This window comes from Streptomyces sp. NPDC029139 (assembly GCF_055564335.1).
This window is the reverse complement of record NZ_JBVHWN010000016.1, coordinates 18,156-75,221: the sequence shown is the minus strand read 5'-3', so window position 1 is coordinate 75,221 and position 57,066 is coordinate 18,156. Positions and strand designations below refer to the sequence as shown.

Below are 57,066 nucleotides of genomic sequence, written 5' to 3'. Positions count from 1 at the left end.
TGGGGTTGGCGCGGGTCCTCGAGGACGACGGCCAGGAGACACGCCGCGATCAGGGTGACGGCGACGGCCAGGGCAAGCAGCCCACGACGCGGCAACCCGCTCAGCCGGCCGAAGGCCGCGGCAGCGCGAAGCCACCTTGGACGAACCGCATCGGCCTAGCTTGCGGTGCGGAGAAGATCCGCGGGGGAGATCCTTGGGGCAGCCGTGCGTTCGTTCACTGCCAGGAGGCTCGCTGTGGAGCTCACAACCGTCGTGACCATGACCGTGAGCGACAGTGCTCTCGAAGAGGCGCGCAGCGCTCTGCGGAGCCTGACCGATGGCGGCCGCGATCCGATGGAGGACCCCGTTCCCCGGGCCGACGCGCGTGGGGCCAGAACCAAGATGGTGCTGTCCCTGGACGGCGATGTCCGGCAACAGGTGGACGAGCAGCTCGCAGCGGTGCCCGTCCTTGCGTACGACGTCAAGGTCGTGCCGAAGGCGGGATGACCGCCTCAGGTGTTCGGCCGGTACGGCGAGCCTCGCCATCCTCCGCCATGCGAAAAGGCGTATCGCGCCCACCGCAGCCGCTCCCTTCCTCAAGACTTCCGTGCGGCATCTGCGCCGGCGCCCTCGTACGTTCTGCACACGACGCCGGCCCACGCCCTCTCCCCGACCACCTCGTCGGGCCCAACCCGCTGGCGACCGGCCGAGCGGGTCGCAGGACGGCCCGGCCCCGTTCGACGAGGTGTGTGCCCCCCTCGACGCCTCCTGCGGGTCCGACTGAGGTGGCGCTCAGTCCTTCACCAGCAGTCCGCGGCGGCGCAGCACCGCCCGCTCCAGGGGGCTGAACAGAAGCAGGTCGACAGCGACACCGACGAGCAGGATCAGGATGATCGCCAGGAAGATGCCCGGCATGTCGAAGTTGTTGCGCCCGTTCTCCAGCAACTGGCCCAGGCCCAGACCCAGGTCGGGAGAGGACGCGATGATCTCGGCGGCCATCAGCGAACGCCAGGAGAACGCCCAGCCCTGCTTCAGACCCGCCAGATAACCCGGCAGCGCGGCCGGCATCACGATGTGCCAGGCGCCTTTGAGACCGGTCGCGCCGAGCGTCCGCCCGGCCCGCAGGAAGAGCGGCGGGACCTGGTCGACACCGGCCACCAGGCCGTTGGCGATCGAGGGGACCGCGCCCAGCAGGATCACCGCGTACATCATCTGGTCGTTGAGCCCGAGCCAGAGCACGGCCGGGGCGACCCAGGCCACCGACGGCAGCGACTGCAGGCCCGACAGGATCGGGCCGATCGCGGTGCGCACCACGCCCACCCGGGCGACGAGCAACCCGAGCGGTGTGCCGATCGCCAGGGCGAAGAGGAAGCCGAGCAGGGCTCGGGAGACGCTGGTCCACAGGATGTCGAGGAGCGTGCCCTCCCTCCACATCGTGACCAGACTGTCCCATACGGCGGACGGAGCCGGCAGCTTGCCCTCGTCGGCCACCTTCAGGGTCACGAGCAGCTGCCATGCCGCCACCACCAGCACGACAGCGAGGACCGGCGGCAGGATCTTCTTCAGGAGGACCTCGCGCACCGGGGTCCGGCGGGTCTGCACGGCGTCGAGGGCGTCGAGGCCGGCCTCCAGGCCGGCCAGATCGTCGGCCTTCGCCGCCGTCGTGGTGGTCGTCTCAGTGCTGCTGGCCATGACGGCGGATCTCCTTGCGCAGTTCTTCGGTGATCTCGACGGACAGCTCCGCCACGGCGGCGTCCTCGATGCGGCGCGGCTGCGGGATGTCGACGGTCCACTCGCGGACGATCCGCCCGGGGCGGGACGACAGCAGCACCACACGCTCGGCCAGCCGCACGGCCTCGCGCACGTTGTGGGTGACGAACAGGACCGACAATTTCGTCTCCCGCCAGATCCGGGACAGTTCGTCATGCAGCACGTCCCGGGTGATGGCGTCCAGTGCGGCGAACGGCTCGTCCATCAACAGGAGTTGGGCGTCCTGGGCGAGCGCCCGGGCCAGCGCCACACGCTGGCGCATGCCGCCTGACAGCTCGTGGACCCGCTTGCGGTACGAGCCGCTGAGCCGGACGAGTTCGAGGAGGCGCTCGGCCTCGGAGCGCCGCTCGTTCTTCGGCACCCCGCGCAGCTTCAGCGCGAGTTCGATGTTCTTGCCCGCGGTGAGCCACGGGAACAGGGCGTGTTCCTGGAACAGCAGGGCGGGCCGGCCGGCCGTCGTGAGAGAACCGGTGGTGGGCGAATCCAGGCCCGCGACCAGGTTGAGCAGGGTGGACTTGCCGCAGCCCGAGGCTCCCAGGAGGGTGACGAACTCGCCCGGGGCGACGTCGAGTGTGATGTCGTCGAGGACGAGTTGTGCGTCGGCGGGTCCGCCGAAGGTCTTCGAGACGTGCTCGATCCGGGCGGCGTGCGTCACCGCCGTACGGTCCTCGTCCTGCGTCTGATCACCGGCCTTGGCGAGCGTCGTGGTCGTGGCCATGGTCGTCACCTCCTGGGAGTTCGGGCTGCTACGGACTACTTCGCGCCGAGACCGGCGTCGGAGACCTCGGGCTTGCCCGCGTCTTTGAGGACCTTGTTGAGCAGCGCGAGGTCGTAGATTCCCGCGAGCTCGGGCTGCTTGAGCAGACCGGCGTCCACCGCGTGTTCCGCCTGCGCCTGGAGGGTGGCGGCGAGCGGGTCGTCGGTGACGGTGATGGACGGCCAGGCCGCGTCGATGACCTTGGCCGACAGCGGCTTGCCGGTCTCCTTCTTCAGCGCCGCGTTCACCGATTCCTTGGCCTTGTCCGGGTTGGCGGTGATCCACGCGTTGGTCTTCACCGTGCCGCGCAGCACGGCTTCGACCACGTCCGGGTGATCCTTGAGGAACGCCTGCCGCACGATGATGTTCGTGATCACGAACTTCTTCTCGGGCCACAGGTCCGACTCGTCGAGGAGGACCTTCGCGCCCTCGCTGACCAGCTTCGACGCGGTCGGCTCCGGCACCCAAGCGCCGTCGATGGAGCCGGACTTGTAGGCGTCCGGGGTCACCTTGTTGTCCGTACGCAGCACCGAGACGTCGCCTTTGCCGCTCTGTGAGTCGACCTTCCAGCCCTTCTCGGAGACCCAGTGCAGGAACGCGACGTCCTGCGTGTTGCCGAGCTGCGGGGTGGCGATCCGCTTGCCCTTGACGTCGTCCAGCGTCTTGATCTTCGCCGGGTTGACCACCAGCTTCACCCCGCCCGAGGCGGAACCGGAGATGATCCGCAGGTTCTGGCCCTTGGACTTGGTGTAGCCGTTGATGGCGGGGGAGGGGCCGATGAAGCCGATGTCGATCGCGCCGGCGTTCAGCGCCTCGATCTCGGACGGACCGGCGTTGAAGGTCGAGGGCTTGATCGCGGTGCCGCCGAGTTCCTTCTGGAGAAGGCCCTCCTGGACACCCACGAGAGCGGTGGCGTGTGTCAGGTTCGGGAAGTAGCCGATCCTCACCTCGCCCGCGGAGAGCTTCTTGGCGTCGGCCGCGACCTTGGGCTGCTCGTCGTCCTCGCTCGCCTGGGAGCCGTAGCCGCAGGCGGTGAGGAGGAAGGGAAGCGCCGCTATGGCGGCGACGGTGCGAAGGGCGGTGAGCGGTCTTGCGGCAGACACGGAGGTGTCCTTTCAGGGGAAGGATCGGGGAGCGTGGAGGTGCGCGACGAGGTGCCCCAGGCGGCCACTGGCGGCCGTCGTCGTGGGCCGTTTCGCGGGGGAGTGCTGGAGCCGGGAGATGGACGCGGGAACGCCGCGCATGACCGGGCCGCACGTCGAGCGGTTGGCCGGGGCTGGGGCGGGAGTGCGTACGGCGGGTGTTCTGCGGCCGGGAAGGCGGATCCGCTGAAGGGCCTTAGACGGGCCGACACATGGCGCTGGAGGTACGGCCGAGGTCGATGTGCCGGCGGGAGGTGAGAAGGGGAAGCGAGTCGCCTGCCTGCTTCAGCGTGCGCACGGCTACCACCTCTCGGAATCCCTAGTTTTCCCACCTGGTTGATAGGCATAGTGGCAGAGGCTGGTTTCCGCCCCAAGGGGCATTCCGTATAATGGACGACCTCGTCTTGAAATGTGGGAACCCGCACGTCAGTGGTAGGTGCCATTCCTTGGCCTCGCCCTGCGGCGGCCATTGAGGTAGTGGTCGCCGATGGCGCGCAGGCGGTGGGCGGCCGGGTGCTGGGCCGTCAGGGTGCGGGCGTTGCGCCAGAAGCGGTCCAGGCCATGGGCGTCCGCGAGCTCCAGGACCCGGGTGGTGATGTGCAGCGCCGCCTTTGTCGTGACGGTCTCGGCCATGGCGACCAGGGCATCGACAGCCGCCGGTTCCTCGGGGTCGAGCTCCGCTCCGGCACTCAGGGCGAGCGTCATCGCGTCCGTCGCCCTCTCGACCACGGCGGCGGCCGTCTGGGCGGCGGAGGCGAGTTCGCCGTACGTGAGGAGCAGGTCGGGGTCGTCGCCGGGCGGTCGAGGGACGCGGGCGTTCCTGCCGAGGTCGCGGGCTTCGGTGAGGGCCCCCTCGGCGATGCCCAGGCCGACGTGGCACAGGGCGAGGCGGAGCGCCGGCTCGGCGAGAGCGGTGAAGGGCGCCGTCGACTCCTCGTCCTGTGGCCGCGACCCCAGTACCTGTCGAGGGGGGATGACGACGCCGTCCATGACGACCGCGCCCGCGTCGGCGACGCGCTGGCCGAGACGGTCATGGGCGGGTTCGGCGATGACTCCCGGATCACTGGCCGGGACACGTACGACGAGCATGTCACCCGTCGCGACGCACACGGCGTCCACCATGAACTGGTCGGCGACGGTCACCGCGGTGTCCACGAGGCGGTGCCCGTTCAGCACATAGCCCGCGTCGAGCGGCGTCAGGGTGAGGCCCGGTCCGCCGGCGTCGTCCGCCGAGCCAGGGGAGCGGACGGTCCCCGCCCACAGCCACTGCGCGCGTACCGCCTCCTCCTCAAGAGCGGACGCACGGTGGTGTCGTGCGTAGAAGCGGCCGCTCCAGGCGTGTGCGTAGTGGCGGGCGAGGACTTCGCCGAGGGAGCTGTCCGCCGTGGCGACCTCCTGGACGACGGCGCACCCGGTGCGCCAGTCCACCCCGCCACCCGGAAGGGGCGGGGTGAGGGCGGCCGGCAGGCCGGCCTCGCGCAGCCGGGCGGTCTCGTCCACGGGTGGCTCGCCCGCCTGGTCGCGGACGATCGCGTCCGTGGCGAGGTCGTCCGCCACGTCGCGGGCGGTACGCAGGAGCGCGCGCTGCCGCTCGTCGGCGGACGGCGGGAGGGTCGTGGTCGGTGTCGTCGCCATGGTGCTCACCGGCAGGCCGAAGGGGGGAAAAGCGGCCCGGGGGTTGGCCGGACGCCGGTGGAGCGGTGGTGGGCGGCGGTGGTCATGTGCGCTACCTCCGAAGTGTGTTGAGGGCGTCCGGGCGCTCTGCGCGCCGGAGCGGCGATCAGATCCCTAGTATTCCCATCAGGTTGATAGGGATACTGGGCGGAGGGCGTTCTCCTGGCAAGAGGGTGACCGAACGGTGGACGGCCTCGTCTCGCGGATGGAGACAGCGACGAGGTGGTTCCTCACGCACCGTCTCAGGGATTGGTCCAGGCGGCCGGATCCTGGGCCAGGGAGTGCACGAAGTCGGGGAGCTCGCCCGACGCGATGTCCGCCAGCGAAACGCCTTCCAGGATCTGGCGGACGTTCGCGCGCAGGGCGACCCACAGCGGCAGTAGCGCCTGCGAAGGGTCGTTGTACGAGAGCTCCGGCGGGCGCACGCCCCGTACGGAGACCAGCGGGCCCTCGACCGCCCGCACCACGTCGGCGACGGAGATGTCCTCGGCGGCCCTCGCCAGCCGGTAGCCGCCACTGGCGCCGCGCTGGCTGACCACCAGTCCGCCGCGGCGCATGTCGTTGAGGATGCCTTCGAGGAACTTGTGCGGGATCTCCTGCGCCTCGGCGATGGCCTCCGCCTTCACGGGGGAGGCATGGGTGGCGCCGGCGAGGAGGAGGGCTGCCCGTACCGCATAGTCCGCCCTGGCTGAGATCCGCATGAGGGCATTGTCCCGCAGGTCACGTCACGGGTCGGGCGGGGTGGACCTGTCTGCGTCGGGCCACGCGCCGCGCCCGCGGGCTGACTCACCACTCTCACCCAGCGGCGCACCTCGCGAGAAACGGACGGATGACCGGCAGGGTGAGATCGATGCGCAGGAACGTCTCGAAGTGCCCACAGTCAGGCAGTTCGGCGCAGGTGGCGCCTGAGAGGTGATCCGCCGTGTCCCGGATCATCTTGAACTGCGGGTCGCGGGCCCCCGCGAGCAGCAGTACGGGCGCTGATGTGTGAGCGAGCTCGCTCACAACGCCGTCGCGGTCGGCGAGGGCGACGGTCAGTGCCGCCAATGCGTGCGGATCGGCCGTCAGTACCGCGGCACGCATCCATGCGGGGAGGGAGCACTGACGCTGCAGGACGTCGAGGAACGGCCTGGTCCCCTGAACGCGGAACAGCTCGGCTTCCCGCTGAACCTCGCCCGGCGCAGCGGCAGCGCGGTCGGCATGGGCTCCGCCGACGATCAGGCCGGTCAGCCGTTCGCAATGGCGGGCCAGCAGGTTGAGGCCGATGATGCCGCCCATCGACGCTCCCCACAATGCGGCCCGAGAGATGTCCAGCGCGTCGAGTACCGCGGTGACGTCCTCCACTTGCCGGACGATCCGGTAGCTGTCCACGTCGTGGGGCGCATCGCTTCCGCCGTGACCACGGGCATCGATGAGGACAAGACGATGACTGTCGGCGAGGGCGTCGACATAGCCGGCCGACCGCCACGTGGTGCGATCTTCGAAAAACCCGTGCAGCAGCACCAGCGGTGGTCCGCTGCCCACGGTCTCGAAAGCGATCCGTACTCCGTCGCCGCTCGTGACATGCATCGCTACTCGACCTCGGACGCAGCCGGAGCTGCCTGGTGCAACCCTACGGACGCCTCTCGCCCGTGCACACCCAGTAGATCACTTGTCGGGAGCCGCAGTTGGGGCCTTGGTGGTTCTCGCTGCGCAGACATTCCGCGGCCGGACGGGCCGCCGGGCAGGGGCGGGTGCCCATGCCCGGCGGTCGAGGCACTTCAGGCCGTGGCGGGGGTGTAGTGGGCGGCGTCGTCGCCCTCGACGACGTGGCTGAGGGCGCCGTCGACACCGGCCGGGACGTCGCCCGCGACGGTCACCCGGTGCAGCAGTCGGGGCAGGTCGCCGTAGTCGTCGGGGGCGTAGTGCTGGGTGATGCGGTTGTCGAACAGGACGAGGTCGCCCGGTGTCCATGCCACCCGCACGATGTTCTCCGGCCGGGTGACGTACGACTGGAAGATGCGCAGAAGGTCCCGGGAGTCGGACGGGCCGAGACCGACGATGCTCTGGGCGAAGCCGCCGATGAACAGGGCTCGCTCCCCGGTCTCGGGGTGGACGCGGACGACCGGGTGCGCGGTGCGGTACTTCCGGGAGACGAACCGCCGGCGGTGCTCGGCGGCTTTCTCGCTCTTCGGGGCGGCGTAGTCGTAGTCGTTGGTGTGCACCGCCCACAGCTTGTCGGCCAGCTCGCGCAGCGGCTCGGGGAGATCCCGGTACGCGGCGGCCGCATTCGCGATGAGGGTGTTGCCGCCGTAGGGCGGGACCACGATGCTGCGCAACGTGGACGCCTTCGGGGGAGTACGGACGAAGGTGACGTCGGTGTGCCAGTGGTTGGCGCGAATGCCCTCGTCACCGTCGACGGGCAGAACCTGGGGCCGGCCCTCGACGGAGGGAACGGTGGGGTGTGCGCTGGTCAGTTCGCCGAAGAGGGAGGCGAAGCGGAGCTGGCCCGCGTCGTCGAGGTTCTGGTCGCGGAAGACGAGCGCCTTGTGTTCCAGGAGAGCGGAGTCGATCTCGGTGACGACGGCGGGGGCGAGGTCGGTGGAGAGATCCACGCCGACGATCTCTGCGCCGATACGGCCGCCGATCCTGCGGACGTCGAGGCCGGTGCTGGTGGTCATGTGCGGGTGTTCCCTTCAGGAGGTGATTCAGCGGGGGAGGGGTCAGGAGGTGAGGGGCAGGGCGGCCTCGGACCCGGGCGGTCCGAGGACAGGGCCGACGGCCAGCAGCGCGCCGGACGTCCGGCCGCGCCCCCAGCCGATGTGGCGGCGGTAGCTGCCCAGCAGGCCCGCTCGGTCCAGGTGCTCCTCGTCCCGGGCGGTGGGCTCGTCGGGCAGCGGGCGGGTCAGGGGGGCGACGTACAGCGCGTCGGCCGGGCAGTTCGCCTCGCACTGGAAGCAGGTCTGGCAGTCTTCGCGGCGGGCGAGCACCGGGAGGCCGTCCTCGCCCCGGTCGAAGACGTTGGTCGGGCAGACCTTGATGCACGTGTCGCAGGTGATACAGCGTTCAGCCGAGACGAGTTCGATCACGAAGCCACCTCCAAGGGTGAGACGGGGGCCGCCGATGCGGTCGGCACCGTCGTCAAGGGCTCGATGCGAGTCCACACCCGGTCAAGACCACCGGTGAGTACGCGGTGGTGCTGACGGGGGTCCTGGGCCGGGAAGTCGAGCCGTTTGGCCATGCCCCGGGTCTCTGTACGTGTCAGCGCCGAGACGTACATCCAGCGGGCGTGCGCCGTCATCGCCGCCGCCTGCCGGGCCCGTACGGCCTGCCCGCCTTGGGCGTGCAGGGAGGCGCGCGACTGCGCCCAGACGGTGTCGAGGACCCGCAGCGAGGCGGCGAGCCGGCTGCCGTGACGCAGATAGTTCTTCTCGTACGGCAGCACCTCGTCCTGGACCGCGGCGACGACCTCGCGGAAGTCGTCGGCCGGGCCAGGCGTCCCGGTGGGCCGGAGCCCGGCGCCGCCCGCCGGTGCCAGGCGCCGGGTACCGGCCCGGACGCCGAGAGAGCGAGCGTGGCGGGCCGCGCCAAGGCCGGCCCAGGTGCCGGAGGCGATGGCCCAGGCGGCGTTGTGGCTGCCGCCACCGGTGAAGCCGCCACAGATCAGCTCACGGGTCGCCGCGTCTCCGGCCGCGTACAGGCCGGGCACGGTGGTGCCGCAGTCGTCGCCGGTGATACGGATGCCGCCGGTGCCGCGGACGGTGCCCTCGGCGAGGAGCGTGACGGCGAAGTGCTGGGTGAAGGGGTCGATGCCGAGCCGGTCGAAGGTCAGGAAGAAGTTCGGCTGGGCCGGCCGCATCGCCTTTCGTGCCGCCGCGTCCGCTCGGTCGAGGCGGCAGTACACCTTCTCGCTCAGGAGCGTACGAGCGATGACGGACCGGCCGCCCTGACTGGCCGCTCCCTCCAGGACCGAGCCGTCCTCGTGGTAGAAGGTCGCGAAGGAGTAGAAGGCGGTCTTGGTGACGGAGGTGCCCTCGGGTGCGATGCCGTACGCGTTGGAGAATTCCATCCCGGACATCTCCGCGCCCGCCTCGGCCGCGAACAGCGCCCCGTCGCCGGTGTTGACGTTGCAGCCCAGCGCGCCGCTGAGGAACGCGCAGCCGCCGGTCGCGAGAACGACCGCTCCGGCGCGCACCTGGTACGGCTGTCCGGCCTGGCGCCGGTGACCTCGTGCCCCGGCGACCGCTCCGGAGGCGTCGGTGAGCAGTTCGGTGACCGGGCTGTGGTCGAGGATGCGGGCTCCGGCCCGCTGGACGCGGATCCGCATCCTGCGCATGTACTCCGGTCCCTGCAGGCCGTTCCTGAGCTGCTCGCCGTCCGGCCCGGTCGGGAAGGGATAGCGTCCCGCCGCTGCCAGTTCGTTCATTCCCGCGTACGTCTGGTCCAGCACCCGGGTCATCCAGCGCCGGTCGGCCAGGAATCCGCCCAGTGCCTCCCGGCTCGCCATGGCGGCTTCTCGGGCGGCCGGCTCCGGGGGGACGTACCACACGCCGGTTCCGGCGGAAGCGGTGGCGCCGCTCGTGCCGCAGTAGCCCTTGTCGGCGAGGACCACGTCCGCTCCGTCCTGGGCCGCCTTGAGCGCGGCCCAGGTGGCGGCGGGGCCACCGCCGACCACCAGGACGTCCGCGGTGAGGTCCAGGCCGGTCACGCGGGTCGCTCCTCTGCTGTGGCCGCCGCGGCCAGGCGGTTGACGGGGCGGGCCAGGCCGTAGTGCTCGCGCAGGGTGCGGCCGGTGTACTCGGTGCGGAAGAGGCCGCGCCGCTGGAGGATCGGGACGACGTGGTCGACGAAGTCCTCCAGGCCGCCCGGCAGATGGGGCGGCATGATGTTGAAGCCGTCGGCGGCGCCCTGGGTGAACCATTCCTGCAGCTGGTCGGCTATCTGCTCGGGGGTGCCGGCGAAGACGCGGTGGCCGCGGCCCGCACCGAGGCGGGCGATGAGCTCGCGCAGGGTGAGCCCGTCGCGGCGGGCGAGTTCGGCGACGAGCGTGAAGCGGCTCTTGTTGCCGTTGATGTCCCGTTCCTCGGGCAGCTCGGGCAGCGGTCCGTCCAGCGGCAGACCGGTCAGATCCGTGCCGAGCATCCCGGACAACTGGGCGAGCCCGTACTCGGGCACCTGAAGCGCCGTCAGCTCCTCCTCCAGCGCGTGGGCCTCGACCTCGGTCGAGCCGATGACGGGGGCGATGCCGGGAAGCACCAGGAGCTGGTCCTCGGTGCGGCCGTAGCGGGCGAGCCGGGACTTGAGGTCCTTGTAGAAGGCCTGGCCGTCGGCGAGGGTCTGCTGGGCGGTGAAGACGGCCTCGGCGTACTGGGCGGCGAACTCCCTGCCGTCCTCGGACGAACCGGCCTGCACCAGCAGCGGGTACCCCTGGGGGCTGCGCGGCACGTTCAGGGGGCCCTGTACCCCGAAGTGCTCCCCGCGATGGTTGATCTCGCGCACCTTGTCGGTGTCGGCGTAGACACCGCGCTCACGGTCGAGCAGGATCGCGTCGTCGTCCCAGCTGTCCCACAGCTTGGTGGTGACGTCGACGAACTCCCGTGCCCGCTCGTAGCGCAGCCGGTGCTCCAGGTGCTCGTCGCGCCCGAAATTGCGGGCCTCGTTCACAGTGCCGGAGGTGACGATGTTCCAGCCGGCCCGGCCTCCACTGATGTGGTCCAGGGAGGCGAACTTGCGGGCGGTGTGGAACGGCTCGTTGAAGGTGGTGGAGACGGTGGCGATCAGGCCGACGTGCTCGGTGACCGCCGCGAGGGCGGACAGCAAGGTGAGCGGCTCGAAGCCGCCGAGCGCGTTGTGCCGGACCTTTCCCCACAGGGCCAGGCCGTCGGCGAGGAAGACCGAGTCGAGCAAGCCGCGTTCGGCGGTCTGTGCGAGCTGCTGGAAGTAGCGCAGGTCGGTGACGCGTTCGGGCTGGGTGCGCGGGTGGCGCCAGGCGGCGTCGTGGTGGCCGGCGTTCATCAGGAAGGCGTTGAGGTGCAGCCGACGGGGGCTGGTCGCGGTCATGGCTTTCCTCGGATCGGGAGAGAGCGACGTGGGAGACAAGCGGGGCGGTGCGACGCACCGGGTGGAAAAGAGACGGGAGGCGGCCGGGTCAGCCGTCGCCCGGTACGCGCCAGGAGCTGAGCCGCCGCTCCACGGCCACCAGGGACTGGTTGAAGACCACACCGATGGCGGAGATCGTGATGATGCCCGCGTACATCTGAGGGATCGCGAAGTTGTACTGCGAGGCGTTGATCAGATAGCCGAGACCCGCCTTGGCGCCGATCATCTCCGCGGCGACCAGCACCAGGATCGACACCGCTCCGGCCAGCCGGATGCCGGTGAACATCACCGGGACCGCGGACGGCAGGATGACCTTCTGGAAGAGACGGGGCGCGGACAGATCCATCGACCTGGCCAGCTTCAGCAGGGTCGGGTCGACGTTGCGGACCGCGCTGATCGTGTTGAGCAGGATCGGCCAGGTGCACGCGTACACCACGATGGAGATCTTCGAGGTTTCGCCGATCCCCAGCAGCAGAACGAACACCGGCAACAGAGCCAGCGCCGCCGTGTTGCGGAACGCCTCCAGGAGCGGCCCGAGCAGGTCGGCGGCCGGCCGGTACCAGCCGATCAGCAGGCCGAGCGGCACCGCGACGGTCACGGCGAGACCGAAACCGGCGAACGAGCGCACCAGACTGGCGCGGGTGTTGTCGGCGAGCTGCCCGTCGGTGACAAGCCCCCACCAGGCGCCGGTGACCTCACTGAACGGCGGCAGGAAGATTCTGTCGACCAGACCCAGTCGTGGTGCCGTCTCCCACAGCAGGAGCAGAGCCACGATCGCCGCGGACTTGGTCGCCCCCCTGAGCAGGAGGTACGGCAGTCGGCGGACCGCCGGTCGGATACGGGCAGCTGTGGGGCGGACGTGACGCGTGCTCGACGGCGACGCCCCGGGCGGCTGCGAATCGGACGACGGAGCGGAGGCCGGGACCCGGTCGGTGTCACCGTCGACGGCAGCACGATGGTGGTGCCCACCATGTACGGTACCGACGGCGACGGGCTCGACGGCGCTCACCGCGTCCAGCGCCGTGGTCCTCTCCGTGGCCGTGCCGGTCGTGGTGCTCATACGGATGCCTCCTCCTTCTCCAACTGCTGGGCCCTGGCCACCTCGTCGTGCAGCAGCGACCAGAGCTCGTGCCGGTACCGGGCGAACTCGGGGCTGGAGCGGAGGTCGTCCGTCGCCGTACGGGAGTCGAAGGCGACCGGAACGATCCGCTTGATGCGGCCGGGCCGCGATGTCATGACGGCGACCCGCTGCCCCAGGTAGACGGCTTCGTCGATGCCGTGCGTGATGAAGACGACGGTCTTGCCCGTGCGTTGCCAGATGCGCAGCAGTTCGTCCTGCAACGACTCACGGGTCTGGGCGTCCAGCGCGGCGAACGGCTCGTCCATCAGGAGCACATCGGGGTCGTAGGCGAGACTGCGGGCGATCGCCACCCGCTGCCGCATGCCGCCCGACAGCTCATGAGGATGGCGGTCCTCGAACCCGGAGAGGCCGACCAGATCCAGGAATTCCCTCGCGCGTACCGCACGTTGCCGCCGTGGGACGCCCACGGCCTCCAGGCCGAACTCGACGTTGCCCTGGGCCGTGCGCCACGGCAGCAGGGCGTACTGCTGGAACACGATGCCGCGGTCCAGGCCGGGGCCGGTGACGGGTTCGCCGTCCAGCAGGATGCGTCCCCCGGTGGGTCGGGTGAGGCCGCCGAGCAGGTCCAGCAGCGTCGATTTCCCGCAGCCGCTGGGCCCGACCAGGACGACGAACTCACTTGCCGCGATCTCCAGATCGATGCCGTCGAGGGCGGTGAAGCCGGCTGCCTGCCGACTGCCCTTCCGGTCCTTGATGGTGAAGTCTTTCCGTACGTCCTCGAACGCGATCTTGGGCGTGGTGGATGTCGGCATGGGATCAGCTCCCGCTCTTCGCCGCGGAGGGGGTTGTCGCGTTGCCGTTGAACTCATTGGTGTAGAGGTCCGACAACGTGACCTCGCCCTTCTTGATGTCACCGCGATCGGTCAGCCAGTCGATCCACAACTGGAGTTCCTTACCGGTGATCAGGCCGGCCCTCTCGGCGACGCCGTAGGACCGCCAGTACTTCAGCGGTGCGGTGTCCTCGTTCCGGCTCCGCTTCTTCACGATGTCGGTCATCCGGGTGATGACCTCTTCGCGTGGGGTGGAACGGGACCACTCGATGGCCCGGCCCACGGCGGTGACGAAGATCCGGGCCGTCTCGGGGTTCTGCTTCAGGAACCGGTCCGTCATCACGAAGGTGCCGGCGCTGAACGGGCCGAGCAGTTCATGGTCCGTGAACAGGGGGCGGATGCCCCCGGCCGCGAGGGCCTTGTCGCGCAGAATGCCGCCGAGCACGGCCACGTCGATCTGCTTCTGACGCAGCGACTGCTCGGTGTTGACCGGAGGCACCACGAGAGGCTCGACCTTGCCGATCTCCGCCCGGGACAGGCCGCCTCGCTGCAGGTAGATGTCCAGCATGGCCTCGGAGTGGGCTCCGAGGGTGTTCATCCCGACCTTCTTGCCGACCAGGTCCTGGGGTGAGCGTATGGGGCTGTCCTCGAGGACGTAGAAGCCGTTGTAGGCGTGCTTGTCGGAACCGTAGTAGCTGATGACGGCCTTGATGGGGGCGTTGTTCGCGGCCAGTTTGACGACCGCGCCGTTGAAGGCGCCGCCGAAGTCGGTCTGGCCGGTGGCCGCGGACTGGATGTCCTGCGGCCCGCTGATGGTGTTGCCCACCCACTTCAACTTCACGTCCTCCAGATAGCCGAGATCCTCGGCCAGTTCCGGCAGCGTGACCTGACCTGCCCAACCCTGGTAGCGGAGCGTCTTGGTCCCGCCCTTGGCAGAAGTGGCTCCGGTGGCGGCGGTGCCGCAGCTCACGGCCACCGCCGAAAGTCCGAGCAGAGTGAGGAACTGGCGTCGGGTCGATGCCGTAGTGGCCATGGCATGGTCCTGTTCAAACGAAAGTGGACTTACGTGGAATCGTCGGACGTGTTTCCCGAAATGACGAAGCGCGCTGCTCGTAGGGGCTTCGACATGAAGAGGCCCCAGCCGGAAGGTTGCTCGGCAGCTGAGTACGGCAAGGCGAACCCGGAATGGAAAGACCCGCGGCAGGAGTTACTGAGAGAAATCAGCGTTCTACGACAGCAGTGCTCTACGGCTACAGTGCTCTACGACAGGAGTGTCATGGTCATAGCAGCCGGCTTCGAGGCGGAGCGGGACGGGGCAGCGCCCGTCAGCGCGGGTTCAGTGGCCGGCGGCACAGATGGCGCTGGCCTGACGCCGCAGATCGACGTGCAGGCGAGCGGCTCGGTTCTCGAAGTTGCTCACAGCGACGAGAGTTGCAATGAAATCCGGCCAGGTCAACGTCGGATGCGCACTCGTCTCATATCCTGAGCCAGCCGACATGCGGGTGAAGTGTTGCGTTCACAATTGCTGGCCGTCTGGCCGGGTGGCGAATCCGATCACCGATTTCGGCGCTGAGGTTGCGCTCCTCATTCCTCTTGCAACAGGCGCCTGTCGTCGCGTGGGTTTCGGGTGCTCACGTACCGCACCCCCACTGTGGCGCTGTACCGGTTCGGCGAAAGGGCGTCGGTGTGCGGGGGAAGTCCTCGGTTCAGCGGGCGATGACGCGGTACACGCGGGGCCGGTGCGGATCGCACTTCCGTCGCGTACCTCTCTGCGGCTGACGCACCACGAGGACGCACACCGTTGCAGAGCCACCGTAGGCGCCAGGTTCACGCGCGATCAGGGCCGGGAATACCCGGCCCTGATCGCTCACCAGCGTGTCGAATTACGCCGGCCGCATGGGCCGCAGGCGGGAACGGTCGCCCTCGTGGCCCTCCGTGCCTTCACGGATGGTCTGCGCTCGGTCCATCTCTGCCCACCCGGCCCCGCCCTGGGTGTGCGTCTCCTCGCGGACGGCCCTGATTCCGTAGTGCTCGAACAGTCGCTGCTCCTGGGCCACGGTCAGCACGCCGTCAGGCTCCACCTCGGCGCAAGGCGCGCACTCGATGAGGGCCCCGGGATGCGGCACCGTCAGGCACCCATCGCTCAGTTCGGCGTGGCGCAGCGGGACGAAAACCCCGCCCGGCCCGGACCCATGCTCGGAGGTCCGCACCCACTCAGGCCGCCCCGTGGTGTCGTCCACGAGGAAGTAACCCACCACTCCTACGGACTGTCCTTGGACGGTCTTGACCAGGCATCCGCCCATGGCCGCAAGCTGTTGTTCGGTGATCACTACCGCTCCTTGCCTGCCCTGCCGCGCACCCTGTCGCTCCTCGACTACCCTGACACACCCCGGAGAAAAGCCCGGGACGGTGACAGTCCGTGTTTCTGAATGCCCGGGTGTCCTGCCGGCTGGTGGGCACTGCCTCCGGTCGGGGAGTGGACACGGTGCACGGTCACGGTCCGGTGAATGTCGCGCCCTTCCTGCCGGCTCAACCGCCTCGCCGAGCTGCCCGAGCACACCCGTCGCCTTTCGCACTCACCGGCTGACCGCGCGGCACTGCCAGCGTGGGGAGCAGGTGGCATCACACACCTCGTGCTGGGACATGAGATCGATTTCCGCGGGCACGTGGACAGCCGCACGACGCGCCCAAAGTACGGCGCGTTCCACGTACCGCAAGGGAGCTTCGACGTGAGCACGAGCCATATTCCCGTCCTCAGCAGGCTGAGCGACTCGGTGCAGACGGTTGCCTCACCCGAGGAAGACGTCCGCGGCCGCACCGTGACTTCTGCCGACGGCGAGGACCTGGGGAAGATCGCGGACCTGCTCATCGATGCAGAAGAAGGCAAGGTTCGCTTTCTCCTCGTGGAACATGGCGGCTTCCTCGGGCTGGGGGAGAAGAAGACGTTCATTCCCGTGGACGCCATCGTCCGCATCACCGACCAGCAGGTGTGTGTCAGCCAGTCCCCCCATGAGGTGGCCGGTGCCCCGGCTTACGACCCCGACCTGGTCGAGCAGAGTTCCTACTACGACGAGGTCTACGCCCACTACGGCATCACCCCCTTCTGGGGGATGGACTCCGTGTACCCGGTCTCGACCTTCCGGCGCTGACGCCCCTGGTCCGCCATCCCGTCGTCCGTCGAAGGGTTGCCAACGGACGACGGGGCGCGGCGGTCACAGGGGCTTTTGGTCGGGTTCTCTGCCTGTGCACAAACCACCGGGATACGCCGAATGGTTCCTGCGACGCACCAGCGGGCACGATCCGAGGGACTTTCCGTCAGCGAGAGTTTCCGTCAGCCCCGGACAGTGAGGGAAGCGCATGGCAGAGAAGAGCCCTCAATCGGCGGCCCAAGCAGCCCGGGCCGCGTTGGACGACGTTACCGACCATGGGCAGAAGGCCGTGGCTCTCGCGCTGCTCGCTGTCTGTGAGCAGCTTCGCGAGGTGGCCGAGACCGCACGACATGTGGATGCGCGCCTGGAACAGATCAATCAGTACCTGGGGGCCATCGCCAACAAGCCATGACAGCTCGGCCTTGCAGGGGCGCCACCATGCCAGGCGAGCCTGCTCGTGAGTGGCGAGAGCAGAGCGTTCCGAGGCAAGGACCTTGTTCGGCCGCGAACGAGCCGCACCTCTGGACAAGTGTCGGCCCTTCACCTGAGGTGGAATCCGCGCGCAGGAACCGACGCGGGAAGGCACGCATGCGCCCGGCGTAAGCGGAGTCGTCCACCCGCAAGGAACGGCACCGTGCTGCGCCTGTCTGCCTCTCAGCATGGGGGGTATGCGAACACGGCCCCTGTCGTGCGAACCGGTGAAAGGGACCCGGATGATCCCCTCTCGCCCCTCCCCATCTGGCCGTGCGGCCTTCGTCCGGACCCGAACCCCAAGAACCTCGCGGAACGTGCGAACCGTCCGCCAATGGTGGCCGGCGCTGCGGGCGGTCCCCGCATCGATGTGGCGTGACGACGTGGCCGACTGGGCCGCCGCCCTGACCTACTACGCGATCCTCGCGCTGGTGCCAGCTCTGCTCGTCGCGGTCACGTTGACCGGCCTCTTGAGCCCGGAGGCGACAGATCGGCTGATCTCCCAGATAGCTTCATGGGCGCCGGCCGAGTCCGGCGCCACACTTCAGGAGACACTGCGGGGGCTCGCGAACGAAAGCTCCGCCGCCTGGATGCTGATTACCGCGGGAAGCGTCAGCTCGCTGTGGTCTGCCTCGAGCTATCTCGCGGTGTTCCGTCGTGCCCTGCACGCCATGCATGGTGTCGACCACCGGCGCCCAGCCCTGCACACGGCTCCGCTCATCGTTCTCAACGCACTTCTTCTTCTGGCACTGTTGGTGACCAGTGCCGCCGTGGTCGTCCTCACCCCGCCCCTGGCCGCGGCTCTCGCCGACTGGCTGCCCACATCCGCGGCCGCCTGGACGCTGCTGAAGTGGCCGGCGCTTCTGGCCCTGGTAGCTCTCCTGGTCCTCGTCCTCTTCCGCACCGGCCCCGCACCCGCTCGGGCCGCCTCCCAAGCCCTGCCAGGAGCGGTGCTGGCTGTACTGCTGTGGCTGGCCGGCTCGGCGGCCTTCGCCCTGTATGCCACCAGCCTCGGCACCTACAGCAGGCTTTACGGCTCCCTCGCCGGAGTCATCGTCTTCCTCGTCTGGCTGTGGAGTTCGCACCTTTCCCTCCTGGCCGGCGCGCAATTCACAGCGGAACTCGCCCAAAGCCCTGAGCGACAACGTGCGGAGTGAGGTGTGCCGAGCCCTTCGCCTGGGCGGGCCTGGCGGCCCGCGTCCGGGAGGTGCTGGAACACGCGGCCACGCTGGGAAGGACCGAATCGTTCAGCAGCCCGCAGCCAGCAGCCGGTGTGCTCAGGTCGGGGTGTTTGGCGAGCTGACGGACTCGATCGGTGGCATGTGCTTCGGCGCGGAAGCCGACTGCTCGGCTCCGTAGCCAGAAGCCTCGTGCCCCACAGCGCTGGCGGAGCGAGCGGCAACGGCGATCCGCCCAGGAGCGGTCACGGCTTCTGGCGGGGGACGGTGGCAAGCGGCGGGAGCGACCAGTTCAGGGCCTTCGGGGCTGTGCCGGAGGTAACGTGCTGGATTCCGGTGCTGTCGAAGAGGTCGACCTGGTACTTCTCCGGTCGGCCGGCCCGCTCCCAGCGGGCGTGCAGGTGCTCGAGTTCGACCCACACGTCGCGTGGGCGGGGTGACGCTGGCGCCGCCAGACAGCGGCCCGTACGCCGACGAGGACGAAGACATCGACCTCGTCTGGGACGAGTCCTACGGCGGGGTGCTCCGGCTGCCTGCCGAAGCCGGAATGAGCGACCTGGTACAAGGGGGAGGACTTGGTGCCCCCACGCGGCCGCGCTGCGACGCGGCGGGCATAGCCTCCGGCGGAACGGCTCTCCAGGCATTGCCCAAGACGGCGTGAAGGAGACGGACGTGACCAACCAACTGGATCCGTGGGACCCCAACTACCGCAAGCTGACGTGCCACAGGAGCCCCGAAGGGCCGTGCGGACGGTGACCATGTGTCGTGCAGCCCAGCCGATGTTCGACCGGGTCCTGCGCAGTGCCGACCATTGGTGAGCCTGTTACCAGTGCTCCGAGCAGTTCAGCTGCATCGCCCTCAGCAGCTCCCTGCACCGGAGGACTTGCGCCCATGTTCGCCGTCGGGTGCCCACCGATCACGTGCGCCCGCAAGGGGAGGCGTACGACCAGGCATTGCAGAAGTGAGCGCACGAGCACCACGACTGCAACAGTCCGGAAGCAGAGGAGAGGTACAGCCCCCACCTGCGGCTCTACCTCATGACCCCAGCCAGGGTCCGCGAGTGGACTGCCGCGAACATCGGACCGCGGGGAGGACGGGACTACCGGCAGTACGAGGCGTGCCGACCGAGCGAGCCGTGACGGCCGAAGAGCGCCGTAACGCGCTATTCGGCCAGGTCCGATGGCTTTTTGTGCCATTGGTCGGCAACCCGCCTCCAACATCACCAAGGTGCCGCTACACAAGAAGGCGGACGGCACCGTTCAGCCGTCCGTGGGGTGAAGCCGGTCGGCGGGAGGTCGGGGGCGGTTGGTAACCATCAACGTGGCGGTGCTGCTCGCAGCGGTCGTCATCTGGCGACTTCGGCGGCGCACGGAGGCCCGCAGCCGCCTCGACGAGAAACCCACCGTCGTCATCATCCTGACACCGGGACGTTCCCACCCTGGCCGGGCAGGGGGTATTGAACATCCTGGGGCAGCTCACGAGCGGCGTCACTCAGGCCAGCCGATGAGCCCTCGCTCACACACCGTCCGGACAGTTCTCGCCGGCGCGCACTGCGGATCACGACCCCAGGGGGCGGGGGAGTGATGGCGGCACGTCGACGGCGCCGGCGCTTGAAGAAGCAGACCCGCAGGCAGCTGCAGGGCTCGGGCGCGGTGGTGGCGCTGGCCGTAGTGGTGTGGGTCGCCGCGAACTGGTCGACGGTGTGGCCCGTGCTGGTGACGGTGATTGCCGCGGCCGCGCTGGGCGGGGTCGGCTGGGTGCTGCTGCGGGCGCACCGCCAGGCGGTCGGCCGGGACAGGGCATGGCGGGCGCAGGAGGAGGCCCGGGCGCGCGAGCTGTCCATGGCTCAGGTCGACGCCCTGACGTGGCAGGAATTCGAGACGTACGTCGCGGAGCTGTGCCGGCGGGACGGCTGCACAAAGGTCGTCGTCAGCGGCAAGAGCGGCGACCTGGGCGCGGACGTCGTCGGCTACCTGGCCGACGGCCGCAAGCTGGTCATCCAGTGCAAGAAGTACGCGGCGCATCGGAGCGTGTCCTCCCAGGACATGCAGAAGTTCGTCGGCACCGCCCGTCTCGAGCACGGCGCGGACGTCGCCCTGTTCGTCACCACCTGCCGCGCGTTCACGAAGGACGCGCTGGGCCTGGCGCTGCGCCAGGACATCGTGGCCCTGCACCGCGACTTGCTGGGCTCCTGGGTCAAAGGCGCTCACCTGGAGAGCCTGATTCCGCTGAACGGCAGCGGCGGCGGCACCAGGCGGCGCCCCTCTGCCTGACCGCGACACGCTGCTACAGGTTTCTGGTCTGTCCCGGCGGATTCGTCGAAGTGGGCGACGAAGCCTGCAGCAGACCCGCATCGTCGTGGCTCCCTACGGATCATGCCGCCCGGCGCCGGGCGTGTCCTCGCCCAGCCGACGTCGCCCCGGTAGACCCGGCCCTGGCGCGCCCACCGACCCGGCGAAGACCAGGAAGACCGAGTCCGAGGGCTACCGCCGCGCGCTCGCCGCGCACCAGGAGGCCGCCGCTCCGCGCCGGGTGGACCCGCATATCACGGAAGCGGTGGAGCGGCAGACCGCCGCAATGCGCGAGCTGTCCCGCAGGGCATTCCTCCCGACCGACGTCGTCCCGGGCGATGCGCCGGCCCAGATTGGACAGTCCCGTGCCCAGCGCCGCCGCAAGGCTGCGGCGACGCCCTGCGAGCAGCGACCGAGGCCGCCGCGCAGGCTCAGTGCCTGTTTCGAACTGGGCGGTCGGGCTTTGGTGGTTGGGTAGGTTTCGACTGGTTGTTGGTGCGTGTTGTTCCGGTGGAGAGGGCGCTATGGAGCCGCTGGGGGCTGGGGATCCGGTGCGGGTGGGGAGTTTCGTGTTGCGTGGCCGGCTGGGCGCGGGCGGGATGGGGGAGGTGTTTCTGGGGCGTTCGCCGGGTGGGCGTGCGGTGGCGGTGAAGGTGGTGCATCCGCATCTGGCGCGGCAGGCGGAGTTCCGTCGTCGTTTCCGGCGGGAGGTGGCCGCAGCGCAAGCAGTCAGTGGTGCGTTCACCGCGTCGGTGGTGGCAGCCGGTCCGGAAGACGAGGCACCGTGGATCGCGACCGTCTATATTCCCGGGCCGTCCCTGGCCAACTCCGTCGCCGAGGATGGGCCGTTGCCGGAAGGCTCGGTGTGGCCCCTGGCAGCGGGACTGGTCGAGGCGTTGCAGGCCATCCACGCCAAGGACCTGCTCCACCGTGACCTCAAGCCGTCGAACGTGCTGCTGGCCGTGGACGGCCCGCGCGTCACCGACTTCGGGATCGCCCGCGCGATGGACGCCACTGTGTTGACCGGCACCGGCGCGGCCATCGGCACGCCCGGCTTCATGTCCCCGGAGCAAGCCGAAGGAGGCCAGGTCGGGCCGGCCAGCGACGTCTTCGCCCTCGGTGCCGTGATCGCCTTCGCCGCCACCGGCCAGGAGCCCTTCGGGCAGGGCCCGCCGCTGGCCGTCCTGCACCGCGTTGTCAACGGCGAGCCACGACTGGGCGGGCTGACCGGCCCACTACACACCCTGGTCGCCGCGTGCTTGGCGAAAAACCACGCAGATAGACCCACCACCGTCCAACTCCTCGAACAGATCACCACACACTGGGATCCGCCCGATGACTTCCCGCCGACCCCACCGTGGCCCCAGGCCGTGACCGCCCTGATCCAGGCACGCGCCGTACCCTCCACCGCGCCGTACACCACCCCACCCAGCCAGCATTCCCCGCCCCCGCCCACCACACCCCCACGGCACACCCCGACGCACCGGCACCAGCCGCCACCAGATACGGACCACCCGGCCGGCCCCGTCACGGACTCCGAGCCGAAGCCTCGCGCCATACGTCGCCGTCACTGGCGCGCGCTCAACCTCAGAAGGTCGGGCAAGTTTGAGGAGGCCGCGCGCGTGCTGGCCGACCTCATCCCTGATCTGGCTCGGGCGTGGGGGCCTGACCACCACCGAACCTTGGAGGTCCGCCGACACCACGCCCTGACCGTCGGGGACGTAGGGGAGCATACGGAGGCCGCGCGCCTGCTGGCCGACCTCATCCCGGACATGACACGTGTCCGGGGCGCCGACCACCCCGGCACCCTCGATGCCCGCTTCGGCCACGCCGTCTTCCTTGGAGAGGCAGGGGAGCATGCGGAGGCCGCACGCCTGTTCGCCGAACTGGTCGCCGACCGGACGCGCGTCCTGGGCCTCGACCACCCCGACACCCTGACCACCCGCCACAATCACGGCTGGCAACTTGGGGAGACCGGGGAGCACGCGGAGGCGGCGCGTTTGTTTGCTGAGCTGGCGGTGGATCGGACACGTGTACTCGGCCCCGATCACCCCGACACCCTGACCACCCGCGGGGGCCACGCCGGCAATGTCGGTGGGACAGGAGAACACGCGGAGGCGGCACGTCTGCACGCCGAACTCGCCGCCGACCGGGCGCGCGTCCTGGGACCTGATCACTACAACACCCTGCTCTCCCGCCATCACCACGCCTGGGAACTCGGAGAGGCGGGGGAGCATGCGGAGGCCGCACGTCTGTACGCCGAGCTGGCCTCCGACTCGGCGCGTGTCCTTGGGCCTGACCACCGCGACACCCTGAACGCCCGCGCCGTCGGCGCTATCAACCTCGGCAAGGCGGGGGAGCATGCGGAGGCGGCACGGTTGCTGGCCGAGGTCGCCGCCGACCGGGCACGCGTCCTGGGCCCCGACCACCCCGACACCGTGGATGCGCGGTCGTTTTCCGATCGCTGGAGCGCGTGAGGTGCAGCGCTGCGCCCGCTGGCCCCGTCTTGCGTGCCCGAGCCCGACGACGTGCACCACGTGCCGGCCCCGATCGAGCCGGCCCGCGCCCAGCGCGGCCGCCAGGGCCACCGAGGCCGCCGCGCTCGCGCCGGGTCCGCGTGGAGAAGGCCGCCCACCGCCAGGTCGTGCCGCAGCGCCCGCAGTAGACGGCGTAACCAGGGGCGCATCGAGGGCCGCCGGGCCGAAGGCGGGGCGGGTCTTTGGGGCTCAACTTGGTGCGGGAGCTGGGCGCGCGGGGCGCCTGGCAGAGGCGGCTACTAGCCAGCAGTCACGTGCTGCCGCTCGGCTTGGGGGTGCCGCAGTAGACGCAGGCGACTGGGGAGTCGGAGAGAGGACCAGCTCGGCGCGCTCGGCCTGGTCCTCAACGCCATCGTGCTCTGGACGACGAAGTACATCGACGCCGCCGTCGCCCAGCTCCAGGCGGAGGGCCACGAGATCCGGGACGAGGACATCGCCCGGCTCTCCCCGCTCAAGCACCGCGATCTGAACCTGCTCGGCCGCTACGGCTTCACCGCCAGCGTCCCGGCCGCCGGGCCGGCGCCCTGCGCCCGGTGCGCGACCCGGACGCGCCGGAACTGGACGAGGACGACGAGGGTGGCGGACGGGAGTAAGCCCCCGTTCGGCGGATCTTGCTCCTGAGGCATCTTTCTTCCAAGCCGCCTGGCCGGGTCGGGTCCGGTGGTCAGCGGGTGTGTCGGCGGACCGCGTCCAAGAGCTGGTCGATGTCTTCGGGAGTGTGGGAGAAGGAGGTGACGAGGCGGACGATGCCCGGTGCCCAGCGGTCGTGGTAGAAGGTGTAGCCCTCGGCGAGGAGCCCTTCGGTTGTCTGCTGGGGCAGGCGGCAGAAGAGGATGTTGGCCTGCGGGCTGCCCAGGAGTTCGGTGCCGGGGAGGGCCTTGAGACCGTCGCCGAGCAGGGTGGCCATCGTGTTGGCCTGGTGGGCGTTGCGCAGCCACAGGCCGTCGGCGAGGTAGGCGTCGAGCTGGGCTGTGTGGAAGCGCATCTTGGAGGCGAGCTGCCCGGCGCGCTTGGCACGGAAGGCGAGTTCGGTGGCCAGTGCCGGGTCGAAGGAGACGATGGCGTCGGCGGTCATCGCGCCGTTCTTGGTGGCCCCGAAGGACAGCACGTCGATTCCGGCCTTCCAGGTCATCTCGGCCGGGGTGGCACCGAGGTGGACCAGGGCGTTGGCGAAGCGGGCGCCGTCCATGTGGACACGCAGGCCCGCGTCCTTGGCGATGGCGGCCAGGCGGCGGATCTCGTCGAGGGTGTAGACGCTGCCGCTCTCCGTGGCCTGGCTGATGCTCACCACCGACGGCTGCACGCTGTGCACGTCACCGGCCTTGCGGCGCACCGCCTCACGGAGCGCGTCGGCATCGATCTTGCTGTCCTCGCCGGGGACGGTGACGAGTTTGGCGCCGTTCGTGAAGAACTCGGGCGCCCCGCACTCGTCGTTGTTGATGTGACTGTCGGGGTGGCACTGCACGCTGCCCCAGGGCGGGGTCAGGGCAGCCAGGCCCAGGCAGTTCGCGGCGGTTCCGGTGGAGACCGGGAAGACCTCGACGTCACGTTCGAAGATCTCGCTCAGCTGGTGGCGGACGATGCCGGTGAGGGGGTCATTGCCGTACGGCAGGGTGTGCCCGACCGCCGCCGCGGCGACGGCCTGCGCTATTTCGGGCGAGGCGCCCGCCATGTTGTCGCTGATGAAGGCCCGGTTGGAGCCGCTGACGTCGGTGGTGCTCATGGGCGGGTCTTCCTTGGCTCAGGTGCTGATGGGAGAGGCGAAGACGACGGTGATGTCCACGGCCTCGGTACCGGTGCGGTAGAAGTGCGGGGCGTCGCCGGCGAAGGCGAGCATGTCGCCGGGACCCAGGTCCTGCGGAGCATCGACCGGCCCGGCGGTCACGTTCCCGGAGGCGATGAGCAGGTGCTCGATCGTGCCGGTGGCGTGGGGGACGCCGGCCAGCTCCGTCTCGGGCGGGATGCGCAGCCGCCAGATCTCCAGGCTGTTGCCGCTGCTGATGCGGCGCAGCAGTTCCCGGGCGACCTCGCCCGGTTCGGTGGGCGTGCCCGGCCGGTAGACCGGCCCGGTGTCGGCGTCGCGCGCCAGCAGGTCCGCGATCGGGATGCGCAGTGCGACGGCGATCGCGTCCAGGGTGTCGATCGTCGGGTTGCCCTTGCCAGCCTCCAACTGCGACAGCGTGGCCTTGCTCAGCCCGGCGCGCCGGGCCATCTCCGCAGCGCTCATGCCGCGTTGCTGGCGGCGCAGACGGATCTTCGCGCCGACCGCGGCCGCGGTGCTGCTCACCGGTTGCCGGCCGGACCCGGACGACTCGGCCATCAGTGGCTCCGGTGGGAGGCGGAGTAGGACACGCGGATGCAGCCCTTTTTCACCTTCAGCGTCGGCAGGACCACCTCGGCCAGATCGCCGAGGCTGCGCACATGGGTGCCCCCGCAGGGGGCGCAGTGCAGTGCATCCAGGTGCACCACGCGCCGCCCCTCACCTTCATACCGCGCGAAGACGGGCAGATCCGCGGCGATCGCGGCGGTCGCCGCGGCCCGCAGAGCGGCGGTGACCTCCTCCCGCCCCTCCGGGTCGGCCAGCCGGGCATATTCCTGCGGCGCCTGGAACTCGATGCGGGCCTGACCGGGGAAGTGGTTGCTGCTGAGCATCTCCCACCCCTGAACGCGTCCGACCGCCTCGACCAGGTGCCCGGCCGTGTGCAGCGCGGCGTGCGTCATCCGGGCCTGCACATCAATCCGCGCCCGTACTTCCTGCCCCACGGCGAGGCCCGGCAGCTTGCCACCCTCGGGCGCCACCGCCACGACCAGCCCCGACTCCCGGTCCCGGACCGGGACGACCTCCACATCGTCCAGCCAAGCCCGGTCGGCGGGCTGACCGCCGCCCTGCGGATGGAACAGGCAGTGCTCGAGGGCAGCCCACGGCGCACCGTCCCGCTCACCTACGGCGATCACCTGTGTATCGGCCTGATCCAGATACGTGTCATTCAGGTAGGTGGCGACCTGGACAGCTTCCCGAAGCGTCTCGCTTGAATGAACCATATGTTCACTATAACGAACGAACCGAGCTGGTGAACATTTCGTTCAGTAAAACGAACGATCGCACGGCACCGCTCCCCACCCTTGGCTGGAGAGAAGCTCCTCATCACCTCGTCGCAGTTTCGGGAGGGCAGCCGCCCCGCCCACCCCCGCTGCCGGGCAGGGCGAGCGCTGCTACTTCATTACCGTCGTCGAACGATCGTCTGAGACAGGTAGGCGACGCGTCCAATGAACCCGGACGTTTCGGGACGCAGGAGCGGTGACGATCCAATCAGATCCGATGGTGGTCCACTCCTCCGTACGGAAGGGGCCCCTCGGTGGCGAATCTGCTCTACAAGCGGGTCTCGACCGCCGAGCAGGGCGCGCTCGACCAGGGAACGACCCTACGGCGAGGCCAGGGCTCACCCTCCGAGTGACCGGGATTTCCCGTACGCCAACTACTCACACCCTTATCCCCTGGCGGACGCCCGGCCCGCGGATGCCCGCCTGGTCGAGGCCGCGTCTCCACACGATCGACGCCGTCAGCTGCTGAGCAGCACGCGGGCGGCGCGGGTGAGGAACCGGACGTCGGTCAAAGCCCTCGGCGGCAGCCGCATGTTCACTACGTCCATGTACCGCTCGTTCACGTCGGAGTCGAGCACGGAGGCCTCGGTGAGCTTGTCGGCGACCCACTTCTGCACGCGGTAGCCGCGGGGGTACGGGCCGGTGACATGGGGCTGGGCGAGGTCGGCGGCCGTGGAGAGCTGCCAGGCGCCGTCCACCACGGTCTCGACGAGGCGGAAGTAGTCCCACGCCGGGCCCTGCGGAGAAGAGGTGGAGCGGAGGTAGGCGCCGAGGGCGTTGGCCGCCAGCGCCGACAGGGTCAGGCCCTGGCCGTAGATCGGGTTGACGCTGGCCAGGGCGTCTCCGACGACGACGAGACCGCCGGGGAAGCGGCTCAGGCGGGTGTGCACCCGGCGGCGGCTTTCGACGAAGCGGTACGTCTTGACGTCACCGATCATCTCGCAGGTGTCCGCCACCGTCCGGATCGGGGCGACGCAGCGGCGCATCCGCCGCAGGAACTCCTCCCGGTCGGGGCCGGGGCGGTAGTCGGCGTAGCCGGCCAGGACGACCGACCAGCGCTCGCCCTCCACCGCGGCGAGGGCGCCGGGCTCCGTCAGCGTGGGCTGGTAGTCGCTCGCGGGTCCCGGGCTGGAGTGGGCTATGACCGTGCCGCCCAGCTCGTCGCCGCGGCGGAAGGCGGCGGTGGCGTATCCGAGATCGATCCGCATGCTGTCGACGGGCGCCTTGTCCCAGCCGTGCCGGACGAGCCAGTCCTCCAGGGGGCTGTTGCGCCCCATCGCGTCGACCACGAACTCGGCGTCGAACGTCTCACCGGCACCGCCGCCGCTCTCGGGGGCCGCCGTGGTCACGCCAACCACGCGGCCCTCCTGGAGCAGGAGGTCGGTGACCTGCGCCCGGGCGAACCGCACGTTCTTGAGGTCTTCGACCCGGCGCCGCAGGTGGCTCTCCAGAAACGGCCGGGTGGCACCGAGCATGCGCGCCCCGGCCACCGGGGCCTTCAGACGCCCGTCCAGGTAGAACTGCACGTCGTCGCCCTCGCCGAGGCGCGCGCCGCCCGCCACCAGATCGTCGGTTGTCCCCGGGAACCAGCGCTCCAGCTGCGCGTGCCCCATGGACAGCAGAGCGTGGAGCTGGTGCCGCTGAGGGGTCCGCCGGCCGAGCCCGTCATCCCCTATGACGTCGGGCTCGATCACCACAACGTCCTCGGCGTAGTCGCTCAGCACGCGGGCGGCGAAAAGCCCCGCATAGCTCCCGCCCATGACGATGGCGCGCCTCATGTGAACCCCCCGCCTCAGCGTAACGGCCGCGTGCTCAAACGCTGTTGATGCCGCCGTACTTCGTGTCGGCTGCTCAGGACACTACCGCCCGGGCGCCAGGAGTCCCCTGCGGGTCTCCGTGAGGGCGGCAGCTGCGCGAGGCCGGTAGAACCTGGAGCGGTACGCCCCCGGCGACCACTGAGGAGTGTGTCGTCCCCGATGGGGCCACGTGCCTGTCAGCCCTGCTCGATAGGGTCCGCATCGCAGCCGGCCGCGGAAGGACTCTCACATGACAACGTTTGACGAGCTCACCGCCTGGGCCGGCACAGGGAACGTGACAAGGGCAGACTCGGCAGTCGTGTCGGGCTGGCATATCCCCGAAAATCAGAAGGCACTACTGGTCGAGGTCGGGATCCCCATCGTCGATCAGTTGATCGAGTACGTATCGTTCCAGGTGGAGGCGGCTCCAGCACTCCAGACGTCAGATGGTAGGTCGCTCTACCGCCTCACCCAGAATCACCATGGCGACCTCGTGCCCGGCATGGAATGGTCGTTCGGCGTCGAACCCGGGACAGGCACGGTCCACTACGTCCTTCCGCAAGGGGAGGCATGGTTCGCCAACTCCTCCATCGACCTGTGGCTGCGGACCCTTCACCACTACGGCCTGCACGTCAGCGAGTCCGAGATCCTGAGCGATCCGGACGACCGCGAGGACGAAGCCCTCGCCGGGCTCAGCATGCTCGCTGACGAACTAAAGAAGATCGACCCACCCGCCTTCGACGGCTACAACGGGTTCATCTGGGCCGAGTTCCTCGACCGCTGGCTCTGGTAGTTGCCCGCGGCCGCCACGAGCCCCAAGCGATCACTCAACGTGTCCGGCACGTCGAGCGGCTCGCGAATACGCGACACCGCAACATGCGAGCCCCCCAGCCCCGAGGTCGGACGGAAGCCGCACCGACACGGAGCGACCACGACGGGCCCAGCCATATCGCGGCAGCAGCTGCTCCCCCTCGCCACGGTCGGGCGGTGCGGTCGCCTCACGCTCCTTCATCGCCTCCCGGCCCGACGCGTTCGTAGCGGCGAATTGGCTCGCCGGTGGGCCGGTCGAGCCGGCGTCGCGCTGGAGCAGGATCGACTCGTCGCTGTGGAAGGGAAGTCGGCATGGTGGTTACGCGGCGGGTTGGGTGGGCCAACAGGCAGTGGTACCGGAACGAGATGGGGCATGGTCCCCGGCAGCACCGGTCGACCGGGGCCGCCGCGATCGGGCTGTGCTCGCCCGGTACCGACCAAGGGCACCCTCGTCGAGGCTGTGCGCGTTCATGAGAACGAAGGCGAGACCCGCCCGCGCCGCCCGCATCGGACCGACCATCACCGCGAACGCCAAGCGCGTGGTCACCGGACCGGACCGGACTGTCTGGCTGGAAAGCACACTCTGCGGTGGCGGAGGACCCTGGCGGGCAGACTGGCAGGGAATCATGGGGGAGCGAGCGGAGGGGCGTGGGGGATGGCCATTCGGGGGCGCGCGGCGGTGGTTCGGTGACGGCGTATCACATCAAGCATCTGCCGACCGGGACTCTGCCCGAAGACGGTGTCGGCGTCTGGTCCGTGGCCGGGGACGGTGTCGTCTCCCGGTCCGTGTCTGGAGGCAGCGTCGCCACCTGGGCTGTGGACGACGCCGAACGGTGGCGGAAGGCGGCGGTCCCGACCGTTCTCGCCCCGGTCGTGGGCGGCTGGGTCTTGGCCTTGCTGGTGGCGGCGGCGTACGTGCTGCTGTTCGGGATCTCGTCCGCGTCCGCGGCCTGGCACAGCGGGCCCGGTGAGGGGACGGACTGGCTGAGGTATCCGGGTCTGATTCTGCTGACCGCCCTGCCGCTCTGGTATCGGTACGTTCCGGTCGCGGCGATACCGGCGGCCGTGTTCGTCGCCGCAGAAGCGGTTCTGACTCTGGCCCGGCCCGGCGATGTGGACGATCCGGCGAAGGCCGGGTGGCTGGTTGTCCTCGCCGCCGGCGCCGTCGCGTTCGCAGGAGGCTGTCTGCGGCTGCGGGCCCGACGCCGGCAGCGGGCCCTCGCCCTTGCCGCTGCGGGAGAGCGCCGCTTTCCGCTGCCGGAAGGCACCCCGGAATCGGACGGCCACCGCGGACACCAGCAGGTCTACCTCGGGCTGGCGCTCTGTCTGGTCGCCGCAGCCATCCTCACCGAAGGTCTGTTCGGGGAACCGACCGCGTCTGGCGTGCCCTACGACGCCGTCGGACAGCAGAGGATCGGTCTGGTACTCCTTGTGGCCGGTACGACGTTCTACGGCTGGGGGCAGCTTGCCTATCTGGCGGCCCGGCGGTTGCACGGGGAGCCGCAGCCGGCATTGATCGTGGGCGTGCGCGCCGGAACGGATGGGCGCCACTGGGTGTGCGCGGACGCCCGCACCCGCTCAGCGGCCCCCTTGATCGCGTACGTTCCCCGCAAGAGCGACACGCGCGCGTGGACGCGGCTTCTGGGCAGCGGATCGGCGTATGACGTGGGGAACGGGCACCACGACATCGACCCCCAGCACGAGCCTTTCGAAGCGGTCCTGTACGGCACCGTCGCGGAGGGCGACGAAGTCGTCCTCGAGTACGCCTGTGCCGAATACCACCGCCACCAGGGGATGGGGCGGATGTACGCGAGCGTGACCACCGTCCCGCTCCGCCCGGACCGCCGCCACGGGCTGGGCCCGTGGGAGCCGGCGGACGGCCCTGCCCGGCAGCGCGAGCGGCTCCGGCAGGCCCGGGAGGAAGCGGAGCGCTACCGGGAGGAACAGCGCAAGGCGGAGGAGCGCCGCAGGAACCAACCGCGCGGCTCGTCGACCCGGGGGCGCGGGAGCAACTCCGACAACCGGCACAACGGGAGCGGCTGCGGTTCCAGTTGCGGGTCGAGTTGCGGGTCGAGCTGCGGCGGCGGCGACTGAGCCCCAGCAGCCACCAACAGCCCATCGTCGGTATCCGGTGGTCAGCGGCGAGCCGGACGACACCCAGGTCCGCCTGTCACCGCCCCGCGGGCCGCCCTCCTCGACGACGACGCCTCAACACGATCGCCGCCGACCCGGCCGACGTGAACCCGCCCGCCTCCGCGGCCGTGCTGCGCGACCACAGCGCTTCGGCGTCCGGATCATCCGCAACGACTGCACGTCGTGGGAGGAGCCCGGCGACAAGCCCGCCGTCGGCAGAACGCTCACGATCGCCGACGGCGGCCATCCGGCCACGGGACTCGTGATCCCTCACCGCCGTGAGCGGCGCTCAGACCGATATCCCGGAGTGGAAGGAGGAGTCCAACCGCGCCCACAAGCAGGTCCGAGCCCGTGTCGAGCCAGCGGCGAGCGCACGGACCGCAACTGCCCCTGCCCAGCGTGATCGAGCCGGTTGCGCCGACTGAGTTGTGCCAGGTGATCGAGGGGTCCGGTGGGGTCGTGTCGGCGGTGCGCGAAGGCCATGACACCCGGGTGGTGGCTTCGCTCGAACGCTTCGCCGACGTGGGGGACGCGCGAGCGGTGATCCTGTTGCGGCTGTGCTTCTACCAGAACGCGGCGGAGTGATTCCGGGGGCAGGGAGCGCGTTGTCAGAGGCGGACGACGATCAGTGCGATGTCGTCACGGGCGCCGCCGGCGACACCGAGACGGGTCAGCAGAGCGTCGGCGAGGCGTTCGGAGCTCAAGCGGGCGTGGCGGGCGAGGGCGTCGGTGAGCTGATGCAGGCCGACGTCGATGTCCTGGTCGCGGCGTTCGATGAGCCCGTCGGTGTACAGCACGAGGATGTCGCCGGGGTTGTACGGCATGGCGGCCTGCGGGCGTGCGACGTGTTCGGGGCGGGCGCCGAGCGGCGGGTCGGTGGCCTGATCCAGCAGGTCGCACGTGCCGTCGGGGTGCAGCAGAACGGGTGGCGGGTGGCCGGCGCTGCTGTAGGTGATCCGCCGGTCATGGGTGTCGATGACGGCTTGGACGGCGGTGGTGGCCAGTGCCCCGTCGATCGACCGGGCGTACAGGCCGAGGACCTCCAGCGATGTGGCCGGCTGCTGGAGGGTCCGTACGGCTGCGTTCAATGCGCTGCGCAGCATGCCCATGACGGCGGCGGCCTCCAGCCCGTGGCCGACGACGTCGCCGACCGCGGCGCCGAGGGAGCCGTCGGGCAGATCCACGACGTCGAACCAGTCGCCGCACACGTTCAGCGACCCGACCGCGGGCAGGTAACGCACCGCGACGTCAGGGTGCCGGTCGAGGTCTGGCGAGTGCAGCATGGCTTCCTGCAGGGTGACGGCGACCTGCCGTTCGCGGGTGTGCGCCTGACGGAGTTCCTCGTTCAACCGCTGCAGTTCCCGCGCCCGCGCATACAGCTCGGCCTCCATCACTTCCGGTCTGGCCAGCGGTCCGCCCGCTGGGTGCGCCCGGCGGGAGCGGACGAATTCGGTCACGTCCTCCACCCGGTGGATGATCCACGCCACCTGTCCGTCCGGGCCGAGGACCGGGGTGTTGATCGGCGACCACCAGCGCTCCTCGAAGGCGCCGTGCCGGGACGTCAGAGGGATGTCGTACTTCTGCACCGCCATCGTGTCCGGCCGGCTCGACTGCAGGACCCGACGCAGCGAGGCGCCCAGGTTCTGCACCCCATCGGCGTTCTCGTCCGCGGGATTGTCGGGGAAGGCGTCGAACAGGTGCTGGCCGACCAGGTCCCCTCTGCTCCGGCCGGTCGCCCGCAGGTATGCCTCGTTGACGTCGACGATCACCAGGTCGGGACTCAGCACCAGATACGGACTGGGCGTGGCCGCGAACAGCGCCTTGTAGTCAATGCTCGATTCCACGGGCTTTGCGCCGATCCTTTCCGCTGCTCCAGCAGCCTGAGGCGATTCGTCGACCCCGTCACAGCAGACTGAGAACCTCTGCCACGGGGCGGCGTGGTGTCGGCGCGCCTTGGGGGCCGTAGCCGAGGCGGAACACCATGTGAACGAAGCCGATCGGGGCACTCGGGTCGCGTACGGAGGTGCGCAGCTCCGGCCATTCGAGGGGCTGTGACATCAGCGAGGTCGCCATCCCGTCGAGCGTGGCTTGGAGGAGCACACGCTGCATCGCCTGCCCCGCCCGCAGCCAGTCCGCCGGGGTGTCCTCCATGGTGCCGAGCAGCGCGATCTGGGGCCGTTTCTCGAAGACGGCCACGTCACGGTCCGGCGTGCGGCGCTCGGGGTCGAAGTCCCGGGCGGGGGCGCTCACGCCGTACTGCCGTGGACCGAGGGCATCCGCCGGGATGCCCTCGGTGGCGGGTCCCTCACCGGGCGTGCCCGGGCGTGTCCAGGTGGCGATCTCCGCGCGCACGGCCTCGTTCGCGGCTTCGAGCATCTCGGCGTCGTGTACGAGTTCCATGACGGTGTCGGTGTGCCAGGCGCCCGGTGTGAGCAGCCGGCAGCCTTCTTGCAGGGCCGCAGAGCGAAGCTCGGCGAGAACTGGTGCGGGAATCCTCTCTTCGGAGAAGGGGTATCTGCTGGTGTGCCGCCGCCGAACGGCGGGATGGAGGTCCGCGAGACGGCGGTCCACCCTGTCGGTGGGCTTGAGCTCTACGTCGGCCAGGTGCCAGGGGTCGGTGGCGTCCGGGAGCAGCCGGGCGTCGGCAGTCCAGCCGCGGTGAGCGGCGGACACCCGTAGGTTGAGCAGGGCCGCGCCGCACCCCAGGTGCAGGGCGCGGTTGTCCGGGTCCGCGACCGGCAGCGTGCGGTCGGGATCGCCGTGCAGCTCGACGGAGCGGCTGCCGGTGCGATGGACGAACCTCCAGGGCTGGGCGTTGTGCGTGGAGGGCGCCCTCACGGCGTCCTCGACCAGCGCCGTCACGACCGCCGCGTCGAGTTCTGTGGTGGACACTGCTCGTCCCGTCTCTGAGGGACCGCCGCCGAGTACGGCGGCAATCACGTCTGCAGTGCAGCATCGGGTGTCGGGCACCGGGTACGGGGTAGCCCGCCAGGGTAGCCCAGCGTGGCCCGGGCCGGTGGTATCAGCCCAGGTGTGGAGGCCACGACAGCACGTCGGACATGTGCACCCCAGGGGCTCGGTCGGCTCTTCACAGCCCCTGCTCGCATTGTCTCAGTGCAGGCGGTGCCGCACCTCGCGAAACGCGACCGACTCTGAAGGGCGGCGGCGTGGTGGGCGGACGGCGGGGTTCCGCCCAGTCCGCCGGGGGGGCGAGAAGCCCGAGGAGCTCGATCGCACGGCCAGGGAAATCCCACTCGTTGCCGTACCAGGCATCACATGGACGTGACGGCCGTCGACAGGGCTGACTCGGCCTTTCAGATCGACGAGGCGGGATCGCCGACGATGTCGGCGAAGACGGGCGCATCGTCCGAATACTCCAGTCACCGGCCATCGGGCCGCCATGGAGCTGATGATCAAGCTCCAGACGGCCGCATCCAGCCGCCCCCTCGCACTGGCCGGGCGCGTTCGTGGTCAGGGGCGTTAGCTGGAGAGGTGGCCGGGGCTTGAAAGGCGGCCGTCCCGGTTCCGCCGGCCCCGCGCAGAGGGAGACACGATGTCCAGCACCGTCAAGGACATGCTCGCCACCTACCCGGCCGACCTCGGCGCCATCGACCAGGCCAAGCTCACCCGCTGCATCGAGGAGTGCATCGCCTGCGCGCAGGCGTGTACGGCGTGTGCCGACGCCTGCCTGTCCGAGGGCATGGTGGGAGACCTGGCCAAGTGCATCCGTACCGACATGGACTGCGCCGACATCTGCACCGCGACCGCCGCGGTCCTCTCGCGGCACACCGGCTACGACGCCAACATCACCCGCGCGATCCTGCAGGCGTGCGCCATGGTCTGCAAGGCGTGCGGCGACGAATGCGAACGGCACGCCGACATGCACGAGCACTGCCGCGTCTGCGCCGAAGCCTGCCGCTCCTGCGAGCAAGCGTGCAACGAACTCCTCGGCGCACTCGGCTGACACCCGCGTCATTCTGACGGCGCGCCGCGCATGCCCTGAGGCTCGCCGCTCCGTCAGGCGTCGGCGAGGAGGGGGTCGTACGGGGTGCTTGTGCGGCGGCCCGACATGAAGGAGAGGAAGTCGCCCACGAAGGCGCTCCGGCGGTAGGCGCCGTCGGTGGCGGCGAGGTCGCGGTGGAAGGCGGTGCGGAACAGGGTCCGGTACTCGTCGGCGTCGATGGTCCCGCTGCCGTCCTTGTCGGTGGCGTCGAAGAGGACTTCGGCGACGCGGATGAGCGCCGGTCCGGCGAGGGAGGGGACGGCGGCGGCGTACTCCTCCGCGCTGACGCGGCCGTCGCCGTCGGTGTCGAGGGCGGCCTGGAGTTCGCGCCACCAGGCGGCGAAGGCGTCGTAGAGGCGGGTCTCCTCGGGTTCGTCCAGGTCGAGGCGGGTGGAGAGTTCGCGGGCCATGGCAGCGAGGTCCGGCCAGGTGAGGTGGCCGTCGCCGGTCTGGTCCAGCACCTTGCGGAAGAATTCCTCAGCCGAGCGTCGCCCCTCCGCCGTGCCTGCCGTAGGCGCCGGGTCCGGGTCCGGGTCGGGGTCGCCGGCCAGCGGTGTGATGAGGCGGAGCAGGGCCGTCGCCCGCTTCATGCGGGCGTGCAGGGCGTTCACGGTCCGGGCGCGGGGATCGTCGCTGCCGGGGGAGAGCGAGAGGAGTTCGATGATGCTCTCGGCGTTGATCCAGCCTTCGGGCAGGAAACGGGCGAGCCCGGCTGCGCGGTAGGCGCCTTGCATGAGGGTCGGGGCGCCGGGCATCTCCGGCAGGCCGGCCCGACGCCGGTACGGTTCGGGGAGCGAGGCGACGGTGATCGCGCCCAGGAGCGGTCCGACGACGGCCCGGCCGGCCGCCCACAGCGTCGGCGCGCCCTCCAGCAGCGCCGGCGCGGGCAGGTGGTCGAAGAGCCGGTAGAGGATGATGCGAGCCGCCTCGGTGTTCTCCAACTCGTCCTCGACGACCCGGTCGAAGTACCGCCAGAAGTCGTGGAGGTCCTCGGGGAGTTCTGCGGCGTCGCCGTCGAGCGCGGCGAGGAACCCGCGGTACTCGGCGTACATCCGCTCCATCGTGTCCTGGTCGAGCGGCTGGCCGCTCAGCCGGCACATCGTGACGGCGCTCTCGAAGAGGGTGGCGACCACCCAGGCGCGGGTCGCGCTGTCCATCGCGTCGTAGCGCCGTCCGCGGGAGTCGGAACCGCTCATCCGGGCGTGCAGCCGGTTGAGCCGGGCCGCCTCCCGTTCGCGGACCGCCACGTCGGTGCCGAACATACGCCGCATGCTGAGGAAGGTGTTGCGCAGTCGGCGCCAGGGGTGGATGACGAAGGTGGAGTTGTCGGCGAGGGCGGCGCCGATCTGCGGGTGAGCCGCCTCCAGCACGGTGGCGCGGATGATGGCCAGCGCCCAGCGCGGGTCGTCGAAGAAGGCACGGAACTGCGCCTCCTGGCCGAACAGGGGGGCCTGATCGGCCGTTCCCGTGGTTCCGGTCGTCATGATGGGTCTCCGTTCGTCCGGGGCGGCACGCCGCCGAAGCGGCGGTCGCGGCGCCGGTAGGTGTGCAGGCAGGCGAGGAAGTCGGGGGCTCGGAAGTCCGGCCACAGCACCTCGGGGAAGACCCACTCGGCATAGGCGACCTGCCAGAGCATGAAGTTGGAGATGCGCTGCTCGCCGGAGGTACGGATGACCAGATCCACGTCGGGCGTGTCCGGGAACGGCAGGTGGTCCGCGAACAGCCGCTCGGTCACCTCGTCGGCGGGCGTCCCGCTGCGGATCAGCGACCTCGCGGCCTCGACGATGTCCCGGCGCCCGCCGTGGTCGAAGGCGACGGTCAGCGTCATCCCCCGGTTCTCGGCGGTCAGCGTCGCCAGGTCGTCGAAGTCCTGGGCCAGTTCCCGGGGGATGCGCGGATCGGTGACCCCGAGGAAGCGGCAGCGGATGCCGCGGGCGAGCAACAGCGGCGCGTGCTTGCGCACGACCTGGCGGACCAGGCGCATCAGGTAGTCGACCTCGCTGCCCGGCCGGTTCCAGTTCTCGGTGGAGAAGGCGTACAGGCTCAGCCACTCGACGCCGGCGCCGCGGGCCGCCTCGATGATGTCGATGACGGTGGTCTCCGCAGCCCGGTGGCCCGCCGTGCGGGGAAGCGAACGCCGCTGCGCCCAGCGACCGTTGCCGTCCATGACGCACGCCACATGCCGCGGCACCGCACGCGCCGCCCCGTCGTCCCGCCGCAGCTCACCGGGCCGCCGTTCCCGGCCCGGTCCGTCGTCCCGCCGCTGCCCGCCGGGCCCGTCGCCGCGCTGTCGCCCGCCCGGCTGGTCCTCCGTCGCCGCGCGTGCCCGAGGGACGTCGTGGTCCGTCACGCCGGGTCCCGTTCCGTCCGGATCGGCACGACCGGCCGTACCGCGCTCGGTCAGGCCCACTCCGTCTCCCGCCCCCGCCACGCCCCACCGGCGCGTTGCCTCCGGGAAGTCTGGCAGCGGGAAAGGGCTGTGACCGGCCGATCGGGTGGTCATCACCCTTGGTACGTGCGTCCGTAAGCCCTCGTGCAGGGCCGCTCACGGGAGCGTCCACGACCGACCGGACGACCGCAGCTGGGCGAGGAGTGAACGAGGCGAACGCGGCCGTGATTCAGGCCGGGCGAGACCGCGGCCAGAGGGTTACCCGCCGGTAGTAATGGCGTCGATCGAGCGGTAGCGTGGGAGGCCGAAGATCGGAGTGCCATGCCTCGTACGTTCAGCGTGTCCGACACCATCCACATCGCCGTCGACCCGGCCACCGTCTATCAGCACGTCTCCGACCCGGTGCTCATGGGCGGCTGGAGCCCGGAGAACCTGGGCGCGACCGTGCGCGGCGGGCGGGAAGCGGCGCATGTCGGTATGGTCTTCGACGGCCACAACAAACGGGGCCCCTTTCGCTGGACCACCCGATGCACCGTGTCCGCAGCGGAGGAGGGCCGGATCTTCCGGTTCAAGGTCCACGCCATCGGACTCAGGCAGCCGCGTCTGAGAGGACCCATCGCAACGTGGGAGTACCGGTTCGAGCCGGTCGACGACGGCACGCGGGTGACGGAGACATGGACCGACGACCGGCGCGCCTGGCCCGACTCCGTGGCAGGCGCCTTCGACCGTGTGGTGACGCGTGGGCACACCTTCGCCGACTTCCAGCGCAGGAACATCCGTATCACCCTGCGCAATCTCAAGACAGTGCTCGAAGCGCACGGAAGCACGGGCGCGGACTAGAGCCTGTCGTTCGGACCTTGCCGGGGTCGCGGGGCCACTGACCAGATCCGGCCTGATCCGAACGACAGGCCATAGTTGGCGAAGCGCCCTTGGGATCGATGATCTCCAGGTTGGTGCCGTCCGGGTCGTTCAAGTACGCGACCTTGGTGATGCTGGAGCCGGGCGGTTCGCCTTGCCATCGGTGCGCCCGCCCACCGTGTCCATGAACTGGATCAGGTCGATGCCGAGCCCGTCGATGTTGATCGTCGCGTACCGCAGCTTCGCGACCGGCCGCCCCTGTGAACGGCCGGACGGCCCGCTGCTCAAGGTGCCCTCGGCGACGGACTCCTGCCCGGTCAGGGCCGAGCAGAACGCGATGGAGGCGTCGAGGATGAATACCGAGATCCGACGTGGGCGCCTCGCGTGAGGTGCATCGGCGTGTCGACGACAGGCATGAAGCGAGTCCTCTCGTGCGGTGAAACTCGAATGCCGTGAAAGAGGCACAGTCGCGCCAATTCTCCTGAACCTCCCGGTTCGTGCATCCCCTCACACCGGACCCCGGCTCGCCGGTACCCGTGCACCCGCGGGAACCTCCTCCCCGGGCCCCGCGTCGTACCGGGCATGATCGAATCCATGGACGGCGAGGGCATCTACGACCCGTCCGAGACCACCCCCGAGCTGCAGGCGCTGATCGGCGCCTGGCAGGACATACAGGACGACGTCCGGGCGCAGGGGAACCCGGAGTACGACGAGACCGTCCTCGACTGCGTACGGCGACTGGTCGCCGACCCCGCAGGGGACCGTGCCCCGCTGTGGGTGCTCGGCCTCGCGATGACGCTCCCGTACGCCGACCGCAGGCCGGAGCGGGTGTCCGGCGCCGTGCACGACGCGCTCGACCGGGCGGACCGTGCGCTCAAGAACCGCCCGTGCACACACGCCGAGCACCCGTACCAGGACGGCCTCGACGACCCGCCGCGCTATCTGAAGGACGTCGCCCGCCCCCTGGCGCACGGTGACACGGACTTCTCCGCGATCGGCTGGACCGGCGAGCAGTGGGCCTGCCCGCGCAACATCGCAGGGCTCGCACGCGTGGGCATGGACCGGCTGGAGCCCGGCTCCGCCGCCGACGTGCCGGCACGCCTCTCCGAGGACGCCCAGGCCACGCTCGACAGGCTCACCTCCGTCCTGGAGGGATACGGGTTCGACGCCTACAACGAGATCGCCGACGCCGGTTCGGAACTCCGCTTCGTGACAAGTGACGGGGACCGGGCGGGCGGCGTGCTGGTCGCGACGGCGGCGTCCTGGTACGCGCTGTCCGGGGTCGTGCGCGAGCGATGGGTCCTCGACGACCTGATCGAGACCTTGGAGGAGGTCCCCCTCGATGCCCTCGACCACCCCTGCGCGCACGGCGACGAGGGGCACCCCGGGCTGCCCGGCTTCCTCGACGACGACGACGACGACGAACCGGACCGCCCCGCCATCGCCGACGACACCCTCACCCTGGGTGTGCACCTGGGCGACGACGGCGGCCGCGCCCTCCTGGAACTGGCCGGGATCGACCTCTCACTCTGGCTGTGCCCCCGGTTCACCGCCGCCACCGCCCGCGAAACCCTCAGCGAACTGCGCGCGGGCCGCGAGGAGTTGTTCGGGCACCGGGAGACAGGGCACCTCGACGCGGAGTTCCTGCGCGCCGACGGGACCCTCGCCATCGAGCCTTTCACCGCGCTGTTCGACGGGCGCGACGAGTCGGCCCGCGAGCTCCAGGGCATCTGGGCCGCCCGGCGGCACGCGCTCGCCGCGGACGACCGCGAGCGGACCGTACTCCTCCTGACCGCCGTCACAGCCCTGCGCATCACGCATCCCGGCCCGGCCATCGCCCTGGCCCGCGACATCCGGACGCTGCTGCGCACCGTCGCCGCGACCCCGCACCCCGACACCTGCGCCCACGACGACCACCCCGACCTCGAACGACTCGACGGCGCGGTCCTACGACACCTCCACGCCCCGGAGACCGTCCCGGCGCCGCGCCCCGACGCGGAGGCGTTCGGCTGCCCGGCCCACCTGGCCGCACTCGCCGCAGCAGGCGTGCGCGACGTGGACGGATGGTGCGGCGAGGAGGACTAGGGCGTGATCCGAGAGACACGACCTGGGCCGGGCGGCCCGCCGACCGTCACCAATGACGACAGATGGGGGCCATCGCTCCTGGAATAGCGCCCCATACGAGAAACGGTGAAGAAGACCAACCGAGCCGTGCGGTGGCGCCCCGCGGGCACCGCCCTCTACCTCGTCGCCGGACTCGTGATGGCCCACCGGCATCGTGGCCTTCCCCGTCAGCTCTGCCGAGGAGCCCGACACCAGCCCCTCCGGGGCGTCCGCCCCCTGCCCCTCGAGCGCGACGGCCCTTCCGAGTCGTACACCGCCTCCATCAGCGAGCCCAGGGTTCCAGGACGGAGGACGCTTCGGGCGGGTGCTCGAGGCTCGGTTGCCAGGCTGCCGCGCACAGGGACTCTGCCACGGCGGCTGTGTATCGGGCGGCGGTGAGCCAGTGGGTGGCGAAGCCGTCGGTGTCGGCGGGGAGGAGGCGGCCGAAGTGGTCGCGATCGCGCTGGGCAGCCGAAGCGCACAGGGCGGTGAGGAGGCCGGCGGCCGTGGGGAGGCCCGCGCGGCGAAGGCGGCGGGCTTCGGCGGTGACGTCGCCGAGCATGCCGAGGGCGGCGCGGCCCGCCGGGACCGTCTGCTCGACCCGGCGTTCCAGGAGGTACAGCGGCGAGTGCGTGCCCGACCCACCGGTCTGTGGCGGGGCGGGGTGCACGGGGGCGACCGGGTCCGGGAGGTCGGCACGGCGCAGGCGGTCGAGGCCGAGGTCGATCGTGCCGTCGGATGTGGGGTGCGAGCAGGCGAGGAGGATGAGCCGGGGGTGGAGGGCGGGCACCAGGCGGCCGATGATCCTCAGCCGTGTTCCCGGCGCCGTGGCCAGCAGCATCAGGTTGTCGCGGTGAGCCAGCGCGGGGTCGTCGTCGGCGACGGTGAGCCGGACGCGGATGCCTCCGTCGCACAGCGCGAGCAGGCAGGTGCCTCCCGACTCCCGTGCAGCTCCAAGCAGTTCGACGTCCAGGAAAAGCAGATCGCTGCCGCCGCCCACCGGGTCCGCGAAGCGGGAGGTGACCCGCAGGGCACGGGCGGCCTGTTCGGACGGCGGCGTCCCCCACAGTGCGGCGAGCGGCGGCTCCGTCCACGCCGCGCCCAGGGCGGTGACGGCCTTGACGCCCTTCCCGGCGCCCAGTCTGCCGTCCGGCGAGACCGTCGCCCCCGAGACCGCCAGGCCGGCCCGGCCAAGCTCCCGGTGCGTGAGCGCGCTGTCGCCCAGGCGCACGGCCCGGTCGGCCACGCCCAGGGCGCGCCCGACGCCGCCGGGTGCCACGTCGCCGACCGTGAAGAGCCGGCCGTCGGGTCCGGCGACCCACGTGCGGACGCCGCCGTGCCCCGAGTCGGTCACCACGGGCTCGGTGAAGAGGCCGTACAGACGCAGCGAGCCGTCCGGGCTGTACGGGCGGCGCGCGCGGCCTTTGACGGCTTCCAGCTCCGCCCCGGACGCCGTTCGCACCCGGTGGGCGGTGCCGAGGAGTTCAGCCAGGGCCGTGACGAGGTCGGCGGTGCGGTAGGACGGGTCCCCGGCGCGGGCCGCGCGCAGCAGCGTGACGACGGACAGCGCGGCGCCCGCGGCGCGTGGCAGGTGCCGCAGCCGGGCGGTGTGGGCGGCGCGGAGGAGGGCCGACTGGGTGACGGCTCCGGCCCCGTCGACGCCGGCCTCCAGCACGGCGGCACCCGCCGACCACAGGGCGTCGGCCGCGGCACGCTGCTCCGGGCTCGCCACCTCGGGCGAGGAGGCGCTGTCCGGGGCGGTGTCCGGAGGGGCGGCGAGGTCGGGGGCCGTGGGCTGGTCGGCAGGCTCCGGCGCCGGGTCCGCCGTGGGGGCGGCGCAGGCGGCGGCCGCGCGGTGCACGCATGCCGGGGCGAGCAGGCAGCCGCAGGTGATGGCGTCCGCCGTCGCCACCACGCCGCCCGGGGCGTACAGGCGCAAGGCGGTCTCGTCGTCGACCGCGATCGTCACCGTGTCCCCGTCGCGGTGCGTCGGGCGAGCGCCGAGTTTGGTGACGGCCGCGTCCAGCCGTTTGCGCAGCCGGGGGGAGAGGTCCTCCACCAGCGTGGCCGTGACCTCCGGCGCGACGGGTGGCAACTGGGCGGCGGTCATGCGGTCTTCTCCCCTATCCAGCGGGCCAGTTCTAGTGGACTGAGGGCCGCCACGGGCATGCCGGCGGCCACGAGCTGCCCGGCGACGCCCGTCGAATAGCGGGGCCGGCCGGCGTCGTCGAGGCTCGCGCATCCGAGGACGTGGCAGCCGGTGGTCACAAGGGCCCGCACTTCGGCCAGCAGTCCGCCGAGCGGAGCACCCTCCTCGAAGTCGCTGATGACGACGACGAGGGTGCGGGTGGGCACCGTGATCAGGCTGCGGGCGTGCCGCAGCCCGGCGGCGATGTGCGTACCTCCGCCCACGCTCACCTCCAGGAGGAGGGAGAGGGGATCGTGCACATGGTCGGTGAGGTCGACGACCTCCGTGGAGAAGGCCAGGAAATGGGTGCTGAGGGTCGGCACCCCGGCGAGCACGGAGGCGGTCAGCGCGGACCAGATCGTGGACGCCTCCATGGACCCGGAGACGTCGGTGACCAGGATCAGGCGCCAGTCGGCCGACCGGCGGGCGCGACTGCGGAACACCGGCTTCTCGGGGATCACCTGGACCGTGCCGTCGGCCGTCCGGCGGGCGGTGGCCAGGTTGGCGCGCAGGGTACGCGGCAGGTCCAGCCGGGCGCCGGGGCGGCGGGTGGGCCGGGCCAGCATGGTCCCTGTGAGGGCGGGCCTCAGACGGGTGGCGAGCTGCCGGGTCAGATCGTCGACCAGGCGGCGGACCAGGGGCCGCAGCGCGGCGAGGCGGGCCTCGGGGAGGCCGCCGGCGTACCGCAGGACCGTCCGGAGCAGTTCCACGGAGGGGGTGGCGGCCGCCGGGTCGAGTTCGGCGAGTACGTCCTGCCGGCCGGTCACGGCCGCGGCGGCGAGGACCTCCTCGCGGATGCCGGGGCCGAACAGCGCCGCCAGTTCCTCGGACCACTCGCGGACGCCGGGGAACGACGGTTCCCGGCCGCCGCGCGGTCCGGAACCGTCACCGTGACCGGGCAGGCCGCCGCGGGACCCCTCGCCCCGTCCGGTGCCATAGAGCTCGTCCAGGGCGGTCGCCAGGCGGGCGGTCCCGGACGGCAGTTGGTCGGGACGCCGGCCGAGCACGAGCCGCCACCGGTCGGCGGGCGCGAGGATCCGCGCGGAACCGGCATCGGTGGAGGGCGTGGTGGCGGTGGGGCGCGTTGCGGCGGGGTGGCCGGACGGTGGGGGGAACCAGTCGTCGTGCGCGGGCGGTGGGACGGGCAGGCCGAGGCCGGACAGGAGCTCGCGGGCCGCGAGGTCGGCGGCCGTTCGCCGGGCCAGCTCGGCCGGGTCGTCCGCGCCGAGGGTGTCCACCCGTTCGCCCAGACGCTCCTCCACGGTGTCCAGCAGTCGCTCCCGGGCGGCCGGGCTCAGGGTGTCGAAGCCACCGCGCAGGGCCGGAAGCCGGGCCAGGAACGCCGTGTCGTCCAGCTCGACGACGCGGTGCAGCAACGGGTCCAGGGCGCCGACGCCGACAGTCAGGAGCGGGCCCGCCACCGTCAGGACGCCGGTGAGGCGGGCGGTGAGCGCGGCCCGGGAGGCGCTGTCCACGGCTCCGTCCACCCAGGAGGCGACGCGCACCCCGAAAGCCTCGGCTTCTTCATGGCCCGTGAGCACCCTGACCGCTCCGGCGGCCGCGGCGATCAGCGGCGTACCGTCGGCGGCGAGGCGAGCGAGGGCGTCGGAGAGCCGAATGCCGCCCACCCGGTCGGCGCGCTGTGACAGTTCGAGCAGCGCCCGGGCGTCCTCGGGCTCCTCGGAGCCGGTCAGGCCGTCGACCTGGCGGACCGCGGCCGAGGTCAGGAGTTCGGCCGCGCGCGCGGTGCGGGCGGCACGGGCGGAGACGCCGCCGGTGGCATCCGGGGTTTCGGAGGCCGACGGGTCGTCGGGCCCGGCAAGGCCCGGCAAGTGGCCGGCGTCGATGCGGTCCAGCAGGTCGAGCCCGGCAAGAAGTTCGGGAAGGGTGCCGCTCGCGGGAAGCACGGCCGCCAGCTCCGTCAGCCGTTCGTCGGCCAGGGAGGGGAGTCCGCACTCGGCGGCCTCCGCGAGGCCCCGGACGACCTGGGCGGCCGTCGGGCCGCCCTCCCCGTGCTCGGCCGCGAATCGCTGCCTGAGCACGCCCTCGGCCGCCTGGGCCGGGGTGACGCCACGGGCGCCGGCCGCCGTGAGCATCGCGGCCGTGGCCGGGGTCCACCGCACCTGCCAGCGCGTGGTGAGTCCTTCCGTGCCCGCGGCGCCGGTCACCTGCTGTTCCTGCGCGTAAGGGATGCCGCACACCGTCAGCCTCCGCAGCAGCAGTTCGCGGCGCCGGTCCAGGGCGGAACGCGCCGGGTCGAGCCGCAGGTCGCGTGGTGCTTCCTCGTACGCGTCCTCAGGACCGGGGAGCGAGAGCGCCGCGGTCTCGGCCTCCACGGCGGGGCCAAGGCCGCTGCGCGGAGCGGCGGGCGCGGGCCGCCCCGTACGCCCTCCGACGAGTACGCGTTCGAGGGCCCGGGCGACGGCGCGGCCCGTGCCGTAGGTCTCGCCGCGCCCCATCACCGTCTGTACGGCTTCCAGCAGTTCACCGCGGCCGGGCGCGGGCAGGTCGCGCAGGCGGGCCAGGTCGCCTGCCACCCGGACGACCTCCCGGCCCTCCGCGGGGCCGTAGGGGTGGCCCTGTTCGCGCAAGGCGGCGCAGACGCGGACCACGGTGCGGATCAGTGCCTCGTGCAGCGCGGCCGGGTCTCCGGCGGCGTCCAGGACGGTGTGCTGCCACTCCGGGTCCCGGATGCCGGCCGGATAGCCGGACCGGGAGTCGAGCAGGGGGTACGCGTACGGAACCAGGGAGACGGTGCACGCGGGCGCTGCCCCGGCAGCGCCGTCCCTGTCACCGTCCGTTTCCGGCAGGACCGGCGCGTTCGACGCCGCAGCCAGGTCCGGTACGGAGTCCCCGTCGGCCCCGGCGGCGGCGGTCAGCAGCGCCGGAGTGTGGAAGGCTCCCACCACCACGGCGGGACGCCGCCCGTTGGACAGGGCCTCGGCGACATGTCCGCGCATGCACGCCTCGCGCGCCAGGTCCGCGCCCTGCACCCGGCCCTGCGCCTCGGCCTCGTACCGCAGCGCCCAGCCGGTGAGCAGGGCGGCACGGCGGAGTGCCTCGGGTGTCGAACCGGGCGCGGGGGCCTCCACCAGCCGGTCCCACAGGTCGTCGCCTTCCCGGCCGGTGAGCCGGGACCGGAGTGCGGCGGACAGCCCGTACCCCTTCCCCGGTACGGGTGCGGAGTCGGCGCCCGGGGCAGGGGCGGGGGCGGGGGCCGGAGCGTCCGGCCCGCCCCGCGCCCACGCCCGGTCGGCCATGGGCAGATCGCAGGCCACGGCAGGGACCCCGTTTCGCGCCGCCCAGCGCAGAGCGACGAGTTCCGGCGAGAAGTCCGCGAACGGGTAGAAGGCCGGCCCACGTTCGCCTGCCGCACCGTGCCCGGGTCCGTCGGCGGGCACGGCTGCCAGGGCCACCGGGGCCTCGGTCTCCTCATGGGCGAGCCAGCCCAGCCAGGGCTGGAACTCGGCGGGCAGCTCGACGAGGAGGACGTCGGGGGCCGCCGCGTCCAGCAGTGCCGGGAGGGCGGCTGCCAGCGAGGGTGCGTGGTGGCGCACGCCGATCAGGAACGGCGATCCGGGCCCGGTCGCCGCGAGGGCCGCCACGGCGGCTTCCGGGGTGACCGGCCCGTCCGCCGGAGCCTGCGCCGGTGCAGCGGCCGGCGCACCGGCGGTGGACGACACCTCGGCCGTGGGCAACGCCTCGGCCGTCGACGACGCGTCGGCGAGGGGCGACACCTCCGCACGGGGCGACACCTCCGCCGGGGGCGACACCTCGGCCGCGGGAATCGCTCCGGCGGTGGACCACGTCTTGGGGGTGGTCGGCTTGCTCATCGGTCAGTTCTCCAGCACCGCGCGCAGGTCCCACAGGGCACGCCACGTGGCCGACCCCTGCTCCGCGCGTCTGCGCACCGGTCCGTCCCAGTACCCCAGCAGCCGTGCCGCGTCGGCGGGGTCGTCCTTGCGGACGACGCCGAGCAGATGGCCGGGCAGCAGGGAGAGCACGTCCCGGTCGCCGGGGAAGTAGGCGGCGGCCAGGCCCAGCGATCCCGCGACGGAGACCGCCTCCGCCGTACTCATCACCGTGGAGGGACGCTCCACCTCCCAGCCCTCCACGGAGCGGCCCTCGCGCAGGTCCCGGAAGGCGGTGACAAGGGCTTCGAGGATCGCGTCGTCCACCTGGTAGGCGGCTCCCACGCGTTCGACGGCCGCCCGCGACTGCCGCCGTACGAGTGCGGTCTCGGCGTCCACGTCCCCGATGGGTCCGACGGTCTCGAAGTTGAAGCGGCGCTTCAGCGCGGCGGACATCTCCGAGACGCCCTTGTCCCGCAGGTTGGCGGTGGCGATGAGGGTGAAACCGGGAGCCGCGTGCACCTGCGCGCTCTCCCCGCCCGCGAGTTCGGGAACCGCGATCCGACGCTCGGAGAGCAGCGACACAAGGGCGTCCTGCACCTCCGGGAGGCAACGGGTGATCTCCTCGACGCGGGCGACGGCGCCCCGCGTCATGGCGGTGAGCACCGGGGAAGGCACCAGGGCCTGCTCAGAGGGCCCCTGCGCGAGCAGCAGCGCGTAGTTCCAGCCGTACTTGAGCTGGTCCTCGGTGGTGCCCGCGGTGCCCTGCACGGTGAGTGCGCTGGTCCCGCAGACAGCTGTCGCCAGCAGCTCGGACAGCATGGACTTGGCGGTGCCGGGTTCACCCACCAGGAGGAGTCCGCGCTCTCCGGCGAGGGTGACCACGCACCGTTCGACCAGGGCGCGTTCGCCGACGAACTTCTGCTCGATCACCAGGCGGCGCGGCACCCCAGGCCCCGGCCGGGCGCCCTTCGGCAGGCTCAGCGCCTCGCCCGCGCTGCCCGTCACGAACGTGACGACGGCGCGCGGCGTGAGCAGCCAGCCGGGCGGCCGGGGGCCGGAGTCGTGGGCGGCGAGGAAGGCCAGTTCGGTGGCGTACCGGTCCTCGGGCAGCGTGACCTGGCGGTGCTCCGGGCCGGGCTTGGTAGCCCGGTCCGTGGCGCCGCTCGTGTCGGCGTCCAGGGTGGTCGTGGTGTCGTTCGTCATCGGCGGCGGCCCTTCCGGGGTGCGCGGGTGTCCAGTTCTTCGAAGGCGGGGGCGTCGCCGCCGCGCACCCGTGCCCAGGCGGCTGCGTACAGCTCGGGCACGGGGATGTGGGGCAGGGTCCGGCTGGATCCTGCCACCGGGTACAGGCGTTCCTTCCAGGTCTCCAGCGGCAGACCGGGGGCGCTGCGCTCGAGCCAGCCGCAGGGGAGGAAGAGGCTGCGACCGGCGCGGGAGCGCTTCGCTTCCACGACGAGGTCGGTGGCGGCGAGTTCCGCCCGCGCCTTCTTGACGCGGACCGGCTTCCACTCCGTCCAGCGGACGCAGTTGCGGTCCGTCGGGTCGGGCAGGGCGAGCAGCATCAGGTAGAGGGCGGCGGCGTCCGCGCTCAGGCCGAGTGCGTCGGCGGCCTCGGCCACCAGGCCCGGAACCGTGTGCGTCGGGTCCTGGGCCGCACGGTGCGGGGAGCCGTCGGGGGTGCCCGCCGAGGCAAGCGCGTCGGTCTCCTCGCTCAGCAGTGCGCGCAGCGCGAGCAGATCACCGGCGCCGTGCGGGCCGACGGTGCCCTCGATGAGGCCGAACGCCGGGTCGTCGGGACCTGTCAGGCCTGCCGGACGGACCAGCAGTCTCTCGCCGTTCCCGTGACCGGGGGCGAGGAGCAGCGCCGTGCCTGCCCGGACCAGCCCGTCGGAGTCCGTGCCGCCGGACTCGGGGAGCCCGTGAGCGGCGCGGATGGCAGGGCCGATCGAGCTCCCCGATTCAGTCCAATCCAAGCCGAGTTCCAGCACCAGTCGCGGGTCGGCGAGACGGTCGCGCAGGGCTGCGAGCCCGACGGGAAGGTGCGCCCTCAGCGGATGTCCGTACGGCAGTGTGTAGGCGAGGGTGCGCAGGGCGGTCAGGGCCGAGGAGAGCGCACCGCGTCCCCCCACCCGGAGCAGCCCCGGGCGGCCGCTGCCGTCCCGGACCTCGGTCCCATGGGCGAGCCAGGTCCGGGAGCCCGTGTTGAGGATCAGGTCGACGGCGCTCAGAGTGGTACCCGCCAGGTCGAGTTCCAGCTCTTCCGGGACGCGGACCAGGGAGGCCAGGCGCTCCTGCCACACCTCGGCGGCGGCCCGGACGTCGGGGCCCGTGGACCATAGTTCGGCCGGGTCGACGGGCAGCAGCGCCCGGAGCAGGGTGTGCCGGTCGTCGCGGGGCAGCGCGTCCAGGCCGGCCTGTGCCGCCTCGAAGGCACGGGTCTTCGCCCCGAGCAGCGCGAGCGCCGCGGTGCCGGGCTCCGGGACGGCTGCCGACAGCAGGGCGGCGGACTGGAGGGGGCCGATTCCCGTGGTGGTGTGGAAAGCCTCGGTGGCTTCCGGCCGCCAGGGCGCCGGGCCCTGCTCCCGTACGAGTGAGGTGAGCCGGGTGAGCCGATCGCGGGCGATGCCCTGCCCATACACGTGCTCGCGGTCCAGGGTGAAGCCGGGAACGGGGCCGAAGGTGCCGGTCGGGTCGTGGTCCAGGGCGACCCAGCGTGCCGCGTCGTTGCGGTCGTTCCAGCCGCGGCTCGCGATGACCACGACGGTACGGTCGCCCCTGCGCAGCACCTGGCCGAGGCGGGGAACTGCCTCGTGGCGCCCCGCCCCCGATGTTCCGGTGCCCAACGGCTCGACGAGTTCGACCTGGCGGACCGTGCCCGCCGGGTCGGCCAGCGGGCCCGCAGCAAGGGTGTCCAGCAGTACGAGGAGCCCGGCGCGGTGCTCGGGAGAGGTGGTCTCCGAGGCGGCCCGATAGGCCAGTTGGGGCAACTTGTCCAGGAGAGAGGTCCACGTGAGGGAATCGCCGGGCACGGTGTACTCGTCCCGCTGCCAGCCGTCCACGGCAGTGAACGGAGCGTTGGACGGCGTGGGCGGGCCGAAGGCGGACTCGCCGCCGAAGACGTGATTGACGGCGAGAATCTGCCGGATCGTCGTCCACCGGCTCCCCGCCCCCCACCAGCCGCCATGGATCCGCTCGGAGGTCCAGGCGGTGGCGTCGCGCAGGGTCGTGTCGTCGGCGTGCTCCGGCTCGCGGTCGAAGAACATGCCCTGGGTGCGCGCGGCGTTCCTCGGAGTGGCTGGCTGGACGGGCTCCGGCGGTGCCAGGTAACGGATGGCTGCGGCAGCCCGCTCCACGGCGTTCCTGACGAGCGCCGTGACGCCGGCGAGCAGCCGGGCGTCGGACACCTCGGGCAGCACCCGGGCGACGGCCTCCTCGCTCATCGCCTGCGCCGAGGGCCCGGTGTACTTCTCGACGGCCCGGTACGCCGCCAGATGCCTGGCGACCGCGGCGGCGACCTCCTTGAACAGCTCTCCCGCCCGCGAGTCCTTCAGGTTACGCAGTGCGATGGAGCCCCGCTCGTCCCTCGGGCGCAGGGCGTGCCAGTAGGGGAGGGGAGGCACGTAGGGAGTGCCCGCCGCGTCGTTCCCGCCCGAAGAGTTCGGGGTGACGGACCACAGAGTGCCGCCGATGCCGCCCGTGTCCGCCGGGTGCGCTTCGACGGACCGGTGGTTCAGGGCCGCGAGCGGCCGGGATCCGCCGGGCAGGGCGAGGGCGCCGAGCGGGACCCGTGAGCCGCCGTCGGGCAGCGGGTGCGGCAGGGCGACCGTGCGGCCGTCGGGTGTACCGGCGACGATCCGGTGCCCGCCGGCGGGGGCGGCCGTGCCGGGTTCGGTGACCGTGCGGCGGACCCATCGGCCGACGACCGTGCCGTCCGTGCCGAACGGGGTGCTCTCCAGACCGGGCTGGAGGGGCAGCACCTGGCAGTGCTCGGCGAGCAGCAGGGCACCGTCCTGCACGCCGGCGCGCAGGAAGGCGGGGAGGGAGGCGCGGCCGTGGGTACCGGTGACCGGGTCGTACTCCAGCCACACCCGACGGGTGCCCTGGTGGCCTTCTCTCCAGAGTCCGGTGCCATCCGAGATGACGGCGCGCTGGGGCGGGAGGGAGGTGTCGCCCGCGTGCAGGGCCTTGCCGCCGGTGGCACGGCCGCCGCCGGGCAGTGGCAGGCAGACCTCGTCCGACGGTCCGGAGCCGCCCCAGCGGGGCACCTGCTCGCCGCCGACGGTGAACACCTCGGCGGGGCGGTGTGACCAGTAGCCGCGCTGCTTGCCGTCCTCCCACCACATGACCAGCAACTCGCCGTCGACGTAACGGAATGCGAACGTCGACCAGTGGTCGAGCGTGGCGGGCAAACGCAGGGTGTGCCGCAGCAGGACGCCCTGGGGGCCGACGACGACGGCCCGTTCGAGAGTGTTCAGGATGAGCGCGGGCCAGGCGCCGGTGACACCGACACCCTCCGACCGGTGATGCCGCTGACGCGTGGCGGAGGCCTCTGCGACCTCGGCCGCAAGCTCGGCGTAGGTCTCGTCGAGCGCGGGCCACCCCAGTTCGTCGAGGACGCCGGTGCGCAGTGTGGAGGCGAGCAGTGGCACGACGTCGTGGCCCTTGAGGAGTCGAACGGCCTCCGGGGCGACGTCCGCGACCACGGAGCGGAACGCCGAGAGCCTGTTCAGCGCGGTGCGCAGCCCGGGCAGTCCTCGCGCGCCGACGTACTCCTCGGCGCGCGCGGTGAGCCATTCCCGGAGGATCTCCGAGAGCACGTGGTGCGCCGCGAGCTTCGCCAGGCCGGATTCGTCCGTGCGCTGACCGCGGCGCTCGCCGAGGCCGCCGACGCTCTGGCTCAGAAGTGCGCGGAAGACCGGCCGCGCGGCGACGGCGGTGAGGTCCCTCGCGCCGGGCGCGGCGTCGGCGAGCCACGGCCCGACCTGGACGGCGAGCGGCTGCGCGGAGCCCTTGTCGTGCTCGTCCGGCTCGGCGACGGGGATGGCCGAGGCCAGACAGAGGTCAAGGAGGTCCAGGTCGGCGTTGCGCTGCCAGCGACCCTGGAACAGTTCGACAGGACACCCGTCGGCGCGCAGCCGGTCCGCCATCCTGGCGACCAGATCAAGGGTCTGCGGGCTGCGGCCCGGGGTGGCCCGGCTGCTTCGGCGGTGCGCCTCCCAGCGTGCGAGCCAGTCCGCCGGGGACACCGGTGCGGAAGCGGAGGGAGCGTGGCCGCAGGTGTCCACGACGGCGGTCAGCAGCTCTTCCGCGCCGCACTCCGCCAACAGCGCCAGCCACTCGGATTCACCGTCCGAGTCCTGGCCGCTCTCACTGAAATTCTCCGGGAAGAAGCCGAGGAGCCGGACCCGTACGGCCGCGTCCTGTCGGGCCAGGGCGACGAGCGCGGAGCGGTAGGCAGCCCAGAACGAGGCGGGGGCGCGGACGATCCCCGGAGATCCGATCAGATCGGCCACCAGCTCGCGTTCCGCACTCCCGCGGTCCAGCCCGGCGGCCTTGACCAGCGCGCGCACGTCCTGCGGCAGCGCCGCGTACGGCGGCACGCCGGCCGCGCAGCGCTCGACCAGCAGACGGCGGAACTGCGCCCAGGCTTCCGCCGGCTCGAGCCGGGCCGCCACATCGCGCACGTACTGCCGCAGGGCCTTGACGGTCAGCGCGCCGGCGAAGGCGAACTCCAGGAAGACGGCCCGCTGCCGGTCCTCGTCCACGGCCAGCCCGTGCACCCGCTCGGCCTCTCGGGCCTTGCCGAAGAAGGAGGCGGCATAAGTGGTGTTCTCGGCCCGGAGGAAGAGGCGCGCCACCTGCTCGTAGTACGTGGGGAGAAAGTGGGGCACGGCCCGGCCGAGCCGGGTGCCCAGTGCGTCGAATCCCTCCTTTGCCGCTCCGGCGCGGGTCCTGGCCTGCCGGCCCAGCCGTTCGATGTCCTTGACCAGGGCCAGTGCGTGGTGCCCGTTGGCCGGGTCGTTGACCAGGGCCCAGGCCGGGAAGCCCAGCGTCTCGCGACGCACCTGACCCACGACGGGGGCCTCGGCCGTCCGGGCCAGCCCGAGGAACTCCAGGGCCAGGTCCTCGGCTTCGCCGAGAGTGCCGGGCACGAGCCGGACCACGGGACGGTCCCCGAGTGCGGTGTGCGTGTACGCGCGGGCGGTCAGCGCGTCGGCGTCGTCGCGATCGATGGTTCCGGCCGGAAGAATCGCGCCCGCTTCCAGCAGGGCCGCCGCGCGGAACCCCCCGGCAGCGGAAGACCAGGGGTTGTTCTCGCCAGGGGCCTGGGCGGGGAGGAACGCCGCACCCGTGGCGGCCGTGTTCGTGGGGATGCTCGTCGTGGTGGTGCTCATGCCGCCCGCTCCTCGTCCTCAACGTCGCGGCCCGCGTAGAGCGCCGCTGCCATGCGCATGCCCTCGGACCACGCGACGGGGCCCACCTCGGCGGCCGTCAGCGCGCGCCCCGCGGGGTCGGTCCAGCCCAACGGGCCCGTCTCGGTGTCGTACTCGCCGTATCCGTCGTTCTCGCCGATCCACACGCGCGCCTCGACGGTCACGCCGTCCTCGACGACCGGACAGACCGCGTACCCGCCGCGCGACCGGTACCCGAGCTGGGTGACGCGGCCGTGCAGGAAGCGCAGTTCCTTGAACACGCCACCGGCGTACGTGTTCACGGAGGTGGTGTCCTGGGCGAGGCCCGGCGAACGCCGCCACACCTCGCGGAACAGCTGCTCGACGTTCTGACCCACCCCCAGCTCGACCGCGAAGTCCCGCAGGTCGTCCAGGTCGTCCAGGAGGACCGGATGGGGCACGCTGACCACGTCCGGGGTGATGCGGACCGTGTCACCGTCCAGGTCGACCAGGCCGAGCCCGCGGTCGGGGTCAACATCGCGCAGGAAGCCGGCGACGCCGCCGTCCGCGCCGGTGACCACCACGTCCCGCAGGGCCGCCTGCCACGCCGGGTCGGGCCAGACCTGGGCGAGTACGGCTGTGGGGACGGGCAGCGAACGCACCATCCACTGTTCGACGTCGGTCAGGCATTGGCGTTCGTGCCGCTCCAGCCACTCGGCCAACTGCCGGAGCCCGACGACCGCCGGGTCCTCCTTCAATGCGGCCGGGACGGATTTCAGCCGCCGGCCCTTCCCGTTGCGGCAGACCACCTTGCCCGCCTCCAGGGCGACTTCATAGTCCCCCGCCGTAACCCACCCCATGCGCTGTGCTCCCCGTTGTCCCGGACGGCCGCCGAACCGGCGGCACGCTGATGAAACCCGTCCGTGGCAACGCACCGTGACGAGTGAGGGAGACTCTAGGCGCCGCCAGTGACAATGGGTTCGGCCCCCTGCGCCGAGGGCGGTTTCGTTCGGATCGGAGTGGCTTGCAGCGCAGGCGGGCCGCAGTACCGACACCGAGGGCGAGCGGGGCCCGCTGTCCGGAGAATCGGTTCACACCGCCGCCGACCCGCCGACCCGCCGCCGCCCCTCGGTACTCCTCCTGGGCCGATCGGCTTGCCCCGCCCTTGTCGGCCGGTCAGTCGTCAGTAACTTTCCTTCTTCCTTGGCGGCTTGGCCTTCCCAGGTCGCGACTCGGGATCGACGTGGACGGGCCCCTGGACGGCCTCGCCCCGCGGGCCGTCGAACTCCTGCCAGCCGGCGCCAGTGCGATCCTCACGCTCGTCGGCCGCCGAACTCCGATCCGTGCCGGACTCCTTGGCCGTGAGGGCAGGCATCGTCCCCGAACGGGGGACGGCGGGTGTTGCCGCCGGCGAGGAGGACGGGTCCGGCTGTCCTGCCCGGTCCGACGAGGGCTCGGTCGTTCCATCCGCCCGGCCCGACGTGGATTCCGTCGTGGCCTGGCGCGGCCGGGAGGCCGCATCTTCATCCTCGGAGGGCAGACCACCGATCGAGCCGGTCAGCGTGGCTCCGAGCACGGCCAGTGCCGCCCCCGTAGCAAGGAGAACGCGGCCGGGACGGCGAAAGGCGGGGGCCGTGAAAAGATGTTCCGGGGCGGGGGACCCCTCGCCAGGTGTCGCCGCGAGCACCGGCCACACGCCCCTTGTTCGTGCCCCCGCGAACTCCGATCGCAGCGTGTCGTCTGCCGCGTTCCGGTGCTCACCTGCGTTCCGGACGTCCACCGATGGGCCGACCCCGCGGCGGGACGACGCCGAGTGCCCGCCCTCCATGGCGGCCAGTGCTTGATGGCAGGCGTGCGCGTCGGGCCGACGGGTCTCCTCCGGATCCGTCATGGCCTCCAACAGCTCTGCGAGATCCGCCGACAGGTCCGGAGGAATCGCCGGGGGCCGGTGCAGCCGCGCGATCGCTGCCTCCAACGGGGCACCCGCGTACTCCAACTCACCCTTCAGGGCCTCGAGGAGTACGAGTCCGAGGCTGTAGACGTCCGCGGCCGGCGCCGCTCCCTTCCCCAGCACCTGCTCCGGTGCCATGTACGCCGCGGTCCCCACGAGGGTTCCGGTGGCGGTGTGGGCGGTGGCGCCGAGCATCCGGGAGATGCCGAAGTCGGTCAGGTACGGGGTGCCCGTGCCGTCGAGAAGGATGTTCGACGGCTTGACGTCGCGGTGGACGACACCAGCCGCGTGCACGTGAGCCAGCGCCGACGCCAGCGCGGCCCCGATACGGCATGCCTCGGCGGAGGACAGGGGACCCGCTGTGATGCGCCTGCGCAGCGTCGTCCCCTTGATGAGCTGCATCACCAGGTAAGGCCGTCCGTCCTCGTGACCGGAGTCGTACACGGTCACCAGGCCCGGGTGTTGCAGGTGCGCCAGCAAGCGGCCCTCGCCGTCGAAGCGCTCCTCCGTCTGGGACTCGCCGCCCGGCCGGAAGACCTTCACCGCCACCGGCCGGTGCAGCCGCAGGTCCCACGCCTCGTACACGTCAGCCGCCCCACCGCGCCCCAACAGGTCGTCGAGCCGATAGCGGCCGGCGACCGCGTGGGCCGTGAGCCGGAGATCCGGTGGGGCCAGCAACGGGCGGACCTTCATCTGCGCTCCCTGTGTTCCGTCGTCGCCTTCCGCTGTCCGCCCGCCCCCGTACGTCCCTGCCGGGCAGGGAGTGCCGGCGTCCGATGCCTGGCCGTATGACCGCACGGTGCACGGCGGTCGACGCCGTACCGCCCTTCCGATGGCCGCCTGCCCGTGGGCGAGCTCGGAACTACGCGTGCCCCCTGAGCTCCGGGACATCCGTATGAAAGTCGGGAAATCCGGGGGGGGGAACTCCTGGACGCCACGGGCACGTACCCGGCATCATCTGCGCCTGGCAGGGCGCGGACGTGGAGGGCGGGAGCCGGCACTCTCCGCGCGCGTCAACTCCGTTAGATGAGCCACGACTTCGGAGCCCTCCTCCGGCTCAGCGGAAGGGAGCCTGTGAGGGGATACGGACCCGTCCCCGTCCCGGAGGTGACGGGGACGGCGGCGCGTCCGCCGGGACGACCCATCAGTCAGTGCGCCAACTCGTCGGCCACCTCCTTCACGGCGTCCAGCGAACCTGCCAGCGCCTCCCGTGACGCGGCTCGGGCCCGGCGCAATCTCTCGTACCCATACCCGGCGAACGCCACGGCCCCGATGCCGTACGCAGCCGCGAACGCCCCCGTCACCCGCGGCGCCGGCCACACCCGCTCCAGCGCCCGTACCGCCGACTCCTGAGCCGCCAGCAGGGCCAGCACACCGAGCACCCCGCCCGCACCCAGAGCCGCCGAGCCCCGGCGCCCCTCGGACACGGCAGCCACCAACTCCGCCTTCACCTGGTCGATATCCTCGCGGATCAACTCGATCACATCCTGTGACAGTGCTTGCATCCCTTCCCGGTACCCCCGGCGCGCCCGCGCAGACACGCGTCAGACCGACACGCGCGCACCACCGAGAGACGACAGCCTCGGTGCGGCTCCCGGGGATACGTCTGCCCGCCTCGATCTGCTTGACAGTCTCGCCGTTCACCCGACGAAGGCGAACCCACTCGCCGGGATCGACTCCAATGAGCGCACAGCGAGCGCTCGAGCCGGCAATCGGCCCCAACGCCGGACCGGGGCACCGGTATGACCGAAACCTCACAGCCACCCCGCCAGTCCCTCACCTGGCACCGACCGCACCCGCCGGTGCGCCTTCAGTCCCCACTCGCAGACGGCTGCGGCGGCCGCCGCGCCGACCGCCCGGCTGCCTGGCAGGCACCGGGGCGAGAAAGGCCCCGCAAGCTCTCCCAGTCCGACATCCTGCGCACCATCGGCGAGACGGGCTACGTTTCGTGCGGTGCGGTGCGGTGCGACCAGACGACCTACGTGGTCGCCGTCGACGGCGGACCGGTCGCACGACCCATCCGCTCCGAGGGCGGGGGAGCCGGCACCGGCTCCCTGCGGCGGTGCCTCATCCGGCCGGCAGCCAAGTCAGCCGGTATCTCGAAGGGCCCGCGGGAACTTGTGCCACAAGCCCAGCGTGGCACGCTCAAATTCCCACATAAGAAATCTATAAACGCACAGACTTTCGGTGCATGGTGGGATTCCGGCAGGGCAGACGAGCGCTCGGAGGTTGATAAACATGGTTCCCCTGCTTCTCGTTCTGCTTCTCGCGCTGATCCTGTTCGGCGCCGGCTTCGCTCTCGAGGCCCTGTGGTGGATCGCCGTCATCGTGCTGGTGGTCTGGCTCCTCGGCTTCGTGATCCGGCCAGCAGGCCATGGCGGCAACAAGGGCCGCTGGTACCGCTGGTAGACCAACTCCGCAAAGGGTGTGGGGTGGAACCGCAGACGTCTGCGGTTCCACCCCCCCCCCCCCCCCCCGCCCACGGAAAACAAACAAAAAAAACAAACCCCCCCACCATGGTTCTTCCCGCTCAAATTAATATCCTACACC

The 57,066-nt window shown here is 71.3% G+C and carries 47 protein-coding genes and 2 pseudogenes; 18 read left to right on the top strand and 31 right to left on the bottom strand.

Translation table 11 applies throughout. The features are described from left to right. Positions 1-234: 234 nt before the first annotated feature. Positions 235-486, top strand: a complete 252-nt coding sequence (locus ACZ4VW_RS28290) for a hypothetical protein (protein WP_467967214.1) — start codon at positions 235-237, stop codon at positions 484-486. 285 nt (positions 487-771) lie between these two features. Here ACZ4VW_RS28290 and ACZ4VW_RS28285 read toward each other — a convergent pair whose 3' ends face one another. The 14 genes from ACZ4VW_RS28285 to ACZ4VW_RS28220 all read right to left on the bottom strand — a co-directional run bounded on the left by ACZ4VW_RS28285 (position 772) and on the right by ACZ4VW_RS28220 (position 14,344). Further along, the gene (locus ACZ4VW_RS28285) at positions 772-1,671 is read right to left on the bottom strand and encodes an ABC transporter permease (protein WP_467967213.1); all 900 of its coding nucleotides are present in this window, start codon (positions 1,669-1,671) and stop codon (positions 772-774) included. After that, the gene (locus tag ACZ4VW_RS28280; protein ID WP_467967211.1) at positions 1,655-2,467 is read right to left on the bottom strand and encodes an ABC transporter ATP-binding protein; all 813 of its coding nucleotides are present in this window, start codon (positions 2,465-2,467) and stop codon (positions 1,655-1,657) included. Before ACZ4VW_RS28280 ends, ACZ4VW_RS28285 begins: the two co-directional genes overlap by 17 nt. Before the next feature lie 35 nt (positions 2,468-2,502). Beyond that, entirely contained in the window at positions 2,503-3,609 is a 1,107-nt protein-coding gene (locus ACZ4VW_RS28275; RefSeq protein ID WP_467967209.1) for an aliphatic sulfonate ABC transporter substrate-binding protein, read from the bottom strand. 235 nt (positions 3,610-3,844) lie between these two features. Then, a complete protein-coding gene (locus ACZ4VW_RS28270) occupies positions 3,845-3,946 on the bottom strand; it encodes a putative leader peptide (RefSeq protein ID WP_467967207.1) in 102 nt (33 codons plus the stop codon). Between the two features lie 128 nt (positions 3,947-4,074). After that, the gene (locus ACZ4VW_RS28265; RefSeq protein ID WP_467967205.1) at positions 4,075-5,283 is read right to left on the bottom strand and encodes an acyl-CoA dehydrogenase family protein; all 1,209 of its coding nucleotides are present in this window, start codon (positions 5,281-5,283) and stop codon (positions 4,075-4,077) included. A 281-nt stretch (positions 5,284-5,564) separates the two neighbouring features. Continuing rightward, a complete protein-coding gene (locus tag ACZ4VW_RS28260; protein WP_467967203.1) occupies positions 5,565-6,023 on the bottom strand; it encodes an RrF2 family transcriptional regulator in 459 nt (152 codons plus the stop codon). A 94-nt stretch (positions 6,024-6,117) separates the two neighbouring features. Continuing rightward, on the bottom strand, positions 6,118-6,891 hold the full coding sequence (locus ACZ4VW_RS28255; RefSeq protein ID WP_467967201.1) for an alpha/beta fold hydrolase: 774 nt from the start codon (positions 6,889-6,891) through the stop codon (positions 6,118-6,120). Positions 6,892-7,082: 191 nt separating this feature from the next. After that, positions 7,083-7,982 (bottom strand): TauD/TfdA dioxygenase family protein, encoded by a 900-nt coding sequence (locus tag ACZ4VW_RS28250; protein ID WP_467967199.1) that lies wholly within the window; start codon positions 7,980-7,982, stop codon positions 7,083-7,085. 42 nt (positions 7,983-8,024) lie between these two features. Then, on the bottom strand, positions 8,025-8,390 hold the full coding sequence (locus ACZ4VW_RS28245) for a 4Fe-4S dicluster domain-containing protein (protein ID WP_467967197.1): 366 nt from the start codon (positions 8,388-8,390) through the stop codon (positions 8,025-8,027). Beyond that, entirely contained in the window at positions 8,387-10,009 is a 1,623-nt protein-coding gene (locus ACZ4VW_RS28240) for an FAD-dependent oxidoreductase (protein ID WP_467967195.1), read from the bottom strand. Before ACZ4VW_RS28240 ends, ACZ4VW_RS28245 begins: the two co-directional genes overlap by 4 nt. After that, positions 10,006-11,361 carry an LLM class flavin-dependent oxidoreductase gene (locus ACZ4VW_RS28235; RefSeq protein ID WP_467967193.1) on the bottom strand — a complete coding sequence of 452 codons (1,356 nt, stop codon included), beginning with the start codon at positions 11,359-11,361 and terminating at the stop codon, positions 10,006-10,008. Before ACZ4VW_RS28235 ends, ACZ4VW_RS28240 begins: the two co-directional genes overlap by 4 nt. An 88-nt stretch (positions 11,362-11,449) precedes the next feature. Continuing rightward, the gene (locus ACZ4VW_RS28230; RefSeq protein WP_467967191.1) at positions 11,450-12,460 is read right to left on the bottom strand and encodes an ABC transporter permease; all 1,011 of its coding nucleotides are present in this window, start codon (positions 12,458-12,460) and stop codon (positions 11,450-11,452) included. Beyond that, the gene (locus tag ACZ4VW_RS28225; RefSeq protein WP_467967189.1) at positions 12,457-13,293 is read right to left on the bottom strand and encodes an ABC transporter ATP-binding protein; all 837 of its coding nucleotides are present in this window, start codon (positions 13,291-13,293) and stop codon (positions 12,457-12,459) included. The genes ACZ4VW_RS28230 and ACZ4VW_RS28225 overlap by 4 nt, the downstream gene beginning before the upstream one ends. 4 nt (positions 13,294-13,297) lie before the next feature. Further along, positions 13,298-14,344, bottom strand: a complete 1,047-nt coding sequence (locus tag ACZ4VW_RS28220; RefSeq protein WP_467967187.1) for an ABC transporter substrate-binding protein — start codon at positions 14,342-14,344, stop codon at positions 13,298-13,300. A gap of 3 nt (positions 14,345-14,347) precedes the next feature. Here ACZ4VW_RS28220 and ACZ4VW_RS28215 point away from each other — a divergent pair, with 3 nt between their 5' ends. Beyond that, positions 14,348-14,797 carry a hypothetical protein gene (locus ACZ4VW_RS28215; protein ID WP_467967185.1) on the top strand — a complete coding sequence of 150 codons (450 nt, stop codon included), beginning with the start codon at positions 14,348-14,350 and terminating at the stop codon, positions 14,795-14,797. Between the two features lie 397 nt (positions 14,798-15,194). On the opposite strand, the gene ACZ4VW_RS28210 is transcribed toward ACZ4VW_RS28215, so the two are convergent. After that, positions 15,195-15,641: a hypothetical protein gene (locus ACZ4VW_RS28210; protein WP_467967183.1), complete on the bottom strand. Its 447-nt coding sequence runs from the start codon at positions 15,639-15,641 to the stop codon at positions 15,195-15,197. A gap of 177 nt (positions 15,642-15,818) precedes the next feature. On the opposite strand from ACZ4VW_RS28210, the gene ACZ4VW_RS28205 reads away from it, so the two are divergent. From ACZ4VW_RS28205 to ACZ4VW_RS28195, 3 genes are all read left to right on the top strand, one after another. Next, positions 15,819-16,460, top strand: a complete 642-nt coding sequence (locus tag ACZ4VW_RS28205; protein ID WP_467967181.1) for a PRC-barrel domain-containing protein — start codon at positions 15,819-15,821, stop codon at positions 16,458-16,460. Positions 16,461-16,668: 208 nt separating this feature from the next. Next, entirely contained in the window at positions 16,669-16,872 is a 204-nt protein-coding gene (locus tag ACZ4VW_RS28200; RefSeq protein WP_467967179.1) for a hypothetical protein, read from the top strand. 442 nt (positions 16,873-17,314) lie between these two features. Next, the gene (locus ACZ4VW_RS28195) at positions 17,315-18,088 is read left to right on the top strand and encodes a YihY/virulence factor BrkB family protein (protein WP_467967177.1); all 774 of its coding nucleotides are present in this window, start codon (positions 17,315-17,317) and stop codon (positions 18,086-18,088) included. A 266-nt stretch (positions 18,089-18,354) separates the two neighbouring features. On the opposite strand, the gene ACZ4VW_RS28190 is transcribed toward ACZ4VW_RS28195, so the two are convergent. Continuing rightward, positions 18,355-18,531: a hypothetical protein gene (locus ACZ4VW_RS28190; RefSeq protein WP_467967175.1), complete on the bottom strand. Its 177-nt coding sequence runs from the start codon at positions 18,529-18,531 to the stop codon at positions 18,355-18,357. Between the two features lie 14 nt (positions 18,532-18,545). Here ACZ4VW_RS28190 and ACZ4VW_RS28185 point away from each other — a divergent pair, with 14 nt between their 5' ends. From ACZ4VW_RS28185 to ACZ4VW_RS28170, 4 genes and pseudogenes are all read left to right on the top strand, one after another. Next, positions 18,546-18,770, top strand: coding sequence for a hypothetical protein (locus tag ACZ4VW_RS28185; RefSeq protein ID WP_467967173.1), 225 nt, complete (start codon positions 18,546-18,548; stop codon positions 18,768-18,770). Positions 18,771-19,692: 922 nt separating this feature from the next. Next, the gene (locus ACZ4VW_RS28180) at positions 19,693-20,382 is read left to right on the top strand and encodes a restriction endonuclease (RefSeq protein WP_467967171.1); all 690 of its coding nucleotides are present in this window, start codon (positions 19,693-19,695) and stop codon (positions 20,380-20,382) included. Positions 20,383-20,924: 542 nt separating this feature from the next. Beyond that, complete coding sequence (locus tag ACZ4VW_RS28175; RefSeq protein WP_467967169.1) at positions 20,925-22,877, top strand: serine/threonine-protein kinase; 1,953 nt, start codon at positions 20,925-20,927, stop codon at positions 22,875-22,877. 372 nt (positions 22,878-23,249) lie between these two features. After that, positions 23,250-23,530: pseudogene (locus ACZ4VW_RS28170) on the top strand (Tn3 family transposase); the annotation flags it as partial. A 71-nt stretch (positions 23,531-23,601) separates the two neighbouring features. On the opposite strand, the gene ACZ4VW_RS28165 reads toward ACZ4VW_RS28170, so the two are convergent. From ACZ4VW_RS28165 to ACZ4VW_RS28150, 4 genes are all read right to left on the bottom strand, one after another. Next, positions 23,602-24,660 carry a threonine aldolase family protein gene (locus ACZ4VW_RS28165; RefSeq protein WP_467967167.1) on the bottom strand — a complete coding sequence of 353 codons (1,059 nt, stop codon included), beginning with the start codon at positions 24,658-24,660 and terminating at the stop codon, positions 23,602-23,604. Between the two features lie 18 nt (positions 24,661-24,678). After that, positions 24,679-25,257: a helix-turn-helix domain-containing protein gene (locus tag ACZ4VW_RS28160; RefSeq protein ID WP_467967165.1), complete on the bottom strand. Its 579-nt coding sequence runs from the start codon at positions 25,255-25,257 to the stop codon at positions 24,679-24,681. Next, a complete protein-coding gene (locus ACZ4VW_RS28155) occupies positions 25,257-25,979 on the bottom strand; it encodes an alanyl-tRNA editing protein (RefSeq protein WP_467967163.1) in 723 nt (240 codons plus the stop codon). Before ACZ4VW_RS28155 ends, ACZ4VW_RS28160 begins: the two co-directional genes overlap by 1 nt. 518 nt (positions 25,980-26,497) lie before the next feature. After that, positions 26,498-27,817, bottom strand: a complete 1,320-nt coding sequence (locus tag ACZ4VW_RS28150; RefSeq protein WP_467967161.1) for an FAD-dependent oxidoreductase — start codon at positions 27,815-27,817, stop codon at positions 26,498-26,500. 268 nt (positions 27,818-28,085) lie between these two features. On the opposite strand from ACZ4VW_RS28150, the gene ACZ4VW_RS28145 reads away from it, so the two are divergent. From ACZ4VW_RS28145 to ACZ4VW_RS28130, 4 genes and pseudogenes are all read left to right on the top strand, one after another. Beyond that, positions 28,086-28,628 (top strand): SUKH-4 family immunity protein, encoded by a 543-nt coding sequence (locus tag ACZ4VW_RS28145; RefSeq protein ID WP_467967160.1) that lies wholly within the window; start codon positions 28,086-28,088, stop codon positions 28,626-28,628. A 704-nt stretch (positions 28,629-29,332) separates the two neighbouring features. Then, positions 29,333-30,739 (top strand): hypothetical protein, encoded by a 1,407-nt coding sequence (locus ACZ4VW_RS28140; RefSeq protein WP_467967158.1) that lies wholly within the window; start codon positions 29,333-29,335, stop codon positions 30,737-30,739. Positions 30,740-30,944: 205 nt separating this feature from the next. Continuing rightward, a pseudogene (locus ACZ4VW_RS28135) lies at positions 30,945-31,137 on the top strand (IS5/IS1182 family transposase); the annotation flags it as partial. A gap of 40 nt (positions 31,138-31,177) precedes the next feature. Then, positions 31,178-31,363, top strand: a complete 186-nt coding sequence (locus ACZ4VW_RS28130) for a hypothetical protein (protein ID WP_467967156.1) — start codon at positions 31,178-31,180, stop codon at positions 31,361-31,363. A 23-nt stretch (positions 31,364-31,386) separates the two neighbouring features. Here the strand turns inward: ACZ4VW_RS28130 and ACZ4VW_RS28125 are convergent, their stop codons facing one another. Then, positions 31,387-32,622, bottom strand: a complete 1,236-nt coding sequence (locus ACZ4VW_RS28125; protein ID WP_467967154.1) for a PP2C family protein-serine/threonine phosphatase — start codon at positions 32,620-32,622, stop codon at positions 31,387-31,389. 58 nt (positions 32,623-32,680) lie between these two features. Continuing rightward, positions 32,681-33,670, bottom strand: coding sequence for an Acg family FMN-binding oxidoreductase (locus ACZ4VW_RS28120; protein ID WP_467967152.1), 990 nt, complete (start codon positions 33,668-33,670; stop codon positions 32,681-32,683). Between the two features lie 661 nt (positions 33,671-34,331). Here ACZ4VW_RS28120 and ACZ4VW_RS28115 point away from each other — a divergent pair. Then, positions 34,332-34,742 (top strand): four-helix bundle copper-binding protein, encoded by a 411-nt coding sequence (locus ACZ4VW_RS28115; protein ID WP_467967150.1) that lies wholly within the window; start codon positions 34,332-34,334, stop codon positions 34,740-34,742. Between the two features lie 53 nt (positions 34,743-34,795). On the opposite strand, the gene ACZ4VW_RS28110 is transcribed toward ACZ4VW_RS28115, so the two are convergent. Together ACZ4VW_RS28110 and uppS are read right to left on the bottom strand one after the other, a co-directional pair. Then, the gene (locus ACZ4VW_RS28110) at positions 34,796-36,265 is read right to left on the bottom strand and encodes an oxygenase MpaB family protein (RefSeq protein ID WP_467967148.1); all 1,470 of its coding nucleotides are present in this window, start codon (positions 36,263-36,265) and stop codon (positions 34,796-34,798) included. Further along, positions 36,262-37,002, bottom strand: a complete 741-nt coding sequence (uppS, locus tag ACZ4VW_RS28105; RefSeq protein WP_467967365.1) for a polyprenyl diphosphate synthase — start codon at positions 37,000-37,002, stop codon at positions 36,262-36,264. The genes ACZ4VW_RS28110 and uppS overlap by 4 nt, the downstream gene beginning before the upstream one ends. Positions 37,003-37,491: 489 nt before the next feature. Between uppS and ACZ4VW_RS28100 the strand changes: the two genes are divergently transcribed. From ACZ4VW_RS28100 to ACZ4VW_RS28090, 3 genes are all read left to right on the top strand, one after another. Then, complete coding sequence (locus ACZ4VW_RS28100; RefSeq protein ID WP_467967146.1) at positions 37,492-38,010, top strand: SRPBCC family protein; 519 nt, start codon at positions 37,492-37,494, stop codon at positions 38,008-38,010. A 202-nt stretch (positions 38,011-38,212) separates the two neighbouring features. Beyond that, positions 38,213-38,416: a hypothetical protein gene (locus ACZ4VW_RS28095; protein ID WP_467967144.1), complete on the top strand. Its 204-nt coding sequence runs from the start codon at positions 38,213-38,215 to the stop codon at positions 38,414-38,416. A 194-nt stretch (positions 38,417-38,610) separates the two neighbouring features. Further along, positions 38,611-40,113: a hypothetical protein gene (locus tag ACZ4VW_RS28090; protein ID WP_467967142.1), complete on the top strand. Its 1,503-nt coding sequence runs from the start codon at positions 38,611-38,613 to the stop codon at positions 40,111-40,113. Between the two features lie 301 nt (positions 40,114-40,414). Here the strand turns inward: ACZ4VW_RS28090 and ACZ4VW_RS28085 are convergent, their stop codons facing one another. From ACZ4VW_RS28085 to ACZ4VW_RS28055, 7 genes are all read right to left on the bottom strand, one after another. Continuing rightward, positions 40,415-42,241: a hypothetical protein gene (locus tag ACZ4VW_RS28085; protein WP_467967140.1), complete on the bottom strand. Its 1,827-nt coding sequence runs from the start codon at positions 42,239-42,241 to the stop codon at positions 40,415-40,417. Beyond that, positions 42,238-46,152 carry a vWA domain-containing protein gene (locus ACZ4VW_RS28080; RefSeq protein ID WP_467967138.1) on the bottom strand — a complete coding sequence of 1,305 codons (3,915 nt, stop codon included), beginning with the start codon at positions 46,150-46,152 and terminating at the stop codon, positions 42,238-42,240. The genes ACZ4VW_RS28085 and ACZ4VW_RS28080 overlap by 4 nt, the downstream gene beginning before the upstream one ends. Before the next feature lie 3 nt (positions 46,153-46,155). Then, complete coding sequence (locus ACZ4VW_RS28075; RefSeq protein WP_467967136.1) at positions 46,156-47,376, bottom strand: ATP-binding protein; 1,221 nt, start codon at positions 47,374-47,376, stop codon at positions 46,156-46,158. Beyond that, a complete protein-coding gene (locus ACZ4VW_RS28070) occupies positions 47,373-52,568 on the bottom strand; it encodes a hypothetical protein (protein WP_467967134.1) in 5,196 nt (1,731 codons plus the stop codon). The genes ACZ4VW_RS28075 and ACZ4VW_RS28070 overlap by 4 nt, the downstream gene beginning before the upstream one ends. Next, complete coding sequence (locus ACZ4VW_RS28065) at positions 52,565-53,425, bottom strand: DUF4132 domain-containing protein (RefSeq protein ID WP_467967132.1); 861 nt, start codon at positions 53,423-53,425, stop codon at positions 52,565-52,567. Before ACZ4VW_RS28065 ends, ACZ4VW_RS28070 begins: the two co-directional genes overlap by 4 nt. A gap of 323 nt (positions 53,426-53,748) precedes the next feature. Beyond that, complete coding sequence (locus tag ACZ4VW_RS28060) at positions 53,749-55,209, bottom strand: serine/threonine-protein kinase (RefSeq protein ID WP_467967130.1); 1,461 nt, start codon at positions 55,207-55,209, stop codon at positions 53,749-53,751. 455 nt (positions 55,210-55,664) lie between these two features. Further along, on the bottom strand, positions 55,665-56,021 hold the full coding sequence (locus tag ACZ4VW_RS28055) for a phage holin family protein (protein WP_467967128.1): 357 nt from the start codon (positions 56,019-56,021) through the stop codon (positions 55,665-55,667). 733 nt (positions 56,022-56,754) lie between these two features. Between ACZ4VW_RS28055 and ACZ4VW_RS28050 the strand changes: the two genes are divergently transcribed. Further along, complete coding sequence (locus tag ACZ4VW_RS28050; RefSeq protein ID WP_467967126.1) at positions 56,755-56,925, top strand: hydrophobic protein; 171 nt, start codon at positions 56,755-56,757, stop codon at positions 56,923-56,925. The last annotated feature ends 141 nt before the right edge of the window (positions 56,926-57,066 follow it).

Excerpts from the sequence above, each read along its gene's own strand:
- ACZ4VW_RS28080 (WP_467967138.1), bottom strand. The coding sequence starts at position 46,152 with ATGAGCAAGCCGACCACCCCCAAGACGTGGTCCACCGCCGGAGCGATT.
- ACZ4VW_RS28150 (WP_467967161.1), bottom strand. The coding sequence starts at position 27,817 with ATGAGGCGCGCCATCGTCATGGGCGGGAGCTATGCGGGGCTTTTCGCC.
- ACZ4VW_RS28070 (WP_467967134.1), bottom strand. The coding sequence starts at position 52,568 with ATGAGCACCACCACGACGAGCATCCCCACGAACACGGCCGCCACGGGT.
- ACZ4VW_RS28155 (WP_467967163.1), bottom strand. The coding sequence starts at position 25,979 with ATGGTTCATTCAAGCGAGACGCTTCGGGAAGCTGTCCAGGTCGCCACC.
- ACZ4VW_RS28165 (WP_467967167.1), bottom strand. The coding sequence starts at position 24,660 with ATGAGCACCACCGACGTCAGCGGCTCCAACCGGGCCTTCATCAGCGAC.
- ACZ4VW_RS28175 (WP_467967169.1), top strand. The coding sequence starts at position 20,925 with ATGGAGCCGCTGGGGGCTGGGGATCCGGTGCGGGTGGGGAGTTTCGTG.
- ACZ4VW_RS28095 (WP_467967144.1), top strand. The coding sequence starts at position 38,213 with ATGAACTGGATCAGGTCGATGCCGAGCCCGTCGATGTTGATCGTCGCG.
- ACZ4VW_RS28160 (WP_467967165.1), bottom strand. The coding sequence starts at position 25,257 with ATGGCCGAGTCGTCCGGGTCCGGCCGGCAACCGGTGAGCAGCACCGCG.
- ACZ4VW_RS28260 (WP_467967203.1), bottom strand. The coding sequence starts at position 6,023 with ATGCGGATCTCAGCCAGGGCGGACTATGCGGTACGGGCAGCCCTCCTC.
- ACZ4VW_RS28235 (WP_467967193.1), bottom strand. The coding sequence starts at position 11,361 with ATGACCGCGACCAGCCCCCGTCGGCTGCACCTCAACGCCTTCCTGATG.
- ACZ4VW_RS28145 (WP_467967160.1), top strand. The coding sequence starts at position 28,086 with ATGACAACGTTTGACGAGCTCACCGCCTGGGCCGGCACAGGGAACGTG.
- ACZ4VW_RS28060 (WP_467967130.1), bottom strand. The coding sequence starts at position 55,209 with ATGAAGGTCCGCCCGTTGCTGGCCCCACCGGATCTCCGGCTCACGGCC.
- ACZ4VW_RS28100 (WP_467967146.1), top strand. The coding sequence starts at position 37,492 with ATGCCTCGTACGTTCAGCGTGTCCGACACCATCCACATCGCCGTCGAC.
- ACZ4VW_RS28230 (WP_467967191.1), bottom strand. The coding sequence starts at position 12,460 with ATGAGCACCACGACCGGCACGGCCACGGAGAGGACCACGGCGCTGGAC.
- ACZ4VW_RS28250 (WP_467967199.1), bottom strand. The coding sequence starts at position 7,982 with ATGACCACCAGCACCGGCCTCGACGTCCGCAGGATCGGCGGCCGTATC.
- ACZ4VW_RS28055 (WP_467967128.1), bottom strand. The coding sequence starts at position 56,021 with ATGCAAGCACTGTCACAGGATGTGATCGAGTTGATCCGCGAGGATATC.
- ACZ4VW_RS28280 (WP_467967211.1), bottom strand. The coding sequence starts at position 2,467 with ATGGCCACGACCACGACGCTCGCCAAGGCCGGTGATCAGACGCAGGAC.
- ACZ4VW_RS28225 (WP_467967189.1), bottom strand. The coding sequence starts at position 13,293 with ATGCCGACATCCACCACGCCCAAGATCGCGTTCGAGGACGTACGGAAA.
- ACZ4VW_RS28180 (WP_467967171.1), top strand. The coding sequence starts at position 19,693 with ATGGCGGCACGTCGACGGCGCCGGCGCTTGAAGAAGCAGACCCGCAGG.
- ACZ4VW_RS28110 (WP_467967148.1), bottom strand. The coding sequence starts at position 36,265 with ATGACGACCGGAACCACGGGAACGGCCGATCAGGCCCCCCTGTTCGGC.
- ACZ4VW_RS28200 (WP_467967179.1), top strand. The coding sequence starts at position 16,669 with ATGGCAGAGAAGAGCCCTCAATCGGCGGCCCAAGCAGCCCGGGCCGCG.
- ACZ4VW_RS28065 (WP_467967132.1), bottom strand. The coding sequence starts at position 53,425 with ATGGGGTGGGTTACGGCGGGGGACTATGAAGTCGCCCTGGAGGCGGGC.
- ACZ4VW_RS28075 (WP_467967136.1), bottom strand. The coding sequence starts at position 47,376 with ATGACGAACGACACCACGACCACCCTGGACGCCGACACGAGCGGCGCC.
- ACZ4VW_RS28115 (WP_467967150.1), top strand. The coding sequence starts at position 34,332 with ATGTCCAGCACCGTCAAGGACATGCTCGCCACCTACCCGGCCGACCTC.
- ACZ4VW_RS28265 (WP_467967205.1), bottom strand. The coding sequence starts at position 5,283 with ATGGCGACGACACCGACCACGACCCTCCCGCCGTCCGCCGACGAGCGG.
- ACZ4VW_RS28220 (WP_467967187.1), bottom strand. The coding sequence starts at position 14,344 with ATGGCCACTACGGCATCGACCCGACGCCAGTTCCTCACTCTGCTCGGA.
- ACZ4VW_RS28205 (WP_467967181.1), top strand. The coding sequence starts at position 15,819 with ATGTCGCGCCCTTCCTGCCGGCTCAACCGCCTCGCCGAGCTGCCCGAG.
- ACZ4VW_RS28285 (WP_467967213.1), bottom strand. The coding sequence starts at position 1,671 with ATGGCCAGCAGCACTGAGACGACCACCACGACGGCGGCGAAGGCCGAC.
- ACZ4VW_RS28090 (WP_467967142.1), top strand. The coding sequence starts at position 38,611 with ATGATCGAATCCATGGACGGCGAGGGCATCTACGACCCGTCCGAGACC.
- ACZ4VW_RS28215 (WP_467967185.1), top strand. The coding sequence starts at position 14,348 with ATGGTCCTGTTCAAACGAAAGTGGACTTACGTGGAATCGTCGGACGTG.
- ACZ4VW_RS28255 (WP_467967201.1), bottom strand. The coding sequence starts at position 6,891 with ATGCATGTCACGAGCGGCGACGGAGTACGGATCGCTTTCGAGACCGTG.
- ACZ4VW_RS28085 (WP_467967140.1), bottom strand. The coding sequence starts at position 42,241 with ATGACCGCCGCCCAGTTGCCACCCGTCGCGCCGGAGGTCACGGCCACG.
- ACZ4VW_RS28050 (WP_467967126.1), top strand. The coding sequence starts at position 56,755 with ATGGTTCCCCTGCTTCTCGTTCTGCTTCTCGCGCTGATCCTGTTCGGC.